55 protein-coding genes and 1 tRNA gene (2 of these 56 only partly in view) are annotated in these 55,909 nt (G+C 60.4%); 34 read left to right on the top strand and 22 right to left on the bottom strand.

Features of this window, described 5'->3' with window-relative positions; translation table 11 throughout:
* A tRNA-Arg gene (locus NAV32_RS02945) sits at positions 1-10 on the top strand; it begins 67 nt to the left of the window's first position.
* 119 nt (positions 11-129) lie between these two features.
* Here the strand turns inward: NAV32_RS02945 and NAV32_RS02940 are convergent.
* The 4 genes from NAV32_RS02940 to flgA all read right to left on the bottom strand — a co-directional run bounded on the left by NAV32_RS02940 (position 130) and on the right by flgA (position 2,651).
* The gene (locus NAV32_RS02940) at positions 130-879 is read right to left on the bottom strand and encodes a flagellar brake protein (protein ID WP_256051303.1); all 750 of its coding nucleotides are present in this window, start codon (positions 877-879) and stop codon (positions 130-132) included.
* Between the two features lie 73 nt (positions 880-952).
* On the bottom strand, positions 953-1,423 hold the full coding sequence (locus NAV32_RS02935; RefSeq protein WP_256051302.1) for a flagella synthesis protein FlgN: 471 nt from the start codon (positions 1,421-1,423) through the stop codon (positions 953-955).
* A 47-nt stretch (positions 1,424-1,470) separates the two neighbouring features.
* The gene (gene flgM / locus NAV32_RS02930; protein ID WP_256051301.1) at positions 1,471-1,806 is read right to left on the bottom strand and encodes a flagellar biosynthesis anti-sigma factor FlgM; all 336 of its coding nucleotides are present in this window, start codon (positions 1,804-1,806) and stop codon (positions 1,471-1,473) included.
* 92 nt (positions 1,807-1,898) lie between these two features.
* Positions 1,899-2,651, bottom strand: coding sequence for a flagellar basal body P-ring formation chaperone FlgA (gene flgA, locus NAV32_RS02925; protein ID WP_256051300.1), 753 nt, complete (start codon positions 2,649-2,651; stop codon positions 1,899-1,901).
* Positions 2,652-2,732: 81 nt separating this feature from the next.
* Between flgA and NAV32_RS02920 the strand changes: the two genes are divergently transcribed.
* The 18 genes from NAV32_RS02920 to NAV32_RS02835 all read left to right on the top strand — a co-directional run bounded on the left by NAV32_RS02920 (position 2,733) and on the right by NAV32_RS02835 (position 18,803).
* The gene (locus NAV32_RS02920) at positions 2,733-3,659 is read left to right on the top strand and encodes a chemotaxis protein CheV (protein ID WP_256051299.1); all 927 of its coding nucleotides are present in this window, start codon (positions 2,733-2,735) and stop codon (positions 3,657-3,659) included.
* 40 nt (positions 3,660-3,699) lie between these two features.
* Positions 3,700-4,524, top strand: coding sequence for a protein-glutamate O-methyltransferase CheR (gene cheR / locus NAV32_RS02915; protein WP_423836413.1), 825 nt, complete (start codon positions 3,700-3,702; stop codon positions 4,522-4,524).
* Positions 4,525-4,730: 206 nt separating this feature from the next.
* Complete coding sequence (gene flgB, locus NAV32_RS02910; protein ID WP_256051489.1) at positions 4,731-5,135, top strand: flagellar basal body rod protein FlgB; 405 nt, start codon at positions 4,731-4,733, stop codon at positions 5,133-5,135.
* 14 nt (positions 5,136-5,149) lie between these two features.
* A complete protein-coding gene (gene flgC, locus NAV32_RS02905; protein WP_256051298.1) occupies positions 5,150-5,593 on the top strand; it encodes a flagellar basal body rod protein FlgC in 444 nt (147 codons plus the stop codon).
* Positions 5,594-5,611: 18 nt separating this feature from the next.
* Positions 5,612-6,289 carry a flagellar hook assembly protein FlgD gene (flgD, locus tag NAV32_RS02900; protein WP_256051297.1) on the top strand — a complete coding sequence of 226 codons (678 nt, stop codon included), beginning with the start codon at positions 5,612-5,614 and terminating at the stop codon, positions 6,287-6,289.
* Between the two features lie 42 nt (positions 6,290-6,331).
* The gene (locus NAV32_RS02895; protein ID WP_256051296.1) at positions 6,332-7,927 is read left to right on the top strand and encodes a flagellar hook protein FlgE; all 1,596 of its coding nucleotides are present in this window, start codon (positions 6,332-6,334) and stop codon (positions 7,925-7,927) included.
* A 184-nt stretch (positions 7,928-8,111) separates the two neighbouring features.
* Positions 8,112-8,852: a flagellar basal-body rod protein FlgF gene (gene flgF, locus NAV32_RS02890; RefSeq protein ID WP_003279654.1), complete on the top strand. Its 741-nt coding sequence runs from the start codon at positions 8,112-8,114 to the stop codon at positions 8,850-8,852.
* Positions 8,853-8,897: 45 nt separating this feature from the next.
* Positions 8,898-9,683, top strand: coding sequence for a flagellar basal-body rod protein FlgG (flgG, locus tag NAV32_RS02885; RefSeq protein ID WP_256051295.1), 786 nt, complete (start codon positions 8,898-8,900; stop codon positions 9,681-9,683).
* Between the two features lie 74 nt (positions 9,684-9,757).
* Positions 9,758-10,468, top strand: a complete 711-nt coding sequence (gene flgH / locus NAV32_RS02880) for a flagellar basal body L-ring protein FlgH (protein WP_256051294.1) — start codon at positions 9,758-9,760, stop codon at positions 10,466-10,468.
* Positions 10,469-10,479: 11 nt separating this feature from the next.
* Positions 10,480-11,580, top strand: coding sequence for a flagellar basal body P-ring protein FlgI (locus NAV32_RS02875; protein ID WP_256051293.1), 1,101 nt, complete (start codon positions 10,480-10,482; stop codon positions 11,578-11,580).
* Between the two features lie 10 nt (positions 11,581-11,590).
* Entirely contained in the window at positions 11,591-12,769 is a 1,179-nt protein-coding gene (gene flgJ / locus NAV32_RS02870) for a flagellar assembly peptidoglycan hydrolase FlgJ (RefSeq protein ID WP_256051292.1), read from the top strand.
* Positions 12,770-12,772: 3 nt separating this feature from the next.
* Complete coding sequence (flgK, locus tag NAV32_RS02865; protein WP_256051291.1) at positions 12,773-14,803, top strand: flagellar hook-associated protein FlgK; 2,031 nt, start codon at positions 12,773-12,775, stop codon at positions 14,801-14,803.
* Positions 14,804-14,814: 11 nt separating this feature from the next.
* Positions 14,815-16,086, top strand: a complete 1,272-nt coding sequence (gene flgL, locus NAV32_RS02860) for a flagellar hook-associated protein FlgL (protein WP_256051290.1) — start codon at positions 14,815-14,817, stop codon at positions 16,084-16,086.
* Positions 16,087-16,219: 133 nt separating this feature from the next.
* Positions 16,220-16,534, top strand: a complete 315-nt coding sequence (locus NAV32_RS02855) for a ComEA family DNA-binding protein (protein ID WP_256051289.1) — start codon at positions 16,220-16,222, stop codon at positions 16,532-16,534.
* Between the two features lie 486 nt (positions 16,535-17,020).
* Positions 17,021-17,458, top strand: a complete 438-nt coding sequence (locus NAV32_RS02850; protein ID WP_003279666.1) for a YkvA family protein — start codon at positions 17,021-17,023, stop codon at positions 17,456-17,458.
* 177 nt (positions 17,459-17,635) lie between these two features.
* Complete coding sequence (locus tag NAV32_RS02845; RefSeq protein WP_256051288.1) at positions 17,636-17,959, top strand: helix-turn-helix domain-containing protein; 324 nt, start codon at positions 17,636-17,638, stop codon at positions 17,957-17,959.
* A complete protein-coding gene (locus tag NAV32_RS02840; protein WP_256051287.1) occupies positions 17,941-18,336 on the top strand; it encodes a hypothetical protein in 396 nt (131 codons plus the stop codon). The genes NAV32_RS02845 and NAV32_RS02840 overlap by 19 nt, the downstream gene beginning before the upstream one ends.
* Positions 18,336-18,803 (top strand): hypothetical protein, encoded by a 468-nt coding sequence (locus tag NAV32_RS02835; RefSeq protein ID WP_036992211.1) that lies wholly within the window; start codon positions 18,336-18,338, stop codon positions 18,801-18,803. The genes NAV32_RS02840 and NAV32_RS02835 overlap by 1 nt, the downstream gene beginning before the upstream one ends.
* On the opposite strand, the gene NAV32_RS02830 is transcribed toward NAV32_RS02835, so the two are convergent.
* Both NAV32_RS02830 and NAV32_RS02825 read right to left on the bottom strand, forming a co-directional pair.
* A complete protein-coding gene (locus tag NAV32_RS02830) occupies positions 18,770-20,566 on the bottom strand; it encodes a bifunctional diguanylate cyclase/phosphodiesterase (protein WP_256051286.1) in 1,797 nt (598 codons plus the stop codon). The two genes, NAV32_RS02835 and NAV32_RS02830, sit on opposite strands and share 34 nt — an antisense overlap.
* A 99-nt stretch (positions 20,567-20,665) precedes the next feature.
* Positions 20,666-22,762: a carboxy terminal-processing peptidase gene (locus tag NAV32_RS02825; RefSeq protein WP_256051488.1), complete on the bottom strand. Its 2,097-nt coding sequence runs from the start codon at positions 22,760-22,762 to the stop codon at positions 20,666-20,668.
* Positions 22,763-22,932: 170 nt separating this feature from the next.
* Here NAV32_RS02825 and NAV32_RS02820 point away from each other — a divergent pair, with 170 nt between their 5' ends.
* Positions 22,933-23,895 carry an NAD(P)H-quinone oxidoreductase gene (locus NAV32_RS02820; RefSeq protein ID WP_256051285.1) on the top strand — a complete coding sequence of 321 codons (963 nt, stop codon included), beginning with the start codon at positions 22,933-22,935 and terminating at the stop codon, positions 23,893-23,895.
* Positions 23,896-23,949: 54 nt separating this feature from the next.
* Here NAV32_RS02820 and NAV32_RS02815 read toward each other — a convergent pair whose 3' ends face one another.
* The 5 genes from NAV32_RS02815 to minC all read right to left on the bottom strand — a co-directional run bounded on the left by NAV32_RS02815 (position 23,950) and on the right by minC (position 27,912).
* Positions 23,950-25,239, bottom strand: coding sequence for a M18 family aminopeptidase (locus NAV32_RS02815; RefSeq protein WP_256051284.1), 1,290 nt, complete (start codon positions 25,237-25,239; stop codon positions 23,950-23,952).
* Positions 25,240-25,322: 83 nt separating this feature from the next.
* Positions 25,323-25,958: an RluA family pseudouridine synthase gene (locus NAV32_RS02810; RefSeq protein WP_256051283.1), complete on the bottom strand. Its 636-nt coding sequence runs from the start codon at positions 25,956-25,958 to the stop codon at positions 25,323-25,325.
* Between the two features lie 60 nt (positions 25,959-26,018).
* Positions 26,019-26,276 carry a cell division topological specificity factor MinE gene (gene minE / locus NAV32_RS02805; RefSeq protein WP_256051282.1) on the bottom strand — a complete coding sequence of 86 codons (258 nt, stop codon included), beginning with the start codon at positions 26,274-26,276 and terminating at the stop codon, positions 26,019-26,021.
* A complete protein-coding gene (gene minD, locus NAV32_RS02800) occupies positions 26,273-27,088 on the bottom strand; it encodes a septum site-determining protein MinD (protein WP_256051281.1) in 816 nt (271 codons plus the stop codon). Before minD ends, minE begins: the two co-directional genes overlap by 4 nt.
* A gap of 92 nt (positions 27,089-27,180) precedes the next feature.
* Positions 27,181-27,912, bottom strand: a complete 732-nt coding sequence (gene minC / locus NAV32_RS02795) for a septum site-determining protein MinC (RefSeq protein ID WP_256051280.1) — start codon at positions 27,910-27,912, stop codon at positions 27,181-27,183.
* A gap of 181 nt (positions 27,913-28,093) precedes the next feature.
* Between minC and NAV32_RS02790 the strand changes: the two genes are divergently transcribed.
* Positions 28,094-29,014 carry a lipid A biosynthesis lauroyl acyltransferase gene (locus tag NAV32_RS02790; RefSeq protein WP_256051279.1) on the top strand — a complete coding sequence of 307 codons (921 nt, stop codon included), beginning with the start codon at positions 28,094-28,096 and terminating at the stop codon, positions 29,012-29,014.
* On the opposite strand, the gene NAV32_RS02785 is transcribed toward NAV32_RS02790, so the two are convergent.
* The 3 genes from NAV32_RS02785 to NAV32_RS02775 all read right to left on the bottom strand — a co-directional run bounded on the left by NAV32_RS02785 (position 29,015) and on the right by NAV32_RS02775 (position 31,461).
* Positions 29,015-29,791 (bottom strand): MlaA family lipoprotein, encoded by a 777-nt coding sequence (locus NAV32_RS02785; protein ID WP_256051487.1) that lies wholly within the window; start codon positions 29,789-29,791, stop codon positions 29,015-29,017. It abuts the gene before it with no gap.
* Position 29,792: 1 nt separating this feature from the next.
* Entirely contained in the window at positions 29,793-31,043 is a 1,251-nt protein-coding gene (locus NAV32_RS02780) for a serine/threonine protein kinase (RefSeq protein WP_256051486.1), read from the bottom strand.
* A 193-nt stretch (positions 31,044-31,236) separates the two neighbouring features.
* Complete coding sequence (locus NAV32_RS02775) at positions 31,237-31,461, bottom strand: DUF2061 domain-containing protein (RefSeq protein ID WP_256051278.1); 225 nt, start codon at positions 31,459-31,461, stop codon at positions 31,237-31,239.
* 264 nt (positions 31,462-31,725) lie between these two features.
* On the opposite strand from NAV32_RS02775, the gene NAV32_RS02770 reads away from it, so the two are divergent.
* From NAV32_RS02770 to NAV32_RS02750, 5 genes are all read left to right on the top strand, one after another.
* A complete protein-coding gene (locus NAV32_RS02770; RefSeq protein ID WP_181083103.1) occupies positions 31,726-32,040 on the top strand; it encodes a DUF485 domain-containing protein in 315 nt (104 codons plus the stop codon).
* Complete coding sequence (locus NAV32_RS02765; RefSeq protein ID WP_256051277.1) at positions 32,040-33,698, top strand: cation acetate symporter; 1,659 nt, start codon at positions 32,040-32,042, stop codon at positions 33,696-33,698. The genes NAV32_RS02770 and NAV32_RS02765 overlap by 1 nt, the downstream gene beginning before the upstream one ends.
* 162 nt (positions 33,699-33,860) lie before the next feature.
* The gene (locus NAV32_RS02760) at positions 33,861-34,667 is read left to right on the top strand and encodes an SDR family oxidoreductase (RefSeq protein ID WP_256051276.1); all 807 of its coding nucleotides are present in this window, start codon (positions 33,861-33,863) and stop codon (positions 34,665-34,667) included.
* Positions 34,668-34,777: 110 nt separating this feature from the next.
* Positions 34,778-35,920, top strand: coding sequence for a CynX/NimT family MFS transporter (locus NAV32_RS02755; RefSeq protein ID WP_256051485.1), 1,143 nt, complete (start codon positions 34,778-34,780; stop codon positions 35,918-35,920).
* 118 nt (positions 35,921-36,038) lie between these two features.
* Positions 36,039-36,461, top strand: coding sequence for a hypothetical protein (locus tag NAV32_RS02750; RefSeq protein WP_256051275.1), 423 nt, complete (start codon positions 36,039-36,041; stop codon positions 36,459-36,461).
* Between the two features lie 93 nt (positions 36,462-36,554).
* On the opposite strand, the gene NAV32_RS02745 is transcribed toward NAV32_RS02750, so the two are convergent.
* The 6 genes from NAV32_RS02745 to mnmC all read right to left on the bottom strand — a co-directional run bounded on the left by NAV32_RS02745 (position 36,555) and on the right by mnmC (position 44,420).
* Positions 36,555-36,785: a YheU family protein gene (locus NAV32_RS02745; protein ID WP_256051274.1), complete on the bottom strand. Its 231-nt coding sequence runs from the start codon at positions 36,783-36,785 to the stop codon at positions 36,555-36,557.
* Between the two features lie 50 nt (positions 36,786-36,835).
* Positions 36,836-38,038 carry an osmoprotectant NAGGN system M42 family peptidase gene (locus NAV32_RS02740; protein WP_256051273.1) on the bottom strand — a complete coding sequence of 401 codons (1,203 nt, stop codon included), beginning with the start codon at positions 38,036-38,038 and terminating at the stop codon, positions 36,836-36,838.
* Positions 38,035-39,813, bottom strand: coding sequence for an N-acetylglutaminylglutamine synthetase (ngg, locus tag NAV32_RS02735; RefSeq protein WP_256051272.1), 1,779 nt, complete (start codon positions 39,811-39,813; stop codon positions 38,035-38,037). Before ngg ends, NAV32_RS02740 begins: the two co-directional genes overlap by 4 nt.
* 39 nt (positions 39,814-39,852) lie before the next feature.
* Positions 39,853-41,625 carry an N-acetylglutaminylglutamine amidotransferase gene (locus NAV32_RS02730; RefSeq protein ID WP_256051271.1) on the bottom strand — a complete coding sequence of 591 codons (1,773 nt, stop codon included), beginning with the start codon at positions 41,623-41,625 and terminating at the stop codon, positions 39,853-39,855.
* Between the two features lie 193 nt (positions 41,626-41,818).
* Positions 41,819-42,373, bottom strand: coding sequence for a Tll0287-like domain-containing protein (locus NAV32_RS02725; RefSeq protein ID WP_256051270.1), 555 nt, complete (start codon positions 42,371-42,373; stop codon positions 41,819-41,821).
* Positions 42,374-42,446: 73 nt separating this feature from the next.
* Positions 42,447-44,420 (bottom strand): bifunctional tRNA (5-methylaminomethyl-2-thiouridine)(34)-methyltransferase MnmD/FAD-dependent 5-carboxymethylaminomethyl-2-thiouridine(34) oxidoreductase MnmC, encoded by a 1,974-nt coding sequence (mnmC, locus tag NAV32_RS02720; RefSeq protein WP_256051269.1) that lies wholly within the window; start codon positions 44,418-44,420, stop codon positions 42,447-42,449.
* Between the two features lie 210 nt (positions 44,421-44,630).
* On the opposite strand from mnmC, the gene pap reads away from it, so the two are divergent.
* Together pap and NAV32_RS02710 are read left to right on the top strand one after the other, a co-directional pair.
* Positions 44,631-46,121: a polyphosphate:AMP phosphotransferase gene (gene pap / locus NAV32_RS02715; protein ID WP_256051268.1), complete on the top strand. Its 1,491-nt coding sequence runs from the start codon at positions 44,631-44,633 to the stop codon at positions 46,119-46,121.
* A gap of 110 nt (positions 46,122-46,231) precedes the next feature.
* On the top strand, positions 46,232-47,416 hold the full coding sequence (locus NAV32_RS02710) for a thiolase family protein (protein ID WP_256051267.1): 1,185 nt from the start codon (positions 46,232-46,234) through the stop codon (positions 47,414-47,416).
* A gap of 4 nt (positions 47,417-47,420) precedes the next feature.
* Here the strand turns inward: NAV32_RS02710 and NAV32_RS02705 are convergent, their stop codons facing one another.
* Complete coding sequence (locus tag NAV32_RS02705) at positions 47,421-48,806, bottom strand: class II fumarate hydratase (protein ID WP_256051266.1); 1,386 nt, start codon at positions 48,804-48,806, stop codon at positions 47,421-47,423.
* A 155-nt stretch (positions 48,807-48,961) separates the two neighbouring features.
* On the opposite strand from NAV32_RS02705, the gene NAV32_RS02700 reads away from it, so the two are divergent.
* The 6 genes from NAV32_RS02700 to NAV32_RS02675 all read left to right on the top strand — a co-directional run bounded on the left by NAV32_RS02700 (position 48,962) and on the right by NAV32_RS02675 (position 55,431).
* Entirely contained in the window at positions 48,962-49,471 is a 510-nt protein-coding gene (locus NAV32_RS02700) for a DUF2059 domain-containing protein (RefSeq protein WP_256051265.1), read from the top strand.
* Between the two features lie 15 nt (positions 49,472-49,486).
* Positions 49,487-49,783: a BolA family protein gene (locus NAV32_RS02695; protein ID WP_256051264.1), complete on the top strand. Its 297-nt coding sequence runs from the start codon at positions 49,487-49,489 to the stop codon at positions 49,781-49,783.
* A gap of 174 nt (positions 49,784-49,957) precedes the next feature.
* Positions 49,958-50,893, top strand: a complete 936-nt coding sequence (locus tag NAV32_RS02690; RefSeq protein ID WP_256051263.1) for a rhodanese-related sulfurtransferase — start codon at positions 49,958-49,960, stop codon at positions 50,891-50,893.
* Between the two features lie 22 nt (positions 50,894-50,915).
* Positions 50,916-51,548: a DsbA family protein gene (locus NAV32_RS02685; RefSeq protein WP_256051262.1), complete on the top strand. Its 633-nt coding sequence runs from the start codon at positions 50,916-50,918 to the stop codon at positions 51,546-51,548.
* Entirely contained in the window at positions 51,541-53,322 is a 1,782-nt protein-coding gene (locus tag NAV32_RS02680; protein WP_256051261.1) for an ABC transporter ATP-binding protein, read from the top strand. The genes NAV32_RS02685 and NAV32_RS02680 overlap by 8 nt, the downstream gene beginning before the upstream one ends.
* Before the next feature lie 159 nt (positions 53,323-53,481).
* Complete coding sequence (locus tag NAV32_RS02675) at positions 53,482-55,431, top strand: HAMP domain-containing methyl-accepting chemotaxis protein (protein ID WP_256051260.1); 1,950 nt, start codon at positions 53,482-53,484, stop codon at positions 55,429-55,431.
* A gap of 258 nt (positions 55,432-55,689) precedes the next feature.
* Here NAV32_RS02675 and NAV32_RS02670 read toward each other — a convergent pair whose 3' ends face one another.
* Positions 55,690-55,909: the final stretch of a metal-dependent hydrolase gene (locus tag NAV32_RS02670; protein ID WP_256051259.1), read on the bottom strand. 821 nt of this gene lie beyond the right edge of the window; only the last 220 of its 1,041 coding nucleotides appear in the window; its start codon lies beyond the right edge, outside the window; its stop codon occupies positions 55,690-55,692.

The raw sequence follows: 55,909 nt of genomic DNA, 5'->3' as shown, positions 1-55,909 counted from the left end.
TGGGACGCCATATTTCAGTTCTTTCTTGTCGACCTGTATGGACGCCTTCTGCTTGTCGCCCGGCGCGCTGGAGCGGCAAGATGGATGTGCCTCGGCAGCTTTGTGGCAACGAGGCGAGCAGTGCGCGTGTTAGTCGAAGCGATCTACCACTTGATCGCGTCGCGCTTCGCGCTGTAGTTGATAGACAAATCGCTCTATCTGGCGCTGTGTCAGGCCGCTGATGCGATGAAAGCGCATACCGCAAAAGGTCGTGTCGATCCTTTCATCAAAGGCGAGGTGGCGTAGCTCTACCTCTGTCGTGATGGTGCCAAAAGGCAGTTTGGCGGAAAACTGTTCGTAAACCTGGCCAGTCTGCAAGCGGCTCTGGATATCACCCTTGAAGCTCAGTCTGCAACCGGTTGCAGACATGTCCAAAAGTTTGCCTTCCAAGGGGGTCTTGATTGTTCGCCCATTGAGCACAACGCTGATGAGTTGCCCCATCAACTGCGCGCGATAAGCGTTACGACGTTGGTGATAAAGAATCTCCAGCGGGAGAGGGATCCAGTAGCAGGGTGCGTCGTTCAGCTCGCCGGCGTGTGCGGGGTGATCATTGTTCCAGACGATGCGTACACCGTCGTGGAAGCCTTCTATCTGAAAAGTTTCACCGGCCTTGAGTAGCCGCTCACCGTCAGTGGGAACCAGTTCGTCAAGAGCGATCCAGCCTTTTTCCCGGTTTATGTCAACCAGATAGGTCTGGTAGCGCTGGCTGCGCTCGGTAAAGCGGAGCAGCAGGGGGGAGCGACTATCGAGAAGTGGACGCAGGCTGGAATAGACTTCAACGGGCGTCTTGAGAAGCTGAGGCGGTTGTGGGCCTTCTTCCTTCGCAAAAGGGTTGGACACTGTGTATTGCTCTCCGGCACTTAACGGTTTCAGCCGTATAGTAGCATTGTGCCTTTATTGGGTTGCGGGGCTTTCAGGCTTGGCTGAGTGGACGATTGTATGAACTTTTGGCAGCACTGCCGCGTCGATCATAGAGATCGGGGGCATGATTGCTGCCTTGCAGCACGTTCAGCATGTTGCCGACAGCGCTCTGGTTGGCTCGAATCTGCTGGCCGTTGCGCTCGTTAGCGATTCGGCAGGCTTCAAGCGCCTTATCGAGCTGCTCTGCTTCGGCCAGAATGCTCGGACCTACTGTCGATGCGGCTGCAAAGGCTGCGAGGCCGTTTTGGTCGATGCTCAGCTGCGCCTTTGCAAGTGTCTGGCTGCGCAATGCGCCGTGTTGCCCCAAGAGAGCAAGCAGGGCTTGCTTTTGCGTCAGCAGTGTTTCCAGGCCAGACAGATCGCGTTCGGCGAGCGCCAGATACTCGGCGTCCATGAGCTCAAGAAGTTTTTGTGCGGTGCCGATATCTTCAGTGAGTAATTGAAGCACTTCAGTATCTTGCATGTTGATCTCCATGCTTCGGCGCCCTGGCTACCCTTGGCGTCTGGAATTCAGCGCTGGCTTTCGAAGGACAGCAGTTTCGATGCGACACGCTGGCTGTCGATCTGGTAGCTGCCGTCGGCGATGGCCTGGCGAATGCGGGAAACGCGCTCCTGGTCAACAGAGGGTTGTTCATTGAGCTTTTCTGCAGCTTGCTGAAGGCGCTGTGCTTCGGGGCTGAGCTGAACGTTTTCGCCCGACGCCACGGTGCTGGTGCCCGAGCCTTTGGCGGTGTCCGTTGCAGGGCTCTGCTGAGTGGCAGGCCTGTCGGCATTCTGGACGCCATTGCTGCGCCCGCCGTTTTGCAGGTTACCTGCACCATTTGGCCGATTGAAATCGATAACCATGATCGAAACCTCTAAGAAATCAGTACGCTTGCCAGTTTTTCGGCACGGCCCTTCGAAACTTTAGCTTTATTTCAGTTCGTCGCAGGCTGCTCTTACATCAAGACTTCTACCTGTCCTGGGCCTGTAACCCGAGCCCGGATCACTCGCCCTGAACGTTGGTTCTTGACCCGAATCTGGCTGCCCAGTGCTCCATCTGACAGCGCTTCTCCCGGCATTCTCACATTTATCGTTGAATTTTTCGCGCTGATTACTACCTGATCGCCTTTTCGCACCACCTCGGCTGGTGATACGTGGCTGGGTGGTAATACCTGGTCCGGCTGTGCACTGCGGGTGAGCTTGTTGCCAAGGGCCTGGTCGAGCGAGGTTAGGTAGCCTTGGTTCAGCAGCCCGACGTCCCGTTCAGCCAGTACTATATCGGCAGCTTCCAGGGTGCTGTTGCGCTGCAATGGTCGTTTGGCCACCACGACTTCGCGAAACAGATGAATTTGTGCAGGCACGAATACGGACCACGGGGAGGAACCTTCACAGCTCACCCGGACAGTGGCCCGGCCGACCGGCTGGGTGGGGCTTTCGAGTTTTGTCGCCAAAGGCTGATCACACAATGCCAGGCGCAGGCGAGGGTCCAGTCGGTTGATCTCGACCTGGTGACGCGCCTGAATTTGGCTACGCTGCAAGTACTCGGCTACCTCACGCTCAAGATATTCACGGGTGGCGCCGATAAGCTGTTCGGGTCGCGTTACCGTTGCCGATTCGGCAAACTGACCCGCCCCGCACAGAAGCGGCAACAGGATTGCCCTGAAAAGAACCTTGCAAGGACGCCGGGAAAAAGTCATCTGTTCGCTCATGGCTCACTCAAAGCAAGGTACGTGCCGTCGAGCTCAGTCGAAGCGTCTATATGCCCATCGCGCAAGCAAGAGGAAACTGGCATGGCCGGTGTAATGGATTCGGTTAATCAGCGTACTCAGCTGGTAGGGCAAAACCGTCTGGAATTGCTGTTGTTCAGGCTGGAAGGCAAACAGCTTTACGGAATCAATGTATTCAAGGTCAGGGAAGTGCTGCAGTGCCCCCGGCTGACCCACATGCCCAAGTCGAGCCCGGTCGTGCGGGGTGTTGCGAATATACGCGGCAGTACGTTATCTATCCTTGACCTCTCGCTGGCGACCGGCAAACCGGCACTTGACGACCTGACCAACAGCTTCGCCATCATTGTTGAGTACAACACCAGGGTTCTTGGCTTTCTGGTTCACTCGGTCGAGCGGATCGTCAACATGAACTGGGAGAATATTCTTCCGCCACCCCAAGGCGTAGGGTCTGATCATTACTTGACGGCTGTAACGCATGTAGATGGGCAGATGGTCGAAATCATCGATGTTGAAAAGGTATTGGCCGAAGTGGCGCCGGTCTCCGAGCAGGTTTCGGTCGGCATCACGGATGACGAGACGCATAGTCGCGCATCATCCAGTCGTGTGTTGATCGTTGATGACTCTTCTGTGGCGCGAAAACAGATCATTCGATGCCTGCAGGGGCTGGGTATCGAAGTGATCGCGAAGAACGACGGTCGCCAGGCGCTGAACTATCTTAAGGGGCTTATCGCGGAGGGAAAAAAACCGTCCGATGAGTTCATGATGATGATTTCAGACATCGAGATGCCCGAAATGGACGGATACACCCTGACTACTGAGGTCCGTCAGGATCCTGCTATGGGTGATATGCATATTCTGCTGCATACTTCGCTCTCCGGCGTGTTCAACCAGAGCATGGTCAAGCGCGTTGGAGCAGATGATTTTCTCGCCAAGTTCCAGCCAGACGACCTGGCTAGTCGAGTGATTGAGCGAATTCGGGCTGCGGGTTGATGTCGAGAGCAGTGCTCTTTTGAATGGTGAGGCGTTATTAGTGTCAGTTGATCTGGAGTTCGATCAGTTTCGAGTGTTCCTGGAAAAGAGTTGCGGCATTCTTCTGGGCAACAACAAGCAGTATCTCGTGTCTAGCCGGCTCAATAAGCTGATGGAGCAGCACGGGCTGAAGAGCCTTGGGGAACTGGTTCGGCAAATTCAGGCGCAACCACATAGAGGGTTGCGTGAGCAGGTCGTTGATGCGATGACGACCAACGAGACGCTATGGTTCCGGGACGCCTATCCCTTCGAGGTGCTCAGAAGTCGTGTGCTGCCTGAATTGCTCAAGGCTGCTCACGGGCAGCGGCTGCGCATATGGTCGGCAGCCTGTTCGTCGGGGCAGGAACCCTATTCCCTGTCGATGACACTCGATGAATACGAGCGAAGCAACCCAAGCCAGCCTAAACCGTCGGTTCAGATCGTTGCGACCGAGTTGTCAGGCACCATGCTCGCGGCATGCAAGGCTGCGGAATACGACAGCCTTGCCATTGCCCGCGGCTTGTCGAGCGAGCGCTTGCAGCGCTATTTCGATGTCAAGGTACCGGGGCGCTGGGTTGTCAAACCTGCCATACGCAGCCGTGTAGAGTTTCGGGTGCAGAACCTTCTGGACAGCTATGCCGTACTGGGTAAGTTCGACGTGGTGTTCTGCCGGAATGTACTGATCTACTTTTCTGCAGAGGTGAAGAAGGACATTCTCAAGCGTATCCACGCCACCTTGAAGCCGGGTGGCTATCTGTTCCTTGGGGCCTCCGAGGCCCTGAACGGTCTGCCCGAGTTGTATCAGATGGTTCAATGCAGCCCTGGCATCATCTACAAGGCCAAGTGAGTCTCTGGTCTTGTCCTAGCAATAGCGGCAAAAAACTGTCGCCTTCCGTGCTGAAGGCGGCAAAAACACTGGAAAAGCTTTGCCGCTTTTGACGCGCTATATTTCCTCCCTCCTGAAAAGCCTTTGTATATCAATGATTTGATTTAATGGCACGGCCTTTGCTGGTGTTTGCTCAGGCAGACTTGTATCCGGCAGAGGGCCAGATCATGAGCATCAGTTTCGACAAGGCACTTGGTATCCACGAGAAGGCGCTAGGCTTTCGCGCGCAGCGGGCCGAGGTGCTGGCCAACAATATCGCCAACGCAGACACGCCCAACTACAAGGCGCGGGACCTGGACTTCAGCGCCGTTCTGGCCGAGCAGAGCAGCAAGGCTCAGGGTGGCTTTGGCGTCGCGGTGACCAGCAGCAGGCACATCGCCGCCGAGGGGATGGAAATTGCCGATCCCTCGTTGCGTTTCCGCACACCCCATCACGCATCACTGGATCAGAATACCGTCGATATGCAAGTCGAGCAGGCGACCTATGCCGAAAACGCCATCGATTTCCAGGCGAGCTTTACTCTGCTCAACAGTAAATTCAAAGGCCTGATGAGCGCCCTGCGCGGCGAATAACAAGGAGCAGCGCCATGTCACTTAGTAGTGTTTTCAATATCGCCGGTAGCGGTATGAGTGCCCAGAGCACGCGGCTGAATACCATTTCCAGCAACATCGCCAACGCCGAGACCGTGTCTTCCAGCGTTGATCAGACCTACCGTGCGCGCCATCCGGTATTCGCCACCGTCCTGCAGCAGGCCAATGGCACGCCGAACGAATCGCTGTTCGCTGACCAGGATCAGGCTGGCGCCGGTGTTCAGGTGCTGGGCGTGGTGGAGGATCAAAGCGAATTGCAGGCGCGTTACGAGCCAAACCATCCGGCTGCGAACGAAGAGGGGTATGTGTATTACCCGAACGTCAATGTGGTGGAAGAGATGGCCGACATGATTTCAGCCAGCCGCTCGTTTCAGACCAATGCCGAGTTGATGAACACGGCCAAGACCATGCTGCAGAAAGTCCTGACCCTGGGCCAGTAACCCTTACGAGAGATAGCCATGAGCACTACAGGCGGCGTCGGCGGTACCGGTTCGGTACTCGATCAATACCAGTTCAGCCAGGATCGCGACGTCAAGGGTAACGACCTTGGCAAGAACGAATTTCTCGAGTTGCTGGTGGCTCAGTTGAACAACCAGAACCCGCTGGAGCCGCAGGAGAATGGTGAGTTCATTGGTCAGTTGGCGCAGTTTAGTACGGTTGAGGGCGTTGAGAAGCTGAACTCCAGCATGGAAACCATTCTTTCCGGCTATCAGTCCTCACAAGCGCTGCAGGCCTCTTCGTTGGTCGGTCGCAAGGTGATCGTGCCGACCGACAAGGCGGTGGTGGATACCAGCGAGACCTTCAAGGCCAGCCTGGTGCTGCCTGTCAGCAGCAGCAACGTTTACGTCGACGTTTATGACGACACCGGGGCGGTGGTGAATCGGATCAACATGGGCCAGCAGGAGGCGGGAAACATCAGCTTCATGTGGGACGGTAAGGATGCCAGCGGCAATACCTTGCCGCCTGGAACCTACAAGTTCGAGGCGCAAGCCACCTACGACGGCGAGACCAGGGCGCTCTACACCATGCTGCCGGCCAACGTTGACAGCGTGACCTTGGGCGGCAGCGAGCTGATGCTCAATCTGGCCGGGCTCGGCAGCGTTCCGCTTTCCCATGTACAGGTCATCGGCCAGTAACCATCGTCCGTAACTGCCGGCAGTTCCGGCGAAGGAGCATTCATGTCGTTCAATATCGGTCTTAGCGGTCTGCGTGCCGCGAGTAAAGATCTCAACGTCACCGGTAACAACATCGCCAACGCCGGCACGGTCGGCTTCAAGCAGTCACGGGCGGAATTTTCTGACGTCTATGCCGCCTCTGTGATGGGTAGTGGCAAGAACCCGCAGGGCAGCGGCGTGCTGATGTCCAACATTTCCCAGCAGTTCAGCCAGGGCAACATCAACTACACGCAGAACGCGCTGGACCTTGCGATCAACGGCAACGGTTTCTTCCAGGTCAGCAACAACGGGGCGGTGAGCTATACCCGTGCCGGTTACTTCGGAACCGACCGCGAAGGTTTTTTGGTCGACAACTTCGGCTATAAGCTCCAAGGCTTCCCGGTGGACGGCAACGGTAATCTGCAGAACGGCGTGGTTGGCGACCTGCAGGTGCAGACCACCAATCAGGAACCGAAGTCGACCACTCAGATCACTACGGCGTTCAACCTGAACTCGACGCAGAAGTCGCCGGTTACCTGGCAGACGACTTATGACGGAGTCGTCGACGATGCCTACCAGGCGGCTTATACGCCGGCTTACGATGCGGAACTGGCAACGCGCATGACCGAATACTATACGAACGAAGGCATCGTTCCGGCGGCGGCAACAGCTGCTGAGATCGCAGCTGCTCAGGCCTATGCCGCGCCTTACGCGCAGACGGTCGGCACGGCGGCCGGTAATGCGGAGGCGGCTTTGCCTGCCACGGTGACGGCGGCGCGCGAGGCGGCCGACGCCACTTTTGACCCGACTGATCCGACCACCTACAACAGCTCCACTTCGTTGAAAATTTACGACTCCCAGGGCAACGCCCACGTCATGACGCAGTATTTCGTCAAGACCGGTGCCAACAGCTGGGATATGAAGGTACTGGTCGACGGTCGTAACCCGGCCAATCCCGGCGAGGAACCGCCGCAGCCCTATATCATGGGCCTGACGTTCAATTCGTCCGGTGCCCTGACCGGCATCGCGAACCCGGAATCCGGCCCCTTCACGGTCGGGCCTGATCTCAAGGTCACCCTGAGCAGTGCCAGTGCGACCAATCCGAACGGCTGGGTTCCGGCGATTTCCGATGGCGGCACGCCCGCGACATGGACATCCAATGGCGCTCTGGCCAATCCGGACGGGATCGTGCTGGATTTCTCCAAGTCGTCGCAGTTCGCCAGTGCCTTCGCGGTCAACTCCGTTTCCCAGGATGGTTACACCACTGGCGAGTTGGCCGGTCTGGAGATCGATGACTCCGGCGTGATCTTTGCCCGCTATACCAACGGTCAGTCCAAGGTGCAGGGGCAGATCATTCTGGCCAATTTCGCCAACGTTCAAGGGCTGACGCCTGTCGGCAAGACACAGTGGGTGCAGTCCTTCGAGTCCGGTGAGCCGGTGGTTGGTACGCCGGGTTCCGGTACCCTGGGTGCGCTGCAGGCTGGAGCGCTGGAAGACTCCAACGTCGAGTTGTCGGACCAGTTGGTCAACCTGATCGTGGCCCAGCGCAACTACCAGGCCAACGCCAAGACCATTGAAACCGAAAGCGCCATTACCCAGACCATCATCAATCTGCGTTAATGCTCGTATGGAGGCCGGCAGTATTCCGCCGTAGCTTCTCTGCAGAAGGCCCCGTTCGGGGCCTTCTTTGTTTTAAAAAGCCTTAAAAATCAATTGCCTGATTTCTTTTGGTGATCGTGGCATGTTGCTTGCATTTCCTTTTTCAACTGAATGAGGGTGTCAAGCCCGCGTCTCGGAGGTTTCGATGGACAAGATGCTCTACGTGGCCATGACCGGTGCTAGCCAGAACGCGCGCGCCCAGCAAGCCCACGCCAACAACCTGGCCAACCTGTCCACGACCGGATTTCGCCGTGACTTCGAGCAGGCGCGGTCGATGCAGGTATTCGGTGACAGTTTTCCGGCGCGCGTCTACGCGATGACCGAGCGTCCCGGTACCGACTTCACTTCCGGGACGCTGCAGGAAACCGGGCGCGATCTTGATGTGGCTGTCGAGGGAGACGGCTGGATTGCGGTGCAGGCGCCTGATGGCAGTGAGGCTTATGTACGTACCGGCAGCTTCAATATCGACACCCTGGGCATGCTGCGGACCGGCGATGGTTTGCCGGTGCTCGGCAATGCTGGGCCGATTGCCATCCCTCCGGAAGAAAAGATCGATATCGGCCACGATGGCTCCATCAGTATCCGCGCTCTGGGCGAAGACCCGAACGTGGTGGTGACGGTTGATCGGCTCAAGCTGGTCAACCCCGATCCGAAGCAGCTGGAAAAGGGCACTGACGGCATGATTCGCATGAAGGATGGGCAGCCCCAGGAGGCGGATGCAGCAGTGCGCGTGACGTCTGGCTTTCTTGAGGCGAGCAACGTCAATGCGGTGGCTGAGATGACCTCGATGCTGTCGCTGGCCCGACAGTTCGAGTTGCACGTGAAGATGATGCGCACCGCCGAAGAAGATGGCGCCGCTGCGGCCCGAGTATTGCAAATCAGCTAGTAAACAGCGCTTGGCGCCCGAATACCGGCGCATGAGGAGAAGAATATGCTTCCAGCACTTTGGGTGAGCAAGACAGGTCTGTCTGCACAGGACATGAACCTGACCACCATTTCCAACAACCTGGCCAACGTATCCACCACCGGGTTCAAGAAAGACCGTGCCGAGTTCCAGGATCTGCTCTATCAGATCCGCCGCCAGCCAGGCGGGCAGTCGACCCAGGACAGCGAACTGCCGTCCGGTCTGCAGCTGGGTACCGGTGTGCGCATTGTCGGTACGCAGAAGCAGTTCACTTCGGGCAGTCTGCAGACGACCGAACAGCCACTGGATATGGCCATCAACGGTCGTGGTTTCTTCCAGGTGCTGCTGCCTGACGGCACCGTTTCATACTCCCGTGACGGCAGCTTTCATCTGAATGCCGACGGCCAGGTCGTGACCTCCAGCGGTTACGCACTGGAGCCCGCCATCGTCGTGCCGCCGGAAACCCAGGCCTTCACCGTCGGTGAAGACGGTACCGTTTCGGTTACCACGCTCGGCAACCCGGCGCCCCAGATTATCGGCAACCTGCAGACCGCCGACTTCATCAATCCAGCGGGTCTGCAGGCCATGGGCAGCAACCTGTTCCTGGAAACCGCCGCCAGTGGTGCGCCACAGGTCAGTACGCCGGGGCTCAACGGACTAGGCACGGTGTTGCAGAACACGCTGGAGAACTCCAACGTGAGTGTCGTCGAGGAACTGGTGAACATGATCACCACCCAGCGTGCCTACGAGATGAATTCCAAGGTGATTTCCACCGCCGACCAGATGCTGTCTTTCGTAACCCAGCAGCTCTAACGGGCGCTGACCGTTGTAGGCAGGTGACTGTGTCTGCCGCCGTTTCAAGGGTCCTGACTGGGCTGAGGTGTTCCATGAACCGCGTATTGATTGTTTTCTCGCTGGTTTCGGCTGTTGCGCTGAGCGGTTGCGTCGCACCCGCGCCCAAACCGGACGACCCCTATTACGCGCCGGTGCTGCCGCGCACGCCGCTGCCGGCGGCGCAGAACAATGGCGCCATCTACCAGGCCGGTTTCGAGACCAATCTGTACGACGACCGCAAGGCATTCAGGGTCGGGGACATCATTACCATCTCGCTCAACGAGCGGACTCAGGCGAGCAAGAATGCTACCTCGCAGATTTCCAAGGACAGCGACGTGGATATCGGCTTGACGTCACTGTTCGGCAATGCGGTGAGCCTGAACAATCCGGCGGCTGGTCTTCTGCGCAACGGCGGCCCGCTTTCGCTTGATACCCAGTTCGGCAGCTCCAGTTCGACCAGTGGCGCTGGCCAGGCGGGGCAGAGCAACAGCCTGTCCGGCTCGATCACCGTTACTGTTTCGGAGGTCTTGCCCAACGGTATCCTGGCGATTCGTGGCGAGAAATGGCTGACGCTCAATACAGGTGACGAGCTCGTGCGTATTGCAGGTCTGGTGCGCGCAGACGATATCAGCACCGACAATACCGTTTCGTCCATGCGTGTGGCCGATGCGCGTATTACCTATTCAGGCACTGGTGCGTTCGCCGATGCGAGTCAGCCGGGTTGGCTGAGCCGCTTCTTCGTCAGCCCGCTGTGGCCGTTCTGAGGAGCCACACCATGTTCAGACATCTCATCCTGCTGGTTGGCCTGTTGGCCGTTGGCGTATCGGCCCACGCCGAACGCCTCAAGGATATCGCCACCATTCAGGGCGTGCGCAGCAACCAGTTGATCGGCTACGGCCTGGTGGTCGGCCTCAATGGCAGTGGCGACCAGACCACGCAAACGCCGTTCACCGTGCAGACCTTCAACAACATGCTGGCGCAGTTCGGCATCAAGGTGCCGGCGGGCGGCAATGTCCAGTTGAAAAACGTCGCGGCAGTTTCCATACATGCCGATCTTCCGCCGTTCGCCAAGCCGGGGCAGACCATCGATATTACGGTGTCGTCCATCGGTAACGCCAAAAGCCTGCGCGGCGGTAGCCTGTTGATGGCGCCACTGAAGGGGATCGACGGTAACGTCTATGCCATCGCCCAGGGCAATCTGGTCGTCGGCGGCTTCGATGCCGGTGGCGCCGACGGCTCGCGGATCACCGTCAATGTGCCCTCCGCCGGGCGTATCCCTGGTGGCGCTACGGTCGAGCGACCCGTGCCGAGCGCCTTCAATCAGGGCAATACGCTGACGCTGAATCTCAATCGCCCGGATTTCACTACGGCGAAGAACATCGTCGATCAAATCAATGATCTGCTTGGGCCGGGTGTGGCACAGGCACTTGATGGCGGTTCGGTAAGCATCAGCGCACCGTTGGACCCCAGCCAGCGGGTCGATTACCTGTCGATTCTGGAGAATCTGGAGGTCGATGTCGGTCAGGCGATGGCCAAGGTCATCATCAACTCGCGTACTGGCACCATCGTCATTGGCCAGAATGTTCGAGTGCAGCCGGCAGCTGTGACCCATGGCAGCCTGACCGTGACCATTTCCGAAGATCCGCAGGTTAGCCAGCCCAATGCGTTCTCGGATGGCCAGACTGTCGTGGTGCCCAATAGCAGGGTCCAGGCGGATCAGGAAGCCAAGCCGATGTTCAAATTCGGTCCTGGCACGACACTGGATGAAATCGTTCGGGCGGTGAATCAGGTAGGCGCTGCTCCCAGCGATCTGATGGCTATTCTTGAAGCGCTCAAGCAGGCGGGTGCATTGCAGGCCGACCTGATCGTGATCTGAGGACGAGGATATGGAAAATCGACTGGGGCTCGGCCGGCGCACGCTCGACAGTGGCAGCTATTCCGACCTGAATCGCCTGAATCAGCTCAAGGTAGGCAAGGATCGGGACGGCGAGGAGAACGTGCGCAAGGTGGCGCAGGAGTTCGAGTCGCTGTTTCTCAACGAGATGCTCAAGTCGATGCGTTCGGCAACCGAGGTATTGTCCCAGGACAATCCACTCAACAGTCAGGCCAGCAAGCAGTACCAGGACATGCATGATCAGCAGCTCTCGGTCACCCTGGCCAGGGAGGGCGGCGGCATCGGTCTGGCTGACGTACTGATGCGGCAGCTGAACAAGCGGCAGGAGCCTGCCGACAAGCCCAATCCGTTCAGTCAGGTCGCGCAGACGACGGGCGCCAAGTGGGCAAGCAACCCGAACGCTGTCGTGACGGAACCTGCCAGGGATGATTCCCGGCTGCTCAATCAGCGACGTCTGGCGCTGCCGGGCAAGCTTGCCGTGTCGGCTTCCCTCGAGGTTGCCAACAGCAGTGCTGAAAAGCAGCAGCCGGGCAAACCGCAGCCTCTGGTGAATACGGATTGGCAACCGGCGACGGCTTTTGCTGCGCCGCAGAACGCCCCGCTGACCATCAATGGAGTTGAAGCCGGTACTCCGGCCACACCGAGCAAAACCCGTTTTGACTCGCCGGCTGAATTCATCGCCACCATGCTGCCCATGGCTGAAAAAGCCGCCGCACGGTTGGGTGTCGAGCCGCGTTTCCTGGTCGCTCAGGCTGCACTGGAAACCGGTTGGGGCAAATCCATGATTCGCCAGAAGGACGGCAGCAACAGTCACAACCTGTTTGGCATCAAGGCCACAGGCTGGAAAGGTGACTCGGCGACCGTGATGACCACCGAATACGTTAACGGCAAGGCCACTCGCGAGAAGGCGGGTTTCCGTGCCTATGATTCCTTCGAGCAGAGCTTCAACGACTACGTGAGGCTGCTGGAGAACAACGGTCGCTATCAGAAGGCGATCCAGGTGGCGAGCACCTCTGGCGACTCGGAGCGTTTCGTCAACGAATTGCAGCGCGCCGGTTATGCGACCGACCCGCAATATGCGCGCAAGATCAACCAGATCGCTCGCAAGATGCAGACTTATCAAACCATTGCCGACGCCGGTACGGCGCCTGCCATGCGGACCAGAGGCTAAATCATGGCTGACCTATTGAGTATTGGCCTGTCCGGCCTCTCCGCCAGCAAAACCCAGCTGTCCATCACGGGCCACAACATCACCAACGTCAACACCCCGGGCTACAGCCGCCAGGATGCTTCCCAGGCAACCCGTTCGCCGCAGTTCAGCGGTGCGGGCTATATCGGCTCCGGGACGACTCTGGTGGAAATTCGCCGGACCTACAGTGAGTTTCTCACCACCCAGCTGCGCAGCAGTACCTCGTTGAACAGTGATGTCGAGGCTTACAAGAGCCAGATCAGCCAGATCGATTCGTTACTGGCCGGCACGACCACGGGCATCACGCCATCGTTGCAGAAGTTTTTCTCTGCACTGCAGACGGCTGCCGAAGATCCGGCCAATATCCCCGCCAGACAGCTGGTACTGGCGGAAGCCGAAGGTCTGGCGCGCCGCTTCAATACCGTTTATGACAGGCTTTCGGAGCAGAACAGCTTCACCAACAAGCAGATGTCCGCCGTAACCGACCAGGTCAACCGCCTGGCCGGCAGTATCGGCAGTCTGAACGAAGCGATTGCTGTCGCTGCCGCCAATGGCAAGCAGCCCAATGATCTGCTGGACGCTCGTGACGAGGCGGTACGCGAGCTGTCGACTTACATCGGCGTCACCGTGGTCCCCCAAGACGACAGCAGCTTCAATATCTTTATCGGTAGCGGCCAGCCACTGGTGGTGGGCAGCAGCGCAGCGCGGTTGGAAGTCGTACCCGGACAGGGCGATCCCAACCGCCATGAAGTGCAGTTCATCAGTGGCGGCTCGCGGCAGGGCATCACCTCACAGATCACCGGCGGCGAGCTGGGTGGACTGATCCGTTATCGTGAGGAAGTGCTGGATTCGACCATGAACTCGCTGGGCCGACTGGCACTGGCGGTCAGCGATCAGGTCAACAGCCAGCTTGGACAAGGGTTGGATCTGAAGGGGCAGGTGGGGTCGGCACTGTTTGGCGATTACAACGATGAAGCGCTGACAAAACTGCGCGTCAATGCCTTCGTTGGCAATACCAGCAATGCACAACCAGCGCTGAACATCACCGACACCAGTGTGCTGACCACCAGCGACTACCTGATGGAATATGACGGGAGCCTTCCGAGCGGCTACAAAGTCCGGCGGCTGAGCGACAACCAGCCGATGACGGTTCAGGAGAACGGTGGCGTCCTGTCCTTCACCGACCCGAATGGTCGCGATCAGGGATTCGAGATTGTTGTGGGCAATCCACCGCCTGCGCTCAATGACAAGTTCACCCTGCAGCCGACGCGACGCGGCGCCACGGATATCACAACCGTGCTTGATCAGGCAGACCAACTGGCCTTTGCTGCTCCACTGCATTCCCAGGCTGAGTTGCAGAACGGGGGTAACGGCGTCATTGGCCAGCCCTCCATCGACAATCTACAGAGCCCACTGGTCCCGGCGGATCTAAGTAACCTGTCGCCTTTGACCCTGACCTATGCCGCCCCAGTCGCACCGGCTACCACGGGGACTTTCACGCTGAGCGCGCCTGCTGGCGTGACTGTCTCACCGGCCACCCTGAGCATTACCCCAGGGCAGAGCAATACGCTCAACTACACGGTGACCTCGGGTGGCAGCACTGTTGAAATCTCACAGACTTTCAGTGGTCGTCCCGCCGCGGGGGACGAGTTCACCTTGGAATACAACCAGAGTGGCGTATCGGACAACCGCAACGCCCTGAAGCTGGTAGACCTCCAGACAACGCCGGCTGTCGGTGTCGATAACAATGTGCCGGGTTCTGGCTTCAGTCTCACCGATGGCTACGGCGAGCTGGTCGAGCGCGTCGGCACCCTGACCGCCCAGGCACGGATGGACAGCGATGCTACCGGCGCGATTCTCAAGCAGGCCAAGGACAATCGTGACTCTCTATCGGCAGTCAACCTCGACGAAGAGGCGGCCAACCTGATCAAGTTCGAGCAGTACTACAACGCCTCGGCACAGATCATTCAAGTTGCGCGGTCATTGTTCGATACATTGATCAGCACCTTCCGCTAATAGGCCCGACCATGCGCATTTCAACCTTGCAAGCATTCAACAACGGCGTAACCGGGCTGCAGCGCAACTACGCCAACGCGACCCGTACTCAGGAGCAGATCAGTACCGGCAACCGTATTCTGACGCCAGCCGATGATCCGGTGGCTTCGGTACGTCTGTTGCAACTCGAACAGCAGCAGAACGTGCTGAGCCAGTACAAATCCAATCTGACGGCGGCGGACAACAGCCTGACCCAGGAGGAAGTGACGCTCAACTCGGTGAATACCGTGCTGCACCGTGTGCGCGAACTGGCCTTGCGGGCCGGCAACGGTTCTCTCGAAGCGCAAGATCGAAAATCCATTGCCGCCGAGCTGCGTGAGCGCGAGGACGAGCTGCTGTCTTTGATGAACACCCGCAACGCTCGGGGTGAATATCTGTTCTCCGGCTTTCAGGGCAAGACACAGCCGTTCGTGCGCGACGGAGATGGCAGCTACAGCTATCAGGGGGATGAAGGGCAGCGCAAGTTGCAGATCGCCAGCTCGTTGAGTATTGCCATCAGCGACAACGGCAAGGCGGTATTCGAGAACATCACCAATGCGGGGCGCTATCAAAGCGCCCTCGACAGTTCGGCGGCAGCGCCCGGTTCTACATTGAGCGTTTCCGCTCCTCTGGTTCAGGATGAGGTGGCTGTTGCGGGAAATGAGCCATTTCCGCCGGCGGGCATTGGTATCCACTTCACGTCCGATACCGCTTACATCGTCTACGATCTGGCCAATCCACCAGCCGATTTCTCCGATCCCTATGCCGATCCAAATCAGGTGATCGGTTCGGGAGTGGTCGATGGGGATGAGAAAACTGCCGACGAACTGGTATTCCGCGGCGTGATGATCAAGTTCGATGGTGTGCCGACCGGCGGGGAGTCGATAGCAATCACTCTCGACTCATCGGCGCAGAAGCAGGGCATTCTCGACACCATCGCCAGCCTGCGCATGACCCTGGAAGACCCGTCCTCCAGCAATGCCGACATACGCGATGCCGTTGCCGTGAGCCTGACCAACCTCGACCACGGAATGATCAGCGTCGATGCGGCACGCGGCAATATCGGCGCACGCTTGAATGTGATCGAGTCCACCCTCACCGACAACGAAGATGTGGCGCTGGTCAACAAGTCGGTGCAGGCCGACCTGCGAGAGCTGGATTACGCCGAAGCGCTGTCACGGCTGTCATTCCAGACCATCATTCTCGAAGCGGCCCAGCAGAGCTACGTGAAGATAAGCGGACTCAATCTGTTCAACAAAATGTGATAGCAGCATCGAGCGATCTGGCTCACAAAACAGCAGGCCTCTGTTTGACTTGTCACGGTTGCCCCTTAGAGTGGTTGTCGCGGCGCATGGAGTACCGCGCCGGTTTATTCCGACACTCAAAAGGACCTGAACAATGACCAAGTCGTTTATCTGCGCAACATTGCTGGCTCTGCTTACCGGTCTTTCCGCGGGCAGCCACGCAGCCGATACCAAGCCTGTTGAACCCACCCGTATTGCGCTGGCCGCGATTGCGCCAGTGAATCTCAATACAGCCGACGCCGAAACCCTGATCCGTGAACTCAAGGGGGTTGGTGCGGCCAAGGCCAAGGCTATTATCGAATACCGTGAAGCGCATGGCCCTTTCAGCTCTGTTGATGAGCTGTTGGAGGTCAAAGGCATCGGTACATCAATCCTCGATAAAAACCGTGCCAAGCTCAGCCTGAACTGATCAGGTAGATCACAGTACTGAAGCCGGTCTTGACCGGCTTTTTTCATTGCTTCTGATATCCCTGAATCTATCAACACGGCTCGCTGTAAAGCTTTCTGAAGACCGCTCAGCTGGTACTTGTAGCGGAGGTGAACAGCAGGTGAGTAGTGGCTGTCTCTGCTGGACAGGACCTTTGTTTGTCCAGAGCTAAATCGCTGAAATAGGATTAAAAAGGCATTGACATGTAACGGTTATGCACATTCCGAAAGCCTGGTCGGCACGCGCGTCGTGGCGGTCCTGTAAATTTAGTTGAAATATCTTAACCTATTGATTTATAAGGCCTTTTAAAGGCTGCACAAAAACTCGCCGATCTGTTCGGAGCCCGCATCAGACGGGCGTTTGAGACAGTCATCCATAATCTGTTCACAGTGTTATCCACAGCTTTTGTGGATAAGCGGCTACAAGCCAAACAGGCCGGGCTTGGGGGCTGACTTTGGAGGTGAGGCAATGAAAGCACCCTGGCGATTCATGAAATATATCCCGATAGCGCAACGGGTTTTGGCCCGAGGAAGGCTCCCGGCGGTTCTTCTCGCCGTCGCGCGCAAGTCCTCTTCGCGAGGCGGCCTGCTCAAAGGCTTGCGGGAAGATCTCGTCTTGCTCCAGGCCTTGTGCGTCGCCTGGTGGCGAGGTGAATACCGCGCGGTCAGTAGGCCGGCCTTGATCGCAGTGGTGGCCGGTCTGCTGTACTTTGTGGCGCCACTGGATGCCATTCCGGACTGGATTCCGGGGTTTGGCTTTATTGATGATCTTGCCGTGCTGGGTTGGGTAATGCGCAAGTGGTCTGGTGAGCTGGAAGCCTTCCGTGCATGGCGAGATAGCCAGACAGCTGAAGTACGCGAAGAGCTGATGCGTTTGCCAGCTGCAGATGAGCCAAAAGTGGAGTAGTTAAGCGCTGAATAGGGGAGAAACGGCAGGGATTAATCCTTTTCTTCGCTCAACTTCATTGAAAAACGCCTACTTATACTTATGTTTCATTCCGTGTTGCGGTCCCCTTGGCTAAATAATCGCCTCCAGGCTGTTAATATTCTGCATCTTCGGAATTCAACAGCGGGTATGTAGCGGATGAATGTTCAAACCATCATGCGGGATGGCGAGCCGGAATATGCAGTATTGCCCTGGGCCGACTATCAGGCTCTGCTGAATGCGCTTGGCCGACCTCCTGTCGAGGCGGGCGGCAAGCCGGCCCAGGATGCTTCGCCCAGGTTCAGTGAGCTTTCGTCCCTGCGTGAGGCCAGAGGCATGAGCCAGGAAGTGCTGGCGCGCTCTGTCGGTATCAGCCCCGCCTACCTGGCCCTTATCGAACAAGGTGAGCGAGAACCTGGCGAACCCATACGTCGTGCGCTGGCGCGTGCTTTGGAGGTTGCACAATGGGATCCGGAAGTGTGAGGGACGAGGCGGCACCGATTCGTATCAGCCGACCGCACTGGATCGCGCTGCTCAATGAGTTGAATGATGCCCGGCTGCAGCGCCATCTGGTGACCTATCGAGCTCTGCTTGAACGACTTCAATTACCGTCTCCCGCCATGCAGACCCTGACGGCTGCGCTGGAACATCTGGCGATGCTCGATGCGCAGGCGGATCGGCCGCTGCGCAGCGTGCTGGTGATCAGCCAGAGCGCCAGCCGCTTGCCAAGGACAGGTTTTTTCGAGTGTGCAGTTCGTCTGGGACGTTTTTTCGGCCCCGTTGATGGCACGGCTGCCGCCTCCTGGCATGCCGGGGAAGTGGCCCGAGTGTTTGAATTCGACTATCCGGAGGCACCGTGATACTGCTCAAGATGCGCGCACGCGCCGGCTACTGGATTGCACGCAAACTGATGGGCTCACGCTGGGCTGTACAGCAACCCAAGCTGTGGCGCTGGATGGAAGGACAGTTTTCCCGCATGGCCGCTGTTGGTGATACCAAGGCACAGAGTTTTTACGGTCATATCCTTCTTTTTCGCGGCCAGGGCTATGGTGCGAAAAAGGAAGGCATACGTTTGCTGCGTCTGGCTGCCGAGGCTGGCGATGCCAAGGCAGCCTATCAGATGGGTGTCGTCAGTCTCAGTGAAGATGCGACACATGGCCCCGATGGCGCCCAGGCGGCGTACTGGTGGAAGCGTGCGGTCGAGGCGGGCCATCCATTAGCCGCGACTCGTTTGTCGCAGCTATACGCAGCGGGTGGTCACGGGCTTGCCTCCGACAGGCAGCAGGCTGAACACTACAAGACCATGGCCGCCGGGATGGGACTCTGAATCCCGGAAGAAGGGGGCGTCGTATCGAGGACATGTAGACTGAAGCCTGGTGTGTGCTTTGCCTGGCGCTTGGCCTGCGAGGCGAGTTGAGCCAGATGGGCCGCATCGAGTTCGGCGTCTGGATCGGGTTTCACATGAACGGCACCGATGGAAAGTGACAGCAGTGGGTAACGCTCCAGGCTCCCTTGCCGCCCTTCGGCAATGAAGCAGCCTGCTGCAAGGTGCTCATCATGATAGAACGGCCGGCAGCGCTGCTCGAAGGCTGCGAACAGACGGCTGACTTTTCCTGACCAGTCCTCAGGTCGCATGACCAGCATAAAGTCATCCCCACCGATATGACCGACGAAATCGCAGCCTGAATCGATCTGTTCACCCAGGCAACGGGCGAGGCAGAGCAGGATTTCGTCGCCCTTGGCGTAGCCATAGATGTCGTTGAAGGGTTTGAAATGGTCGATATCCACGTAGCAGATGACGGCTTCGCGTCCTTCGCGCAGAAGGCGTGTCAGGCATTGCTGGATGGGCACATTGCCTGGCAGCAGGGTCAGTGGATTGGCATGGCGAGCCTGCTGAACTTTCATTTCGGTAATCAGCTTCAGTACATCAATCACCCGTCCCACTCCGTGGTACTGGCCATTGAGGGTAATCACGAAGTCTTCCTCGATACGCTGGCGTGCGCGGCTGGTGAGCAGTCGGCTGACCTGCTGCAGCGACTGGCCGACTTCTACAGTGAGAAAGTCATCGCTCATCAGTCTGCTGATGGCCTTTCGCGCCAGCAGCTCGGTGGCAAAGGGTTTGAGCAGGGCATCGGAGAGCAGGCTGCGATGGACGATGCCAACAGGCGTGTTCAGCGCGTTAAGGACCGCAACTGAATTCAGGTTGGCCTGCTGGCGAAACAGTTCCAGTACTTCGGCAATGGGCTGCGTCACGGAGACCGCCGACTGTTGCAGCACCAGGGCGGACAAATCCTTGCTTTGTTCGTTGAAGGAGCCGTCACGCAGGCTCGTGTTTGGCAGCACGCCAGCGATATCGACGCAGGGTTTCTCCTCTGGGCGCCCCAACAGGTACCCCTGCACCAGGTCTACGCCCATGTCTGCGAGGACATTGAGTTCTTCAGGTAGCTCGATACCTTCTGCGATCACTTGTGCTTGAGAGGCTCTGGCTATTTTCAGAATAGACTCGACGAACCCGCGCTTGACGGCGTCCCGATGAATGCCATCGATGAAATAGCGATCGATTTTGACGTAATCCGGGCGCAGCTCCGACCACATGCGCAGGCTTGAGTAACCGGCACCCAGGTCATCCAGAGCGATGGAAAATCCCATGTTGCGGTAGTGGTGCAGGGCTGTATCGAGCAGCTCGAAGTCATCGGTCGGCATTTGTTCGGTCAGTTCGATGACGACCTTTTCCGCAGGAATACCGTATTGCTGCAGCAGCTTGAGTGTGCGGCCAGGCTTGTGGCTTGCATCAAGCAGGGTTTCTGGCGAAGCGTTGAGAAACAACCGTCCCTGCAGGTGTAGCTGGCTATAGCGGCGGCAGGCGTTTTCGCGGCAGAGCATTTCCAGCTCGTTGAGGCGACCGCCGTGGCGAGCAGCGGCGAGCAGGTTGATGGGCGAATGCAACGAGCTATCCGACGGACCTCGCGTCAGTGCTTCGTGGCCGACTATACGGCGTTCGGAGAGTGAAACGATGGGTTGGAAAAGACTGCTGATGTCGCCGTGAGCAAGAATGTGATCGAGAGTGCTCAACTGCTCGGTGACGGTCATGATGGTTCCGTGGTGGCTATTGAAATGAGAAGAGCCGCTCAGGCGGCTCTTCTCATTTCACGACACCGTGATGTCATTTTGATGACATCTGCAGGGCTGCTATTCCCTCGGCAGGTTGTTTTTCGCCACGGCTTCATTCAGCCCCAGCCAGTCAAGGAGGATTTTCCCGCTCTCCGCCAGATAGGCATCATCTTCGGGTTTGCCTTTCTTGTCGTCAGCATGGGGTGGCGTTTCGTCTTCCTGTGCCAGCTTGGCCAGGGGTTCCTCACCCTTCGCCTGGCGCAGGGCATTTTCCAGCGCCAGCTGACGCTTCTCGATACTCTCCTGCTGCGCCCGGCGTTTTTCCTCATTGAGGCTGACCGTAGTCTCGTGGCTCAGCTCCTGGGCGAGCGCAAGGCGATTGCGGGTGAAAACGAAGTCCGGATTTTCGCCGGTCCGCGTTTCGTGGCGGGCCTTGAGTTCGGTCAGGAAGGGTTTGAACGGATTCATGTCGTCACTGCGCACGGCGCGAATACTGTCCCAAGGCAAGGCTTCAGGCAGGGCGCTTTCGCCAATCTCTTTGGTATCGACTTCGGCTGGGTAAGAAATGTCCGGAATCACGCCTTGATGCTGTGTGCTTTGGCCGGACACCCGATAGAACTTGGCGAGTGTCAGTTTCAGCTCGCCGTGATTGAGCGGTTGTACGGTCTGTACCGTGCCTTTGCCGAATGTCTGGCCACCGAGAATCAGCGCTCGATGGTAGTCCTGCATCGCGCCAGCGAAGATCTCCGAGGCCGAGGCAGACAGGCGGTTGACCAGTACCGCCAGTGGTCCGGTATAGAAAGCGCCAGGCTGTTCGTCAGCCAGGATATCCACACGGCCGTCACTGTTGCGCACCAGAACGGTCGGCCCCTGCTCGATGAACAGTCCCGTCAGTTCGGTTGCTTCCTGTAGCGAGCCGCCACCGTTGTTGCGCAGATCAATCACTACCCCATCAACCTTTTCCTGCTGCAGTTCGGTCAGCAGTTTCTTCACGTCACGGGTTGTGCTCTTGTAGTTCTTGTCGCCGGAACGCAGGGCTTTGAAGTCGAGATAGAAGGCCGGGATTTCGATGACGCCGAGTTTGTAATCGCGGCCATCATGCTGGAGGTTGAGAATCGACTTCTTGGCAGCCTGCTCTTCGAGTTTGACCGCTTCGCGCGTGATGGCGACGACCTTGCTGCTCTGATCATTTGGCGCATTGCTGGCCGGGATCACTTCGAGGCGTACGACCGAGCCCTTGGGGCCTCGAATCAGCTTGACCACTTCATCGAGCCGCCAGCCGATCACGTCGACCATCTCCTCGTCGCTTTGTCCGACACCGATGATCTTGTCTGCCGGTGCGATCTGCTTGCTCTTCTCGGCAGGGCCGGCTGGAACCAGGCGCACGACCTTGACGTGTTCGTTGTCGCTCTGCAAGACGGCGCCGATGCCTTCCAGCGAGAGGCTCATGTTGATGTCGAAGTTCTCTGCGTTGTCTGGCGACAGGTATTGAGTGTGCGGATCGTAGGACTGCGCGAAGGCATTGATATAGGTCTGGAACACGTCTTCGCCACGGGTCTGATCCAGGCGTGACAGCTGGTTCCTGTAGCGTTTGGTGAGCAGTTCCTCGATGGCTTTGGAGTCCTTGCCGGCAATCTTCAGTCGCAGCACCTCGTCCTTGACGCGTTTGCGCCAGAGGTCGTCAAGTTCTGCCATATCCTTCGACCAGGCGGCATTCTCGCGGTCAACGAGCAATTCTTCGTCAAGGGTGAAATCGAAGTGATCCACGCCTTTTTCCAGCAGGCTCAGGGCGTAGTGAAGGCGGCCCTGCAGCCGCTCCAGATGCAGCCTGTAGATGGCGAAGCCGGGTTCGAGATTGCCGTTCTTCAGATGGTTGTCGAAGTCGTTGCGCCATACTTTGAATTTTTCGAGGTCGCCGGCAGTGAAATAGCTGCGCGAAGGATCGAGTATCTCGATATAGCTGTCGAAGATTTTTGCCGAGCGGGCGTCATTGAGGGGTGGTTTGTTGTAGTGATGCCGCTTGAGCAGTTCAACCACATTCAGGCTGGCAATCACTTGGTCGCGGTCAGGCTGCAGGTAATCCCAGGTGGTGGTGCTTCCCGGTTTGGCCAGGGCAGAAGAGGTCTGGAGGCCGATAAACAGGGCGAAGACGCCGAGAGTCAGGGTCCGTTTGATGCTGAGGGGGCGACGTGAGGCTGGGTAATAACGCATATTAGGCCATCAAGTTGGGCGCCGGCCGCAGTCATGGTCGACGGTGAAAAATAATAGCCCGATGGTAACAGGTGGCTGCGAACGTCAGCGAGTGACGGTTGGGCGAACGCAAGTTTCAACAATATGGAGGCAGCATGAAGGCTTTGCAAGGTATCGAGGGACAACTGGAATGGGCACAACGTGATGCGCCGCAATGTGCTCCTGGGCAGGTGCGTATCCGGGTGGCTGCAGCGGGCCTGAACCGGGCCGACCTGCTGCAGCGCGCCGGGCATTACCCGCCGCCATCCGGCGTGACCGATATTCTTGGCCTGGAGTGCTCGGGCGTGATCAGCGAGGTTGGTGCGGGCAGCGACTGGCAGGTAGGGGATCGCGTCTGTGCCTTGCTGGCGGGTGGTGGCATGGCCGAGGAAGTGGTGGTCGATGGGCGGCATGCGTTGCCGGTTCCCGAAGGGCTGTCGTTACACGAGGCGGCGGTGATTCCCGAGGTGTACGCCACCGCCTGGCTGAATCTGTATCGGCTCGGCGCCTTGCAATCGGGCGAGAAGGTGCTGCTGCACGCGGGCGCGAGTGGCGTCGGTTCGGCGGCAATCCAGCTGTGCAAGGCCTTCGGCAACCCCTGCTGGGTCAGTGTCGGCTCGGCAGAACGCCTGGAGTATTGTGAGTCGCTTGGGGCTCAGGGTGGTGTGCTGCGCGGCGAAACGCTGGAAGCGCTGCGTGATTTCGCCCCCTTTGATCTGATTCTCGATCCGGTGGGCGCCAAATACGCCGCACTCAACCTGCAGTTGCTTGGAACGGATGCGCGCTGGGTGATGATCGGGCTGATGGGTGGGCGCAAGGGCGAACTGGATTTCGGCGCATTGCTGGCCAAGCGCGTCCAGTTGATCGGATCGACCCTGCGCAGCCGCGATGCTGACGACAAGGCCGGATTGATGGCGGAGCTGAACGAGAATGTCTGGCCGCTCCTTGCCAGCGGAGAGCTGTCCCCGCGCCTGGAGCGAACTTTTCCAATTGGCGATGTAGAGGCTGCGTTTGAGATGCTGGCCAGCAACACCGTGTCTGGCAAGCTGGCGCTGGTGATAGACCACAGCCTGCAGTAACCGCCTGGTCATGCAGGGCCGGACGAGAATGCGCCTCTCCGGCCCGCCTGCTGTTCAGGGCAACGCCGGGCTCGAATAGAAGGCGCTGAGTACCTTGACCAGCTGCGCAAGATCCTGACTGCCGGCCAGCTCGCGTATCGAATGCATGCCGAAGGTTGGCAGGCCGATATCCACGGTACGCACGCCCAGCTGGCTGGCTGTGATGGGGCCGATGGTCGAGCCGCAGCCCATGTCGCTGCGGGTGACGAAGCTCTGTACCGATACTTCGTTTTCCAGGCAGAGATGACGGAAGAAACCCGCTGTTTCGCTGCTGGTGGCATAACGCTGGTTGTTGTTGATCTTGATCACCGGGCCCGCGTTGAGTTTGGGTCCGTGATTGTCATCGTGCTTGTCTGTGTAGTTGGGATGTACCGCATGTGCGTTGTCTGCGGAGATCAGCAGCGAGCGGTTGATGCAGCGCTGGAATCCTTCCTCCTCGGGTAGCAAGCGCCGCAGCACCTGCTCCAGGAAGGGGCCGTCCGCGCCGCACATGGAGCTTGAGCCGACTTCTTCATGATCGGTGCAGACCAGAACGCAGGTTTCATCCGGTGCGGCCCGCAGCAAGGCTTGCAGTCCGGCGAAACAGGACAGCAGATTGTCCAGCCGCGCGCCGGCGATGAAATCGCCGTGCAGGCCGATGATGGCAGCACTCTGGGTGTCGTAGAAACTCAACTCGAAATCCAGCACCACGTCGGCGAGCAGGCCGTGTTCACGGCTGAGCTGGTCGGCGAGCAGGGCGCGGAAATCCGGGCTTTCCTCGCTGGCGATCTGGGCCAGGATCGGCGGCAGTTCGTTTTGCGGGTTGATGGCCCAGCCCTGGTTGGCTTCCCGGTTGAGGTGAATGGCGAGGCTGGGGATTACGGCAATCGGCAGCTTGAAGTCAATCAGTTGGCTTTCGATACGACCGTTTCGGCTGTAGGTGACGCGCCCCGCCAGGGACAAATCACGGTCAAACCAGGGCGCCAGCAGCGCGCCGCCATATACCTCCACACCCAGTTGCCAGAAGCCCTGGCGTTGCAGTTCCGGTTGCGGCTTGACCCGCAGGCAGGGGCTGTCGGTGTGGGCGCCGATCAGGCGGATGCCGGACTCGATGACCGATTTGCTGCCGAGCTGAAAGGCGATGATCGCGGAGTCGTTGCGGGTGACGTAGTAACGCCCGCCAGGCTCGGTATGCCAGGTCTCGCTTTCGCTCAGCGGTCTGTAACCTGAGGCCTGCAAGGCCTGGGCAAGGCTGGCTGTGGCATGGAACGGAGTGGGGGAGGCCTGGAGAAAATCGATCAGGCCCTGGTTGAGTTCTTCGCGCATGGGGGACTCCGGACGGCAGGACGGCAAGTCTATCCCATCGCTCAGTGAGACTGCAGTCTGATGCGCTCTGCTTCAGTTCAGGCTCAGAAAGGCGCTGGGCAGTCGAAGCGCATCCTTTCGCCGCTCTGTGGGTGAGTCAGGGCGAGCATGCTGGCATGCAGGCACAGCCGTTCGTGGGCATTGAGTGCCTGTTCATGGGCATAGAGACGATCGCCCAGCAGCGGATGACCGATGGACAGCATATGGACGCGCAGCTGGTGGGAGCGGCCGGTGATGGGGGTCAGTTCAACGCGGCTGTGGTTTGCGCAGCGCTCCAGAACACGCCAATAGGTCAGTGCGTGTTTGCCCAGCTCATGATCGACCACATGCCGGGGTTTGGTCGGTGGGTCGTAGCGCAGGGGCAGGTCGATGCTGCCGCTGTCCTGTTCTGGCTGGCCCCAGCACAGGGCGGTGTAGGCCTTCTCGGTTTCACGGTCGTGAAACTGGCGCGAGAGCTCGCGGTGACTGTCGGCATCGCGGGCCAGTACGATCAGGCCGGACGTTTCCCAGTCCAGCCGATGCACGATGCGCGCCTCGGGAAAGCCGTTTTCTTGCAGGCGAGTCACCAGACAATCCCGGTTGTCTTCGGCGCGACCGGGCACCGAGAGCAGCAGGGTGGGCTTGTTGATGACCAGCAGGGCGGCGTCCTGATGGATGATCTGAATGTTGCTTAGCGGCATTTGCTTTTCCACAAACGAAGACGGCGACCCGTGGGCCGCCGTTTTCTGCACCGGAGACGCTTAGCGGTCCGGCAGGGTAATGTTCAGTTCGAGAATCGAGCAGCTGCCCTGATCTTCGAGCGCAACCTGGACCTGGTCCTGATCGATGTTGACGTACTTGCGAATGACCTCGACCAGCTCTTTCTGCAAGGCTGGCAGGTAGTCTGGTTGGGTACGCTGGCCACGCTCATGAGCGACGATGATCTGCAGTCGTTCCTTGGCGATGTTGGCCGGGGTTTCCTTTTTCTTGCGTTCGCGAAAGAAGTCCAGCAGGTTCATTCTCGACCTCCAAACAGACGCGCAAGGAAGCCCTGCTTCTTGGCATCGAGGAAACGGTGGTTGACTTCCTTGCCCAGCAAACGATCAACGGCGTCGCTGTAGGCCTGGCCGGCGTCGCTCTGGTCATCGAGGATGACCGGAACGCCTTGGTTGGACGCCTTGAGTACCGCCTGGGATTCGGGAATGACACCCAGCAGGCGGATCGAAAGGATTTCCTCGACGTCTTCGACACCGAGCATTTCGCCCTTGACCACGCGCTCGGGGTTATAGCGGGTCAGCAGCAGGTGTTCCTTGATCGGCTCCTCGCCGTTCTCTGCGCGGCGCGATTTACTCGCCAGCAGACCAAGCATGCGGTCAGAGTCTCGTACCGAGGAAACCTCCGGGTTGGTGACGACGATGGCTTCATCGGCGTAATACATCGCCAGATGCGCGCCTTTTTCGATACCGGCAGGCGAGTCGCAGATCACGTATTCGAAATTCTGGGCCAGCTCGTCGATGACCTTGCCGACGCCTTCGAGGGTCAGGGCATCCTTGTCGCGGGTCTGGCTGGCAGCCAGTACATAAAGGTTTTCCAGTCGCTTGTCCTTGATCAGCGCCTGGGACAGGGTCGCGTCGCCATTGATGACGTTGACGAAGTCATATACCACACGTCGCTCGCAGCCCATGATCAGGTCAAGGTTACGCAGGCCGACGTCGAAGTCGACGATGGCGGTCTTGTGGCCGCGCAGGGCGAGGCCGGTACCGATGGCGGCGCTGGAAGTGGTCTTGCCAACGCCGCCCTTGCCGGAAGTGACTACGAAGATCTTGGCCAAGGTGATTCACCCTAAGAATATGGAGGTCGGGTCCTTCAGCCGAGCCGGCGTCGAGGTGCCCGTTGGTCTTGAAAAATTCGCGGAAGTATCCGTTAAAGGCGGGTGATGTTCAACACGTCGCCGGATAGCTTCATCTGTACCGCTTCGGCCCATAAAGGGTCGCGTCGCAGGTCTTCGGCCACCTTGTATTGCCCGGCGATGGAAACCATTTCGGCGCCGAGCTGCTGACAGAAGATGCGTGCATTGGTGTCGCCCTTGATGCCGGCCAGGGCACGGCCGCGCAACGGACCGTAGACATGGATGTTGCCATCGGCGAGAAGTTCCGCACCGGGGCTGACAGTCGCCAGCACGATGAGGTCGCCACCCTGAGCGTAGATTTGCTGGCCACCACGCACCGGCGTGGTGACGATGCGGGTCGGGCGATAGACCGGTTCGGCAGGCTTGGCGGGTTCGGCGGCCACCTTGGCGGAAAGGTCGAGCTTGCGTTCACGCGCGCCGGAAGGCGGCAAGACGGCCAGGTCGAGCGCATTCGCAGCTTCGACCACCTGTGGATCAGCCGCTCGCAGGGCAAGGGTGCGTAACCCGTGCTTGCGGCACAGCGCGATCAGAGCTGGAAGGTCGAGGTCGCAGCTGGCCGGCAGCTTGTCCAGCGCCAGTACCAGAGGTGTGTTGTTGAAGAAGTCGGGCGCCTGCTCGACCTTCGCGGCCAGTTGCCGGTCGAGACGTTCCAGGTCGTTCTGGGCCAGCTCCAGCACGGTGATGGCCAGCATGCTGCCCTTGAGTTGGAACACGGGGACTTGGTCGAGAAGGTCGGCTTGGCTCATGGTCTGCCTGCTGCGGTAAATGGCGAGGACTTATAGCGGGGCAGACGGGGAGCTGCAAGTCGCAAGCGGCCCGCAACGGAAAAACAACGGCAAAAGAAACCATGGCAGCTCGGCTTGCCGTACCGGCATTTTTTGTCCCGAGGGCTTAGAATGCTCCGTTTTTACCGGTTCGAGCTTGCCGATGGATCGTCCCCGCTTTCGCGCATCCTTTGTTCACCCTCGCTTCTGGCCGCTTTGGCTGGGCCTGGGCTTGCTGTGGCTGGTAGTCCAGCTCCCTTACAAGGTTCTGTTGCTGATGGGGCGCGGCCTGGGTGCGCTGATGTACCGGTTCGCCCGCTCGCGTCGCCATATCGTGCAGCGCAATCTTGAGCTTTGCTTTCCACAGCTGAGCGTCAGCGAGCGTGAACGGCTGGTGCGTGAGAACTTCTCCTCCACCGGCATCGCTTTCTTCGAAATGGCCATGAGCTGGTGGTGGCCCAAGGCGCGCTTACAGCGGCTGGCGCATGTCGAGGGGCTGGAGCATCTGCAACAGGCGCATGCCGAAGGTCAGGGCGTGATTCTGATGGCGCTGCATTTCACTACCTTGGAAATCGGCGCAGCGTTACTCGGTCAGCATCACACCATCGATGGCATGTACCGCGAGCACAAGAACCCGGTTTTCGATTACGTCCAGCGGCGCGGGCGCGAGCGGCATAATGCCGACGCCACGGCTATCGAGCGCGAAGACGTGCGCGCCATGCTCAAGGTGCTGCGTGCGGGGCGCGCGATCTGGTATGCGCCAGACCAGGATTACGGGCGCAAGCAGAGCCTCTTCGTGCCCTTGTTCGGGGTCCAGGCGGCGACCGTCACCGCAACCACCAAGTTCGCCCGGCTGGGGCGTGCGCGGGTGTTGCCCTATACGCAGGCTCGCCTGGCCGATGGCAGCGGTTACCGGCTGATGATTCATCCGCCGTTGGCGGACTTTCCGGGTGACAGTGAGGAAGCCGATTGCCGGCGAATCAACGCCTGGATCGAAGCGGCGGTCGGCCAGTGCCCCGAGCAGTATCTGTGGGCGCATCGCCGCTTCAAGACGCGGCCTGAAGGTGAGCCGAAGCTGTACTGATTATTCCTCGATCTGCAGCTCCCGCGCCCGGGTGTAGATATAGCGGACCTTTTCATACTCGAACGGCGAGTTGAGCTGGCCATACCTCAGGCTGGTGCTGTGACGAAGGTCGATCAGGCGTAGTGCCGTCAGGCTGAATTCGCCGCCGCTGGCCTCGGAGTAGCTGAAGTAGTCGACCTGCCTCTCGACGGCAAAATCCATCACCTGGCCAGTGGTGTCGCGCAGGTTGGACGGTCCAAGCGCCGGCAGAATCAGGTAAGGCCCGTGAGGGACGCCATAAAAGCCCAGCGTCTGCCCGAAATCCTCGCGGTGGCGCGGCAGGCCCATGCGGGTGGCCGGGTCCCAGATGCCGCCAATGCCGATCACCGTGTTGAACAGCAACCTGGCCGTGGTGTTCATCGCCCGCTCGCCCTTGAGTTGGGCAAGGCTATTGAACAGCGTGGGAATATCGCCCAGGTTATTGAAGAAGTTGCTCACGCCGGTGCGCACGATTCGCGGCGTGACATAGCGGTAGCCACGCACCGCCGGCAGCATCACCCATTGGTCCAGGCGGTAATTGAAGTAATACATGCGCCGGTTCAGCGACTCCCAGGGGTCGTGGATGTCCAGTGCATCGAAGGTGGCGCGTTCGAATTCACGCTGGTCCAGCCCCGGATTGAATTCCAGCGTACGCAGCGGATGGGTGAAGCCATCCTCGTCGGGGGTGGTGGTCTGGGCATGGGCGCTGCCGGTCAGCAGCGCGAGCAGGGCGACAGTGCCCCGTATTTTCATCAGCATCCTAGCCACGGAAGAACTCCAGCATGTCTCGGGCGTTAACCCGGTAGTCGAGGTTGCCGCAATGCCCGCCGCGCGGGTACAGGGTCATGCGTTCGCCGAAGGTTCTGCGCAGAAAGCCCAGATCGCCAGGGCCCAGGATGAGGTCGTCGGCATTGTGCATCACCGCGATCTTGGGGTTGCCGCGCAGGTAGTCCTCAAGCGCATAAAGGCTGACCTGCTGGTTCATCTGCGGCAGGCCTCCGCCGTCCTGCCGAGCGCGCCACATGGGAATCAGCTGTTCGGTGAGGTAGCAGTCGAAATCGCACAGCAACGCACGCCGGAAGAAGGGTTCGAGGCTGGTGCCTTCGTCAATGGAGTAGCCGGGTGGCACGATCAGGCCGCGGCGGTTGATCAGGTCGGAGGTAAAGGCGATGTCGGCTGAGGAAAAGCGAAAGACTGAGCCAATCAGCATCGCCATCTGTTCATCGCTCAGTCGCAGCGGCGATTGCTGGAAATCGAAGAGCATGGCCGCGTCGAGGTCGATCACACCCTGCTGGCGATAGTAGCGGGTGAGTTTTTCCAGGATGAGTTCGTAGAACGTGGTGCTGCTGTCGATACCTTCCACGCGGGTCTGTACCAACTTGTTCAGGTTGCTGATCGAGGTGTAGAGGTTTACCGGCGGATTGAGCAGCAGGACGCGCTTGAAGTTGAAGCTTTGCCGCGTCTCGTCCAGCTGGCTGACGAAGGCTGCATTGAGTGCGCCGAGGCTGTAGCCGGTGAGGTGAAATTCGGTGACCGGCAGATCGTGCTGCTGCGCCCGAACCGCCTGCATCACCCGGTACAGGTCCTGGGCGTCCTCGGGACTGTAGCCCGGTGTGGCAAAACGCGAGGCGGCGGCGATGAAGTCGAAGCTGGTAGGCGATGACAGCTGCACGACATGGTAACCGGCGCCGTAGAAGAGGCGTTTCAGCGACTCGGTCTTGCCTGCGGCATAACTTGCCCCTGTCCCGGAAATGATGAATATCAGCGGCGCGGCACCGGGCTGGCGGGCCAGACGATAGGTCAGCCTTTTCACCGCCCAGAAGTTGTCCGGCAGCGTGAATTCGCGTTCGGGGTGCATCCGCAGGCTGTAATCGGCCTGATCGATATCCTCGTCGGCAGGGACTTCGGCGCGCAACTCCGGTGGGGTCGAGGCGATGGTCGCCTCGAAGGGGTTGCTCAGGGGATAACCGTATTCCTCGATACTGATATCGGCTGCATGAACAGGTGTCATGACCAGCGCGAGCAGGGCGGACAACAACGGCAATCGCATCGAAACCTCTCCATTTACGGGGTGATTGTCTGAGTCGGCAGTCACGCTCCGCTTCGGACTTCCTGTATTCATCCATTGACCGCAGCGAAGCCGTCTGGTTGCGCTGCGATGGCCATTAGCCTACTGGAAAGCCATGCAGGGGTAATGAAAGGGTTCAGGCCTGGTGGTGCAACCAGGCATGGGCCGGGATTGCGGTTTTTGCAGGCTGGCGCTTGTCCAGTCGCTGCCAGATCTTCTCATGAAAATAGAAACCCACCGAATTGCACAACGGCTCGATTGCTGCAACCAGACCACCGGCAGCGAGGCTTCCGGTCAAGGCGTAAGTCACCGAGAAGGCGATACAGAAATGCATCAGGGTAAAGGTAATGGTCTTGGTCATGGCTGCCTCCTGGCGACGCAGTCGAGAACGTTTCTCGGTTGAGTGGAGCATGCGTCAGCGCGGCATGAGCGGGAAATCGTGAAACCTGATGAGCGGAATAGTTGCCTTCTATGTGCGCGGCAATATGTCACGGATGCGTCTAGAACGCGTGTTTCGAGGAAATAAAAACAAGACTATCGTCGAGTGGCGTTCGGCTGGCGCGGCCCTAAAGTACCGCCCCCTGCCCTCACTGGAGGGAGAAGGAACGTGCGGAGAACACACGCTATGAGCAATGAAAATCTTTACCAGCAGATCTACGACAATCCGCGGTTCCAGGAGTTGGTCGCAAAGCGGGGACGTTTTGCCTGGCTGCTTTCGAGCCTGATGCTTGGCGCCTATCTGGCTTTCATTCTGACCATCGCATTCGAGCCTGCAGTTCTGGGCATTCCGCTTGCTGCGGGCAGCGTCACCACCTGGGGTATTCCGGTGGGCATCGGCGTGATCTTCATGGCCTTTATCCTGACCGGTATCTACGTACAGCGTGCCAATGGCGAGTTCGACCGCCTCAACCAGGAAATCCTCGACGAGGTCCAGAAGTAATGAAATTTCGTTTCCTGATCGCTGCCGCACTGCTGGCGGCATCCCCGCTGCTGCTGGCTGGCGAAGCCCTGACAGGCGAAGTCCAGAAGCAGGCGACCAACTGGACCGCCATCATCATGTTCGTGGTTTTCATCGCATTCACGATGGGGATCACCAAGTGGGCGGCCAAGCGCAACACCTCCACCGCTGACTATTACACCGCCGGCGGCAGCATCACCGGCTTTCAGAACGGTCTGGCGATTGCCGGCGACTACATGTCCGCGGCGTCCTTTCTGGGTATTTCCGCGCTGGTATTCACCAGCGGTTACGACGGCCTGATCTATTCCATCGGCTTCCTGGTCGGCTGGCCGCTGATCCTGTTCCTGATGGCCGAACGCCTGCGCAATCTGGGCAAGTTCACTTTCTCCGATGTGGCCTCCTATCGCCTCGGCCAATCCCAGATCCGCATTCTCTCGGCCCTGGGTTCGCTGACCGTGGTGGCGTTCTACCTGATCGCCCAGATGGTAGGCGCCGGCAAACTGATCCAGTTGCTGTTCGGCCTGGATTACATGGTCGCGGTAATTCTGGTCGGTATTCTGATGGTCATGTACGTGCTGTTTGGCGGCATGCTGGCCACTACCTGGGTGCAGATCATCAAAGCCGTACTGCTGCTGTCCGGTGCCAGCTTCATGGCCGTCATGGTGATGAAGGGGGTCAACTTCGACTTCGGCGCGTTGTTCACCGAAGCGGTCAAGCTGCATGAAAAGGGCGAGGCCATCATGAGCCCCGGTGGCTTGGTAACCGATCCGATCTCGGCAATCTCTCTGGGTCTGGCACTGATGTTCGGCACTGCCGGCCTGCCGCACATCCTGATGCGTTTCTTCACCGTGTCGGACGCCAAGGAAGCGCGTAAAAGCGTGTTCTACGCCACCGGGTTCATTGGCTACTTCTACATCCTGACCTTCATTATCGGCTTCGGCGCGATCCTGCTGGTCAGCACCAATCCCGAGTACAAGGACGCCACTGGCGCCATCATCGGCGGCACCAATATGGTGGCCGTGCACCTGGCCGAAGCGGTTGGCGGCAACCTGTTCCTGGGCTTCATCTCTGCGGTCGCCTTCGCCACCATCCTGGCGGTGGTTGCCGGCCTGACCCTGGCCGGCGCCTCTGCCGTGTCCCATGACCTGTACGCCTGCGTGATCAAGAAGGGCAAGGCCAAGGAAGCCGACGAGATGCGCGTGACCAAGATCACTACGCTCTCGCTGGGTGTGATCGCGATCCTGTTGGGCATCGCCTTCGAGAAGCAGAACATCGCCTTCATGGTGGGCCTGGCCTTCTCCATCGCCGCCAGCTGCAACTTCCCGGTGCTGTTCCTTTCCATGTACTGGAAGGACCTGACCACCCGCGGCGCATTGATCGGTGGCTCGATGGGCTTGTTCACCGCGCTGATCCTGACCGTTCTCAGTCCGACTGTCTGGGTGCAGGTGCTGGGTAACGCCGAGGCGATCTTCCCGTACTCCTATCCGGCGCTGTTCTCGGTCACCGTCGCCTTCCTCGGTATCTGGTTCTTCTCGATCACCGACAAGAGCCACAGTGCCGGCGAGGAACGCGCGCGGTTTTTCCCGCAGTTCGTTCGCTCGCAGACCGGCCTGGGTGCCACTGGCGCCGTCGCTCACTGATGATCGGCTAAGCGGTATGCACAAAAGGGCAGCCTCGGGCTGCCCTTTTGCATTTTCAGCTGTCAGGAAAAGCGCTCGTCATTCAGTACTTGAATGAAGGTCAGGACCCACAATGGCTTTCGCTAGACTCGTTGCGACTCAACGAGCGAAAGGCGACGAATGATGCAAAATCGCATGATGGTTACGGGTGCCGGTTCCGGTCTGGGGCGCGAGATCGCCTTGCGTTGGGCGCGCGAGGGCTGGCGGTTGGCGCTTTCCGATATCAATGAAGCCGGGCTGGCCGAGACCTTGGCCATGGTTCGCGAGGCTGGAGGTGACGGCTTTACCCAGCGCTGTGATGTGCGTGATTACAGCCAACTGACGGCACTGGCACAGGCGTGCGAGGCCAAGCTGGGCGGCATCGATGTGCTGGTGAACAATGCCGGGGTCGCTTCGGGCGGCTTTTTCGACGAGCTCTCGCTGGAGGACTGGGACTGGCAGATCGCGATCAACCTGATGGGCGTGGTCAAGGGCTGCAAGGCCTTCCTGCCACTGCTGCGGGAAAGTCGCGGCACGATCATCAACATCGCCTCCATGGCGGCGCTGATGCAGGCGCCGGGCATGAGCAACTACAACGTGGCCAAGGCGGGTGTGGTGGCGCTGTCGGAAAGCTTGCTGGTGGAACTCAAGCCGCAAGGCGTGGCCGTTCATGTGGTCTGCCCATCATTCTTCCAGACCAATCTGATGGATTCCTTCCGTGGTCCGACGCCCAGCATGAAGGTCCAGGTCAGCAAGCTGCTGGAAGCCTCGCCGATCACCGCTGCCGATATTGCCGGGCATATTCATCAGCAGGTCGCCAAGGGTGTATTCATGATTCTGCCTCACGAAGAAGGCCGCATGGCCTGGAAGGCCAAGCAGCACAATCCCCAGGCAATCTACGACGAGATGACCGCGATGTCGGAGAAAATGCTCAGCAAGCTGAAAACCTGACTGACAGGTCCAAAAGGCTTGCCCGGACAAAGAGGCGGGAGTAGGGTGGCCGGTCCGCTCCCGGTCCGGTTTCAGGATTCACTGTGAACAATCCATCCCGCTGGCTGCTCATGCTGGCTCTAGTGCTCGCCGCCATCAATCTGCGTCCTGGCATTACCTCCTTTGCGCCCTTGATCGAGCGTATCGCCGAAGCGCTTGATCTGAGTCGCGGTCTGATCAGCCTGACCACTGCCTTGCCTGTTCTGCTGATGGGCTTGCTGGCGCCACTGGCGCCTCGCCTGGCGGTACGTTTCGGCCTGGAGCGGACCATTGCGCTGTGCCTGGGGCTGATCGGTGTGGCATTGGCGCTGCGCCTGTTTGGCGACAATGCGGTACTGCTGATCGCCACTGCAGCTATGGTCGGTGCCGGAATCGCTGTGGCCGGGCCGCTGCTGTCGGGCTTCATCAAGCGTTATTTCCTCGACAGCATGGGCAAGACGGCGGCGTTCTATTCGTTGAGCATGGCGGTTGGCGGCACCCTCGGCGTGGTGCTGACGGCGCCAGCAGTGCAACTGCTGGGACAGCGCTGGACCTGGGCGTTGGCACTCTGGGCGATTCCGGCGGTACTGGCGCTGGCGGTCTGGTGGCGTTTGCCGAACCAGCCGGAGCCGGTCGTCGAGAGTCGCGCCGGCCTGCCCTGGGGCGATCCTAGAGCCTGGTTGGTGAGCTGTTATTTCGCGCTGCAGGCCGGGCTGTTTTACGCGCTGGCGACCTGGCTGGTGGCGCGTTATCACGAGGTCGGCTTCAATCTGGCGCAAAGCAATGCCTTCTTCAGCGGTTTCATGTTGATCGGTTTGCCAAGTGCTTTCGCTTTGCCCTGGCTGGCTCAGCGTTTCGGCAAGCGGCACTTGCTGATGGCGGGGTGCGGTGTGCTGGCCACAGCCTGTCTGGTGCTGATCGCCTGGATTCCGCAGGTTCAGCCGCTGATGATCTGCATGCTGCTGGGAGTTGCCCTGAATGGAACCTTCTCCATGTCGCTGGTGCTGCCCATGTATGAAGCGAGCACGCCGCTGGCGGTGAGTCGCCTGACTGCGATGATGCTTTGTACGGGTTATTGTCTGGCGTGCCTGTCGCCGGTATTGACTGGTCTGGGGCGTGATCTTGCTGGTGATTATCGCTGGCCTTTCCTGGTGCTTGCGTGCATGGCGGCGACAATGTCCGTATTGGCGCTGGGCCTGGCGCCGCGCCGCGACCAGGCCGCGACACCGGGTTGAGGCGCAAGTGTGGTGTGCATCACCCCTGTGCGATGCGACGCCCGAGTTGAAGGCTCCAAGCTCTGGAATGCCGGCGGGAATTGGTTGAACATGTCGGGCTTTTCTCTGGAGTGAGCCTGTGGAGCCTGAATCCATCGTCTACGGCAGTATCCGCGGCTGGCCCTCCGCCGATGCCGAGCAGTGTCGCTTGCGCCGCGCCGTCAACCTTCGCGCGCTGGACAGCCTGCCGCAGGGAGAGGGTTGGCCTTTTATCGGGCGAGAAATGTTTTCCTGCTGCCAGGATGAGGGGCTGTACCAGACCCAGGTGATCCACTTCGGCGCCAGCTATCGGGCGGTGGAATACGAATGGGCCTTGTGGGTGCGCAACTTCGAGGCGCTGCTCGACGAACTCTATTGGACCAGCGCGGTGGTTCATCTCGAAACCGAACTCAACGGCACGCATACCTTCCGCTGGGAAACCGAAAGCGGCTCACACAGCCCGCATCAGCGCGACTTGCGTATGCGCTGCGCCTGGGAGCGCGACGGCGGCGTGCTGGGCTGAACCGGTCTTCAAGCCTGTAGGGTCGAATTTATTCGACCAGCGTCGTACAAAGGCCGAATAAATTCGGCCCTATATTACGTCCTGAACGTTTCCTCAATCGTCCAGCCACTCGCGCGGCACTTCGTGCCTGAGCGCCAGCTGGCATTGCTGATGATCCACATCGAAGACGATCACCGCCGTCCCCTTGGTCAGCGCCCGACGCACCCGTTCGACCCGGGTCTCAAGCGGGGTTTCGTCGCCGTTGTCGGTGCCGTCGCGGGTCACGAAATCTTCGATAAGGCGGGTCAGGGTGTCGGGTTCGAGCTGGTCGTAAGGAATGAGCATGGGAGCGGGTATGCCGGGCTGCGGGTTGGCAAGCATACCGTCAGCCGGGCTCAGGTGTCCTTCCTGCCCTCCGTTGGCCTGTCGAGAATCGCGTCGACTGGCGGCACCCGCGTATCGTTTTCCATTTGCGTCACGTGTTCGAGCTGGTGACTGAAGTTTTCCAGCGAGTGCTTCCCTGCGTGAGCGTCGCTGGCGAACACCGGCGGGCTGAGCAGGTAGGCGCAAATCAACCGGCTCATGGCTGTCAGGCTGTCGATATGGGTACGTTCATAACCGTGGGTGGCGTCGCAGCCGAACGCGAGCAATGCCGTGCGGATATCGTGGCCGGCGGCAATCGCCGACTGGGCATCGCTGTGGTAGTAGCGGAACAGATCACGGCGTACAGGAATATCCTGAGCGCTCGCCAGCTTGAGCAGGTGTCGCGACAGGTGATAGTCGTAGGGGCCGCCCGAGTCTTGCATGGCGACTGTAACGGCATGCTCGCTGGATTCCTGGCCCTTGGCCGTGGGAGCAATGTCGATGCCGACGAATTCGCTGACGTCCCAGGGCAGCGCACCTGCCGCGCCGGAGCCGGTCTCCTCGGTGATGGTGAACAGCGGATGGCAATCGATGGGCAGTTCCTGGCCGCTTTCGACCACGGCTTTCAGCGCGGTCAGCAGGGCGGCCACGCCGGCCTTGTCATCCAGATGGCGCGCACTGATATAGCCGCTGTCGGTGAATTCCGGCATTGGATCGAAGGCGACGAAATCGCCCACGTTGACGCCTATTGCCTGGGTGTCGGCACGGCTTGCAGTGCGGGCATCCAGGCGCAGTTCGACATGATCCCAACTGATGGGCATGGTATCGACAGCGGTATTGAAGGCATGCCCCGAGGCGAGCAGTGGCAGGACGCTGCCGCGAATCACGCCCTCGTCGGTAAACACGCTGACACGGCTACCTTCGGCAAAGCGGCTCGACCAGCAGCCCACCGGGGACAGGCCCAGGCGACCGCTGTCATGGATTTCACGAACGCTTGCGCCGATGGTGTCCAGATGCGCAGCGATGGCGCGGTCGGGGCTGTCCAGGCGTCCCTTGAGCGTGGCGCGGATGGTGCCGCGCCGGGTCAGCTCGAAGGGAATGTCCAGTTCCTTCAGGCGTTCGGCCACGTAACGCACAATGGTGTCGGTAAAGCCGGTGGGGCTGGGGATTGCGAGGGTTTCCAGCAGTACGCGCTGCAGGTAGTTGAGATCGGGCTCGGGAATTCGGGTGGTCACTTGCGCTCCTGTTCAGGTTGCTGAGAATGGGCCAGGCCGGCGCTGTGGCTCAGGGGAAACAGCAGGTCGATAAAACGCTCGGCGGTTGGCTGGGGGTGATGGTTGGCCAGGCCGACACGCTCGTTGGCTTCGATGAAAACGTATTCGGGCTGGTCTGGCGCCGTGATCAGCAGATCCAGCCCAACCACCGGAATATCCAGTGCGCGTGCTGCGTGTACGGCGGCTTCTACCAGTTCGGGATGCAGTTGCTCGGTGACATCCTCAAGGGTGCCGCCGGTGTGCAGGTTGGCGGTACGCCGAACCACCAGATGCTGGCCGCAGGGCAGGATGCTGTCGTAGTCGTAGCCTGCATCCTGCAGGCAGCGCCGGGTTTCATCATCCAGCGGGATGCTGCTTTCACCGCCTGTAGCGGCCTGGCGGCGACGGCTCTGGGTCTCGATCAGCTGGCCGATACTGCGGCTGCCGTCACCTACGACTTCCGCGGGTCGGCGAATTGCGGCGGCGACCACTTCATAGCCGATCACCACAATGCGCAGGTCCAGCCCCGGGTGGTAGCTTTCCAGCAGTACGCGCTGATCGAACTGGCGTGCCCGGACGATGGCTTCCTCGACATCGTCGCTGCTGCGCAGGTCCACCGATACCCCTTGGCCCTGTTCGCCATCGACGGGCTTGACCACCACGCTGCCGTGTTCGTGCAAAAAGGTGGTGTTGTCTTCGACTGAGCCCGCCAACTGCTGGGCTGGCAGGCGCAAGCCGGCACGCGCCAGGGTGCGATGGGTCAGGCACTTGTCCTGGCAAAGGGTCATGCTCACGGCTGAGGTGAGGTCCGACAGCGATTCGCGACAACGCACCCGGCGACCGCCCTGGGTCAGGGTGAACAGGCCGGCCTCGGCGTCATCGATGCTGGTCTCGATGCCGCGCCGGCGCGCTTCGTCGACAATGATTCGGGCGTAGGGGTTGAGCGTCGCTTCCGGGCCGGGACCCAGGAATAGCGGCTGGTTGAAGCTGTTCTTGCGTTTGACGGTAAAGGTCTGCAAATCGCGAAAGCCGAGCTTGGCATAGAGCGCTTTGGCCTGATGGTTGTCGTGCAGTACCGAGAGATCCAGATAGGCCAGGCCGCGCCCCATGCACTGCTCGATCAGGTGCCGTACCAGCGCTTCACCGACGCCTGGGCGGGTGCAGCTGGGCGCAACCGCCAGGCACCAGAGGCTGGAGCCGTTTTCCGGGTCATTGAAGGCCTTCTGGTGATTGATGCCCATCACGCTGCCGATGACCTGAGCGGAATCTTCGTCCTCGGCCAGCCAGTAGACGGGGCCGCCTTTCTCACGCGGCGTACACAGCTCGGGATTGACCGGCAGCATGCCGCGTGACTGGTAGAGGCCATTGATTGCCTTCCAGTCCGCTTCGCTTTGCGCACGCCGAATGCTGAAACCGCGAAAACTGCGGCGTGCCGGGCGGTAATCGGTGAACCAGATGCGCAGGGTGTCGGAGGGGTCGAGGAACAGCTGCTGTGGCGCATGGGCGAGCACCTGATGCGGCGCGGCGACATAGAGGGCGATGTCGCGTTCACCGGCTTGCTCGCCCAGCAGGTCCGCGGCCAGCTCCGCCGGTTCGGCGTAGGTATGACCCACCAGAATCCGCCCCCAGCCGCAATGCAGCGTGACCGGGCCTGACTGCTCAGCCTGGCCGTCGCCGGCCAGGCGCGCCTGGAGCCGTTCGTAGGTCGGAGCCTGTCCGCGCAACAATCGCTGCCCGTATGCTTGAGACTTCTGCATGTGCATTCCTTGAGTTGTGTGCCTCGCTTGCCGTGCCGGTCAGAGCCCCTGTTCGCTCAGCCACAGGTTGAGCGCTGCCAGTTGCCAGAGTTTGGAGCCGCGCAGCGGCGTCAGTTGGCCTTCGGGATCGTTGAGCAGCCTGTCCAGCATGGCCGGGTTGTAGAGGCCGCGATCCTGGCTTGGGTCGGTCAGCAGCTCGCGCACCCAGTTCAGGGTGACGCCTTGCAGATGTTTTAGACCGGGTACCGGGAAATAGCCTTTGGGCCGGTCGATGACCTCGGCGGGGATGACCTTGCGTGAGGCTTCCTTGAGTACGTATTTACCGCCACCGGGTAGCTTGTACTTGGCCGGAATGCGCGCCGAAAGCTCGGCAACATTGTGATCGAGGAACGGCACGCGCGCTTCCAGGCCCCAGGCCATGGTCATGTTGTCCACGCGCTTGACCGGATCGTCGACCAGCATCACGGTGCTGTCGATGCGCAGCGCCTTGTCCACTGCCGCATCGGCGCCGGGTTGGACGAAGTGCCGACGCACGAAATCCCCGGAGAAGTCGCCCTTGACCCATTGCGCTTGCATGGTTTCGGCGTACTCCTCATAGCTGCGGTCACGGAAGGCTGCGAGATAAGCCGCCGCCGGGTCTTCGGCGCCATCGACCTGTGGATACCAGTGATAGCCGGCGAACAGTTCATCCGCGCCTTGGCCGCTCTGCACCACCTTGCAGTGTCTTGAGACCTCGCGCGACAGCAGGTAGAAGGCAATGCAGTCGTGGCTGACCATCGGCTCGCTCATGGCCTGGAAGGCGGCGGGCAGCTGTTCGAGGATTTCTTTTTCCTGAATGCGCAGTTGGTGATGGCGGGTCTGGTAGTGCCTGGCGATCAGGTCGGAATACTTGAATTCATCGCCGCGCTCGCCACCGGCATCCTCGAATCCGATGGAGAAAGTCAGCAGGTTGTCTGCCGCACCGGCTTCACGTAGCAGGCCGACCAGCAGGCTCGAATCGACGCCGCCGGACAACAGCACACCCACGTCTACCGCCGCCCGCTGGCGCAGCGCCACGGAATCACGCAATGCTGCCAGGGTACGTTCCTGCCAGTCCTCGAAGCTGTAGTTCTGCTCGTCTTCACGGGCTCCGAACTGCAGTTGCCACCAGCGGTGCTGGCTCGCTTTGCCGTGGGCATCGACCCGCATGAAAGTGCCCGGTGGCAGTTTCTCGATGCCGGCGATCAACGTATCCGGGGCCGGCACCACGGCGTGAAAGCTCATGTAGTGATTGAGCGCCACCGGGTTCAGCACGCCTGCTATATCGCCGCCCTTGAGCAGCGCCGGCAGGCTCGACGCGAAGCGCAGACGGTCGCCGGTTTGCGACAGGTATAAAGGCTTGATGCCGAGCCGGTCGCGGGCGATGAACAGTTCCTGCGCATCGCGCTGCCAGATGGCGAAGGCGAACATGCCGTTCAGGCGCGGCAGCAGGGCCTCGCCCCAGGCATGAAAGCCCTTGAGCAGTACCTCGGTGTCGCCTTCGGAAAAGAAGCGGTAGCCCAGCCCTTCAAGCTCGGTGCGCAGTTCAGGGTAGTTGTAGATCGCACCGTTGAAGACCATCGACAGGCCCAGCGCCGAATCGATCATCGGCTGGCCTGAGGCCTCGCACAAGTCCATGATTTTCAGGCGCCGATGACCGAACGCAAGCGGCCCCTGACTATTGAAGCCACAGGCGTCCGGGCCGCGCGAGGTCAGGTGGTGGGTGATGCGTTCAACGGCGGCCAGATCCGCCGGTTGATTATCAAAGCGAAGTTCGCCAGCTATGCCACACATAGGTTCCTTACCGGTTAAGCCGTTGGGGAGTGTGACTGGCAGGCGGTCATTGAAGTTCAGCTTTTCCGACTGCTGTGCGGGCGACAAAGCCGGCCCGGCGAGAAGGAATCGCTTCGGGCCGGGCTGAACGCTGTGCGGCGGCGGATTAGTGCAAGATCAGCAGCGAAACTCCGGCGACACCAGGTCCGCAGGCTTATTGCGGCAGGGTGCGACGCAGGCTGAAGGCGCCACGCAGATCGCCTTCGCGGAAACCGCGGGCCTGATCCTCGGGATAGCGCGTATCGAGCAGGCCAAGCAGAGCCGGTTCGATCTTCTCGCCGTGGCAGCTAAGGCAATCAGCCTGCGTGCCGATGGCTTGCATATAGCGGTATTCGCCATCGACCACTTCGCCGTGGCGCAACTGGGTCAAGGGTGTGCCGGCAGCGGCCTGCTTGGCAAAGTGTTCCAGCACCTGCTGTTCCCAGGCGTCGGCGGTATTATCCGGATTGCGTACTTTCAGTGCAGTGCGCCCGATCTGCCAAGGCGCCTGGCTGTGCTGGCGGGCAATATCCGGCGCCAGCAACTGGCAGGCTTCGATGGCCTGGGAAGGGCCGCCTTCGGCCTTGGCCTTTTTCACCGTGCCCAGCAGCTGTTCGGCAAATGGCTTGATCAGCGCGCTCGCTTCCTGCTGCAGCGCTTCAGGGGTGAGGGGTTCGGCACTGGCAGCAAGCGAGAAGAGTCCGAGACTGAGCAGGGTGATGGCTTTCATGGGGTCTTCCAGAGTTCGCTATACGGGGTGGGGTATGTTAGCGCGCCTGAGAGCCAGTGCAAGAACTGTTGTTTCAGTCGTTTCGGCGGATCAACTTGCGCAGCAGAAAACGGTTGGGATGGCAGGCTTCGGCAATGGCGCGCGGCACCGGTAGAGGGTTGCCGTCGATCCAGGCGGCGAGCAACTCGCCGGACAGTGGCGCGCTGATCATGCCGCGCGAGCCATGGGCGGTGTTGACGTAAAGCCCGTCCAGCCAGGGGCAGGGCGTTTGCGGCACCTGCCTGGCGTCACGGCTGAGTACCGCATAGGCGTCGGCAAAGAGCGTGGCCTCGGCCAGCGGGCCGATGATCGGCAGGTAGTCGGGGCTGGTGCAGCGCATGGCAACACGGCCCTGCAACTGGTCGATCTGGTAGTCGTCTGCCTGCAGACGCTGATACAGGCTGGCAGAGATTTCTTCCAGCATCTGCAGATTGGCGCGATGTTCGACCGCGCTGGGTGCCGGGTCAGTGTCTGCGAAATTGAAGCTCGCGCCCAGGGTATGCAGGCCCTCTCGTGCGGGCGCGACATAGCCCTTGGCGCAAAGCACGGTACGCAGGGCGCTGCTCTTTCCGGTCATCGGCAGGCCGGTGATTTGCCCGCGAATGCGCTTGAGCGGAAGCCAGGCGCTCTGCTCGAAACGAGCCACATCCGCCGCGCCGGCAAGGACGACTACGGGAGCTTCAGCCAGCACCGCGCCGTCCGCAATTGCCTGCCACAGCTCGCCGTTGCGCCGCAACTCGACGGGATTGCAATGCTTGAGCAGTTTGATGGCCGGGTCCTTGATCAGCCAGCGACAGAGCGCAGGAGGGTGCGCCCAGCCGGCATCCGGGTAGAACAGGCCGCCATTGCGCAGCTCGACGCCGGCCAGTTGTTCGGCCTGGGCGCAATCGAGCCGGTGCAGCAGCGTTGCTGGAAACACGCTGGCCAGCTCGGCCTGACGCTCGGCTTCCTTGTCATCGAAGGCGATCTGCAAGACCCCGCAGGCGTCCCAGTCCCGCCCCTGCTGCAGATTGCGCAGCAACCGGCGGGTGTAGCCGAAGCCGCTGAGCACCAGCTGTGAAAGTGCCGTACCGTGCGCCGAGAGTTTGAGATAAAGCACGCCCTGGGGATTGCCCGAACCTTCCTCGGCAATCTCTGCGTGGCGCTCCAGTAGCGACACTTGCCAACCCCTTGCGGCCAGGCTGGCGGCACTGGCGCAGCCGGCCAGTCCTGCGCCAATTACCAGTGCCTTGCGTTGCGCCGGGTTGAAGCCGGGGCGGGCAAACCAGGGTTTTTCGGGCCGCGACACCTGGGTATCAAAGCGCCCCTGCAGGCTTTCGCGTTTTTGCCCGAAACCGGGGATGCGCTCCACCTCGAACCCCGCCATCAGCAAGCCGCGGCGAACGACGCCGGCGCTGGTGAAGGTGGCCAGGGTTGCGTCCGGTGCCGACAGGCGCGCCAGTTGGGTGAACAGCTCCGGTTGCCACATGTCCGGGTTCTTGGCCGGGGCGAAGCCGTCGAGGAACCAGGCATCGATTCTGGCGTCCAGGCTGCTCAGGCACTCCAGCGCGTCGCCCACCATCAGGGTCAGAGTGATAGGGCCGAAGCGAAATTGCTGGAAGCCCGGATTCACCGCCACGTACTGCTCCAGTAACTGCTGCGCATGGCCGTCCAACTCCGGCCACAAGGCCAGCGCCCGTTGCAGGTCTTCGGGCTTGAGCGGGTGCTTTTCCACGCTGACAAAATGCAGGTAAGTGCCGGCCTGCGCCTGCTGCTCGAAGAGCCGCCAGGCACAGAGGAAATTCAGCCCGGTGCCAAAGCCTGTCTCGCCGATGACCAGCCGCTGCCCCTTCTCCAGAGCGGCGAAGCGCTCGGCCAGTCGGTTCGGTTGCAGGAACACATGTGCCGTTTCGGCAAGCCCTGAGGCGCGCGAAAAATAGACGTCACTGTAGCGGCGCGATTGAGGCTGGCCATTGGCGTCCCAGTCGAGTTCGGCGTGCTGCAGAGGCGTCGGCGTGTCGGCGGGCATGGCGGTGTCCTGGAAATCGAGGTGCGCGATTCTAGCAGCCACCGAAACGCACTGCGGGCGCGCTTTGTCGCAACCTGTTTTGCGTCAAGTGCCCGGAAACCTTGCGGCTATCTGCCATCAGTCAATTAAGGCCCACGCTTTTGCGAGATACTTGGCCACTGTCGGGCATAGGCCTACCCTCAAATCAATGCAACAACGCTGGAGAATGCGATGTTCGAGTCTGCAGAAATCGGTCACAGCATCGACAAGGCCACCTACGACGCTGAAGTGCCGATCCTGCGCGAAGCCTTGCTCAATGCCCAGAATCGTCTTCGGGAACAGGCGCGCTTTCCGGTGCTTATCCTGATCAACGGGATTGAAGGCGCGGGCAAGGGCGAGACGATCAAGCTGCTCAATGAATGGATGGACCCACGCCTGATTCGTGTTGACAGCTTCGACGTGCCGACTGACGAGGAACTTGCGCGTCCGTCCGCCTGGCGCTACTGGCGACGTCTGCCGGCGAAGGGGCAGACCGGCATTTTCTTCGGCAACTGGTACAGCAAGATGCTTGAAGACCGCGTGCATGGCCGCACGCGCAAGGTTGATCTGGAACTGGCCATCGGTCGTGCGCAGCGTCTGGAACGCATGCTCTGCGACGAAGGTGTGTTGATCTTCAAGTTCTGGTTTCACCTGTCCAAGGACCGCATGCTCAAGCGCCTTGATTCGCTCAAGGACGATCCGCTGCATAGCTGGCGCATCAGCCCACTGGATTGGCAGCAGTCCAAGACTTACGACAAGTTCGTGCAGCATGGCGAACTGATCCTGCGTCGCAGTAGCCGGAATTTCGCACCCTGGTATGTGATCGAGGGGGCGGATGAGCGCTACCGCAGCCTGATTGCCGGGCGTCTGTTGCTCGGTGGTCTGAATGCGGCGCTGGATGCAGTCGATGGTCATGCCGTGGCGCCGCATTCCGCGCCGGTCGAGGCGGACATGAGCATGAATCAGATCAGCCTGCTCGGTAGCCTGGATCTCTCGCAGAAGCTCGACAAGGATGCTTATAAGCAACAACTGGCCGACGAGCAGGCGCGTCTTTCCCGCTTGCTGCGTGATCGCCGTCTGCGCAAGCGTGGCGTGCTGGCGCTTTTCGAGGGGCATGACGCAGCCGGCAAGGGCAGTGCCATCCGTCGCATCACTGGTGCGCTGGACCCGCGTCTGTACCGCACCGTGCAGGTGGCCGCTCCCAGCGAGGACGAGCGGGCCAAGCCCTGGCTCTGGCGCTTCTGGCGTGGGGTTCCGGCGCGAGGACAGTTCACCATCTTCGACCGTTCATGGTATGGCCGCGTGCTGGTCGAGCGGGTCGAGGGTTTCTGCTCGGCGGATGAATGGCTGCGGGCTTACAACGAGATCAACGATTTCGAGGAACAATTGATCGACGCCGGTGTGGTGGTGGTCAAGTTCTGGCTGTCCATCGACAAGCAGACTCAGCTGGAGCGGTTCAGGGAACGCGAAACCATCCCGCACAAACGCTTCAAGATCACCGAGGAAGATTGGCGCAATCGCGAGAAGTGGGATGAATACGGCAATGCGGTGACAGACATGGTCGACCGCACCAGCACCGAAATTGCGCCCTGGACGCTGGTGGAAGCCAACGACAAGCGCTTTGCCCGGATCAAGGTGCTGCGCACGCTCAACGAGGCGCTGGAAGCCGCTATCGCCAACTAGTCCTGTCGGACCATGGCCGTGCATATGCGGCCTGAATGGTCGTCGCGCTGGTCGCGTTGTCGCCACTATTCTCGGGGATATCTTCAACAACAAGATCCCTGAGGTATGCCATGGGTGAAGTAGTGATTGTCGACAGCGTGCGGACCGGTCTGGCCAAGTCGTTTCGCGGCAAGTTCAATATGACCCGTCCGGATGACATGGCAGCCCATTGTGTGAACGCGCTGCTGTCGCGCAACGACCTGGACCCCGCGCGGGTGGATGACTGCATCGTCGGCGCCGGCTCCAACGAAGGCGCGCAGGGTTACAACATCGGGCGTAACGTGGCCGTGTTGTCCCGCCTGGGCATCGCCTGCCCAGGCATGACCCTGAACCGCTACTGCTCTTCGGGCCTGCAGGCCATTGCCATCGCAGCCAATCAGATCGCTTCCGGCTGTAGCGACGTGATCGTTGCCGGTGGGGTCGAATCCATTACCCTGACGGCCAAAAGCCAGAACACCGACCATCTGTACAACCCGATCATCCAGGCACAGGTGCCGGGCATCTATCACAGCATGGGCCAGACGGCCGAGCTAGTTGCGCGTCGTTACAGCGTCACGCGCGAGCAGCAGGACATCTATGCGCTGCAAAGCCAGCAGCGCACCGCGCGGGCCCAGGCGCAAGGGCTGTTCGGCGACGAGATCGTGCCGATGAGCGTTCGCTACTTCACCGAAGACAAGCAGACCGGCGAGCGTACCGAGCACGAAGGCGTGGTCGACCGTGACGATTGCAACCGCCCGGATACCACGCTTGAGAACCTCTCGGGCCTGAAGCCGGTGTTCGCCGAGGACGGCTCCGTCACTGCCGGTAACGCCTCACAGCTGTCCGATGGTGCCTCCATGACGCTGGTGATGAGCCTGGACAAGGCCATCGAACTCGGTCTCAAGCCTCGGGCGTTCTTCCGTGGCTTCACCGTCGCCGGCTGCGAGCCGGAGGAAATGGGCATAGGCCCGGTCTTCTCGGTGCCCAAGCTGCTCAAGGCCGCGGGCCTTCAAGTGGCGGACATCGACCTGTGGGAGCTCAATGAAGCTTTTGCCTCTCAGTGCCTGTACTGCCGCGATCGGCTGGAAATAGACAACGAGAAATTTAACGTCAACGGCGGCTCCATCGCCATTGGCCACCCCTTCGGCATGACGGGTTCGCGCACGGCGGGCCACCTGCTTCGCGAGCTGCAGCGGCGCAATCTGCGCTACGGCGTGGTGACCATGTGCGTGGGCGGCGGTATGGGAGCGTCGGGTCTGTTCGAAGCGGTACGCTGATCGCTCAGCCCGGTTCCAGCATGGTTTCCGGGCGCACCCATTGATCGAACTCTTCATCGCTGAGATAGCCCAGCTCCAGCGCCGCTTCACGCAGGGTGCTGCCTTCGGCATAGGCTTTCTTGGCGATTTCCGCGGCCTTGTCGTAGCCGATGTGGGGGTTGAGCGCCGTCACCAGCATCAGGCCGCGCTCCAGGTGCTCGGCCATGCGCTCGGCGTCTGGTTCCATGCCGCTGATGCAGTGGCTGTTGAAGTTGCGGCAGCCATCGGCCAGCAGGCGGATCGATTCCAGCAGGTTGTGGATGATCACCGGCTTGAACACGTTCAGCTGCAGATGCCCCTGGCTGGCGGCAAAACCGATGGTCACGTCGTTGCCCATGACCTGACAGGCGAGCATCGACAGCGCTTCGCACTGGGTCGGGTTGACCTTGCCGGGCATGATCGAGCTACCCGGCTCGTTGGCGGGCAGACGCACTTCGGCAAACCCCCCGCGTGGGCCGGAGCCGAGCAGGCGCAGGTCGTTGGCGATCTTCATCAGCGCCACGGCAAGGGTCTTGAGTGCGCCGGAGAGCGCCACCAGCGGTTCATGGCCGGACAGCGCAGCGAACTTGTTCGGCGCCGAGATGAAAGGCAGTCCCGAGAGCGCGGCCAGTTCCGCTGCGATGGCGTCGGCAAAGCCGTGTGGAGCGTTGAGTCCGGTGCCGACTGCGGTACCGCCCTGGGCCAGTTCGAGCACCGCCGGCAGTGTCTGGCGAATGGCGCGCTCGGCGATGTCAAGTTGCGCAACGAACGCCGACAACTCCTGGCCGAAGGTGACAGGTGTGGCATCCATCATGTGGGTGCGTCCGGTCTTGACCAGCTTGCCATGGCGCGCCGCCTGCTCGGCCAGTCCGCCGGACAGCTCGGCGATGGCCGGCAGCAGTTGGTCATGGATCGCCCGGGCGGTCGCGATGTGCATGGCGGTGGGGAAGCAGTCGTTGGAACTCTGCGCGCGATTGACGTGATCGTTGGGGTGCACCGGGCTCTTGCCGCCGCGGGTGCCGCCGGCCAGTTCGTTGGCGCGACCGGCTATCACTTCGTTGACGTTCATGTTGCTCTGGGTGCCGCTGCCAGTCTGCCAGACCACCAGGGGAAACTGGTCGTCATGCTGGCCGTGGAGAACCTCGTCGGCGGCCTGTTCGATCAGACGGGCGATATCGGGTGGCAAATCTCCGATACGGTCGTTGACCCGCGCGGCTGCTTTCTTGATCAACGCCAGGGCGTGGCAGACGGCCAGGGGCATGCGCTGGTCACCGATGGCAAAGTTGCTCAACGAACGCTGGGTCTGAGCGCCCCAGTAGGCCTGTTCCGGTACTTCCACGGGGCCAAGGCTGTCGGTTTCGGTGCGGGTCATGCCGTACTCCATTGAGAATGATGGTATCTAGCTCATTAGGTCGCCCGGAACCGGCACGGGTTCAATCGGCTGGCCTGCTGTTCCTTGAGTGATTGGAACTCCGCGCGCAGAATGTGTCCACTAAGGCTCATCTATCGCCCACCAAGGATTACTCAATGCACTTTCTTCGTATAGCCGGCCTTTGCAGTGCCTTGTCGCTGGCACTCTTCAGCGTGCAGGTCAGCGCCGACGATGCCGGCCACGCCGCTCGGGCCGAGCGATTCCTTGAACTGGTCAGCGCCAATCGCCTGACCGTGCCGATCTATGCACAGGTCCAGCAGGGATTTGCCGAGCGCTTTGCCCAGACGCAGGCACCGGAAAGCAAGCGCGCCCTGCTGGAAAGCTACCAGTCCAAGGCCGATGCCGTGCTTGACCGGGAGATCGGCTGGGACAAGCTCAAGCCAGAGTTGATAGCACTCTACAGCGAAGTGTTCAGCGAGCAGGAGCTGGCCGAGTTGAATGAATTCTATGCTTCCGAACTGGGCAAGAAAGTGCTGGCCAGGTTGCCGCAACTCAACGCGCGCTCGGCACAGCTGACCCAGGCCAGGCTGGAAAACGCCGTGCCTCAGGTGAACAAGCTGCTGGCCGAAATGACCGCCGAACTCGATACCCAGAAGAAGCCCTGACGGAGTTAGCCAGGCATGACCAGACTGAACATGATTGAAAACGCCCTGCAGGCGCTGCAACCCGAGCATCTGCAGGTGCTTGATGAAAGCCATATGCACAGCCGGGGGCAGGAAACCCACTACAAGGCGGTGATTGTCAGCCAGCAGTTTGCCGGCCTGAACGCCGTCAAGCGTCACCAGAAGGCTTATGCGGCAATGGGCGAACTGATGCAGCAGATCCATGCCCTGGCGCTGCACACCTACACGCCGGAAGAATGGCAGCAACAGAGCGTGGTGCCGGCTTCACCCGTCTGTGCTGGTGGGCATAAGTAAATAGTCGTTGGGCGCTGAGGCCGAGCAGGCCTGTTTTTGTGGGAGCGGCTTCAGCCGCGATATTCGCGGATAAATCCGCTCCCACAGGTAAACTTCGCCCCGTTCGACTACCCGCTGGAAATCGCTTTTACCGGTCCGCCCTTTACGAGGGTGACCACTGGAGAAATATCCCTCATGACCCAGAAAATCGTCGTCGCGGCGCTGTACAAGTTCGTCTCTTTGCCGGACTACGTCGCGTTGCGTGAGCCGCTGCTTGCCGTCCTCGAAGCCAACGGTATCAAGGGCACGCTGCTGCTCGCCGAGGAAGGCATCAACGGTACCGTTGCAGGTAGCCGCGAAGGTATCGATGCGCTGCTGGCCTGGTTCGGCACCGATCCGCGCCTGGCTGATATCGACCACAAGGAATCCCGCTGCGACGAACCGCCGTTCTATCGCACCAAGGTCAAGCTGAAAAAGGAGATCGTCACCCTCGGCGTGCCGGGTGTCGACCCCAACCGGCGCGTCGGCACCTATGTCGAACCCAAGGATTGGAACGCACTGATCGACGACCCCGAAGTGCTGCTGATCGACACCCGCAACGACTACGAAGTGGCGATCGGCACCTTCGAGGGTGCGATCGATCCGCAGACCCAATCCTTTCGCGAGTTTCCCGAGTACATCAAGGCGCATTACGACCCGGCCAAACACAAGAAGGTGGCGATGTTCTGCACCGGCGGTATTCGCTGCGAGAAGGCGTCGAGCTACATGCTGGGCGAGGGCTTCGAGGAGGTCTACCACCTCAAGGGCGGCATCCTCAAATACCTGGAGGAGGTGCCCGAGGACGAGACTCGCTGGCGCGGCGACTGTTATGTGTTCGACAACCGGGTGACCGTGCGCCACGATCTCGGCAAGGGCGATTTCGCCCAGTGTCATGCCTGCCGCACGCCTGTTTCGGCGCAGGAGCGCGAGTCCGAGCACTACGTTCCCGGTATCAGTTGCCCGCATTGCTGGAATACGCTGAGCGAGAAAACCCGCACCAGCGCACGTGAACGGCAAAAACAGATCGAGCTGGCGCTCGAACGCAACCAGCCACATCCCATCGGTCACAACTACCGCAAACAGGGTGTGTGACAGCACCGATTCAGGAGCGCTGATGAGCACCCGACTGATCTATGTAATGGACCCCATGTGCTCCTGGTGCTGGGGGTTTGCGCCGGTGGCGCAAGCTTTGGCGGAGCAGGCGCGCGCCTGTGGCGTCGGGATGCAGCTGGTGGTTGGCGGCCTGCGCCGCGAACGCCTGGTCATGGACAGCGCCGGACGCGAGCGCACGCTGTCCTATTGGCGCGCGGTTCATGAAGCCAGCGCGCAACCCTTCGATCTTGAGCAGGGCTTGCCCGACGGGCTGATCTACGACACCGAGCCCGCCTGTCGGGCGCTGGTGGCAGCGCGTGTCCTCGATGAGCAGAGCGTCTGGCCGTTGGCGCTGCGTATCCAGCAGGCCTTCTACGTGGAGCGCTGTGACGTCACCCTGCCGCAGCAGCTGGTGGGACTGGCCGAATCCGTAGGGTTGCCGCGTGGCGAGTTTTCCGACCGTTTCGACTCCCAGGCCATTCGCGATGCGACCGTCGCCGATTTCGACTGGGCGTGCAATCTTGGCATCGCAGGCTTTCCCACCTTGCTCGCCGAACACGATGGCCAATTGGCGTTGCTGAATAATGGCTACCAGCCCCTGGCAGCGCTGAGTCCGTTGCTGGCGCGCTGGCTGGAGCGCAACGCGCATGCCTGACCAGCTCAGCTGGGCGGAAATCCGCCGTCTCGCGCTGCACCACCGCAAGGCGTTGATCCTGGCCAATCTGGTTGCCGTGTTGGCGACCCTCAGCAGCGTGCCGATTCCCTTGTTGCTGCCGCTGCTGGTTGATGAAGTGCTGCTTGGCGACGGCAATACGGCGCTGCAGATCATGGATCGCTTCCTGCCAGCCGAGTGGCAGACGGCGCTTGGCTATATCGGCCTGATGCTCTGCCTGACGCTGTTGCTGCGAGGCTCTGCGCTGGTGTTCAACGTGTTGCAGGCGCGGCTGTTCGCACGGCTGTCGAAGGACATCGTCTACCGGATACGCATCCGCCTGATCGAACGTCTCAAGCGTATCGCCCTGGCCGAATACGAAAGCCTCGGCGGCGGTACGGTGGCGGCGCATCTGGTCACCGATCTGGAAACCATCGACAAATTCATCGGTGAAACCCTTAGCCGCCTGCTGGTGGCGATTCTGTCGATTGCCGGCACGGCGGCGATCCTGCTGTGGATGCACTGGCAGCTGGCGCTGCTGATCCTGCTGTTCAATCCGCTGGTGATCTATGCCACGGTGCAGCTGGGCAAGCGCGTCAAGCATCTGAAAAAACTGGAAAACGACAGCACCTCGCGCTTCACCCAGGCGCTCACCGAAACCCTGGATGCGATTCAGGAAGTGCGCGCCGGCAACCGCCAGGGATTCTTCCTCGGGCGGCTGGGGCACAAGGCCCGTGAGGTGCGCGATCATGCCGTGGCCTCGCAGTGGAAAACCGATGCCTCCAATCGCGCCAGCGGTCTGTTGTTCCAATTCGGCATCGACGTGTTCCGTGCTGCCGCGATGATCACCGTGCTGCTCTCGGACCTGTCCATCGGGCAGATGCTGGCGGTGTTCAGCTATCTGTGGTTCATGATCGGACCGGTTGAGCAACTGCTCAGCCTGCAATACGCCTTCTATGCCGCCGGTGGCGCGCTGACGCGAATCAACCAGTTGCTGGCACGGGCTGACGAACCGCAATACGAAGGTGGTCGCAACCCCTTCGCGGCGGGTCGCACGGTGGGTATCGAAGTGCGCGGCCTGAGTTTTTCCTATCAGGACGAGCCGGTGCTGGAAGGTCTGGACTTGAGTATCGCACCCGGCGAGAAGGTCGCCATCGTCGGCGCCAGCGGTGGCGGCAAAAGCACCCTGGTGCAATTGCTGCTGGGGCTGTATCGCGCTCAGACAGGCGAGATTCGCTATGGCGATGCCACGCTCGAGCAGATCGGGCTGGATACCGTGCGCGAACATGTGGCGGTGGTCTTGCAACATCCGGCGTTGTTCAACGATACGGTGCGAGCCAACCTGTTGATGGGCCGCGAACGTGACGATCAGGCTTGCTGGGAAGCGCTGGACATCGCCCAGCTGGCAGACACCATTCGCCAATTGCCCGCTGGGCTGGACAGCGTGGTCGGGCGCTCTGGCGTGCGCCTGTCGGGCGGCCAGCGACAGCGGCTGGCCGTGGCACGGATGATCCTCGCCGAGCCAAGCGTGGTGATCCTCGACGAGGCGACTTCGGCGCTGGACAGTGCCACCGAATATGCCCTGCATCAGGGACTGAACCGCTTCCTCAAGGGTCGCACGACCCTGATCATTGCCCACCGGCTGTCGGCGGTGAAGCAGGCCGACCGGGTGTTGGTGTTCGACGACGGGCGGATCGCCGAGCAGGGCGAGCATCTGCAGTTGATCGCCGAGGGTGGGCTTTATGCGCGGCTCTATGGGCATTTGCAGCAGCACTGAGCCACTGAACGCAGTGTGAGCATGCACTTTGTCTGATTTATGGCGATGGATTGTTGACGTTTTGCTGCCAATGACCGACTAAAAGGCTATGATTTCGCCCTCGCTCCAGTCGCAACCCCCCCGGCGACTTCGTAATACCCCATTTGTAGGGCTTTTCTGATGCAATCCGTGGATATCTTCGCCAACTTTTCCGTGGGCAAAAAGCTGCTGTTCGGTTTTGCCATGGTCCTTTTGCTGACTCTGGGTGTTGCTGGCACCGGTTTTTACGCGGTGGATTCCATCCTCACCCGCGCTGCGCAGATGAACCAGCTTTCACGCATCAATGCCGCGATTCTTGATGCCCGTGGCCAGGAGCGTGATTACGCTCTGACCCGACAGGCAGCGTCCGCTGAAGCCTTGCGCGGCACGCTGGACCGACTCAAACAGGAACTGATCGAGCTGGAAGCGCTGTCCACAAGCGCTGAACAGGCGCAGTTGCGGCAGATTCGCAGCGATGCCGAACTCTATGCCACGCAGTTCAACGAATACGGCTTTCTGATCGACCGGGGCGCGCAGCTGCGCGAGCACATGGACGAGGCGGCACAGTCGAGCCGAGAGGAATTCGAGTTCATCGAGCTCAGTATGTATGACGCTGTTCGGCTGCTGCGCATCGAAGGCGAGCGTTTGCAGGGCAGCGATCCGCTGACTGTCGCCGAGGCGACTTCGGGCCTGACCAAGCGCATTCTCGACCTGCGTACCTTCGAGAGCATGTTCATCGGCAACAGCTCCCAGGCGGCGGTCGATAGCTGGAACGAGGCCTACGCCGAGGTGAAAAGTATCGGAGATGGTCTCCAGCGCTGGCTCAACGAAGAACAGCAGGCCACGATGAACGGCGCGCTGACGGCCATCGGTAACTATGAAAAGGCGTTTACCGAGTTTCGCGGCAACCGTGGTACGCGGATCGCGCTGGAACAGGCGATGCAGAATCAGGCTCAGCGAATCCTCGACGCCGCCGACCAGGCGTTGGCGCAGGCGACAGGGGCCATGCAGACCCAGCGCAGCAATGCCTTTCTGATGTTGACGGTCATTACCGCTCTGGCGGTGCTGATCGGGATGGCCGCTGCCATGTTGATCACGCGCATGATCGTGGTGCCGCTGCGCTACACCGTGCAGCTGGCTCAGCAGGTCGCGGGCGGGGATCTGACTCAGACGCAGAGGGTTACCCGCCAGGATGAACTGGGTCAGCTCCAGCAGGCCATGAGCGACATGACGCAAAGCCTGCGCACGCTGATCGGGCGCATCGGCGGCGGAATCGGACAGATCGCCACGGCTGCTGAGCAGCTTTCGTCAGTTACTGCCCAGACCAGTGCCGGTGTGCAGAACCAGCGTCTCGAAACCGAACAGGTAGTGACCGCCATGCACGAAATGTCGGCCACCGTGCAGGAGGTGGCGCAGAACGCCGAGCAGGCTTCACTGGCGGCAGGCGAAGCCGACCGGCAGGCGCGTCAGGGCGATCTGGTGGTGCAGGACGCCGTGGTGCAGGTCGGTAATCTTGCCGTTGAGGTTGAACAGTCAACCAATGCCATCGAGGCGTTGCACGCCGAAAGTGGGCGCATCGGCAGCGTTCTGGAAGTCATTCGCGCGGTCGCCGAGCAGACCAATCTGCTGGCGCTCAACGCCGCCATCGAGGCGGCGCGTGCCGGCGAGCAGGGCCGCGGCTTTGCCGTGGTGGCCGATGAAGTGCGTGCTCTGGCACGCCGTACTCACGATTCGACCGAGGAAATCGAAGGCCTGATTGGCAATCTGCAACGCGTTGCCAAGCAGGCGGTGGAGCAGATGCAGAGCAGCAGAGACCTGACCCAACGCACCGTTGAGCTCGCCCAGGAGGCTGGCGCGGCGCTGGGGCGCATCACCGAGTCGGTTTCCACCATCGAGCAGATGAACCAGCAGATCGCCGCTGCCGCCGAAGAGCAGAGCGCCGTGGCGGAAAATATTTCTGAAAGCGTGACGCGGGTGCACGATATCGGCGAGCAGAGCGCCAGCGCCAGCGAACAGACCGCCGCCGCCAGCGCTGAGCTGGCGCGCCTGGGCGTCGAGCTGCAAGGCTTGGTGAGGCATTTCCGCACCTGACTGTTGGGCCGAATTTAAGGCCACGCCTGGTGCAGGTCCTGTTCGTAGGCGCGGCCCACTCCTACAGGCCAGCACCATCGCGGGTCGCAGGCTCCGAAAGTTGATGACTAGGATCCCGTTGGCTATGTCCCGGTTACGTGTTGGTGGAGCAAGCCTGTTTTTGTGGGAGCGGATTTATCCGCGAATTCGCGGCTGAAGCCGCTCCCACTGAAGGTTCTGCACACCTCAAGTACCTGCAACAGCTAACGGGAACAGACCCTAGCGTTTATCCAGGTCTGCCGCCCACTCGGCCAGCGGCAGACCGGGGTGCTGCTGCCAGATGCGCTGCCAGATCTGTTTGAGACGGTCGAGGTCACCGCGCTCGGCGGGTAGTCGTTCCACATGGGGTATAAGCCGCCAGCTTTCGCCGTTGCGTTCGGCCAAAGCGAAGCGGAACGGATGAAACCCGGTCATGCCCAGTCGCAGGTCCGTTACCAGA

Source organism: Stutzerimonas stutzeri (genome assembly GCF_024448695.1).
Taxonomy (GTDB): domain Bacteria; phylum Pseudomonadota; class Gammaproteobacteria; order Pseudomonadales; family Pseudomonadaceae; genus Stutzerimonas; species Stutzerimonas stutzeri_T.
The sequence above is the reverse complement of the archived record's forward strand: the minus strand, read 5'-3'. Positions and strand labels throughout refer to the sequence as shown.

Excerpts from the sequence above, each read along its gene's own strand:
- NAV32_RS02935 (WP_256051302.1), bottom strand. The coding sequence starts at position 1,423 with ATGCAAGATACTGAAGTGCTTCAATTACTCACTGAAGATATCGGCACC.
- flgM (WP_256051301.1), bottom strand. The coding sequence starts at position 1,806 with ATGGTTATCGATTTCAATCGGCCAAATGGTGCAGGTAACCTGCAAAAC.
- flgA (WP_256051300.1), bottom strand. The coding sequence starts at position 2,651 with ATGAGCGAACAGATGACTTTTTCCCGGCGTCCTTGCAAGGTTCTTTTC.
- NAV32_RS02920 (WP_256051299.1), top strand. The coding sequence starts at position 2,733 with ATGGCCGGTGTAATGGATTCGGTTAATCAGCGTACTCAGCTGGTAGGG.
- flgB (WP_256051489.1), top strand. The coding sequence starts at position 4,731 with ATGAGCATCAGTTTCGACAAGGCACTTGGTATCCACGAGAAGGCGCTA.
- flgC (WP_256051298.1), top strand. The coding sequence starts at position 5,150 with ATGTCACTTAGTAGTGTTTTCAATATCGCCGGTAGCGGTATGAGTGCC.
- flgD (WP_256051297.1), top strand. The coding sequence starts at position 5,612 with ATGAGCACTACAGGCGGCGTCGGCGGTACCGGTTCGGTACTCGATCAA.
- NAV32_RS02895 (WP_256051296.1), top strand. The coding sequence starts at position 6,332 with ATGTCGTTCAATATCGGTCTTAGCGGTCTGCGTGCCGCGAGTAAAGAT.
- flgF (WP_003279654.1), top strand. The coding sequence starts at position 8,112 with ATGGACAAGATGCTCTACGTGGCCATGACCGGTGCTAGCCAGAACGCG.
- flgG (WP_256051295.1), top strand. The coding sequence starts at position 8,898 with ATGCTTCCAGCACTTTGGGTGAGCAAGACAGGTCTGTCTGCACAGGAC.
- flgH (WP_256051294.1), top strand. The coding sequence starts at position 9,758 with ATGAACCGCGTATTGATTGTTTTCTCGCTGGTTTCGGCTGTTGCGCTG.
- NAV32_RS02875 (WP_256051293.1), top strand. The coding sequence starts at position 10,480 with ATGTTCAGACATCTCATCCTGCTGGTTGGCCTGTTGGCCGTTGGCGTA.
- flgJ (WP_256051292.1), top strand. The coding sequence starts at position 11,591 with ATGGAAAATCGACTGGGGCTCGGCCGGCGCACGCTCGACAGTGGCAGC.
- flgK (WP_256051291.1), top strand. The coding sequence starts at position 12,773 with ATGGCTGACCTATTGAGTATTGGCCTGTCCGGCCTCTCCGCCAGCAAA.
- flgL (WP_256051290.1), top strand. The coding sequence starts at position 14,815 with ATGCGCATTTCAACCTTGCAAGCATTCAACAACGGCGTAACCGGGCTG.
- NAV32_RS02855 (WP_256051289.1), top strand. The coding sequence starts at position 16,220 with ATGACCAAGTCGTTTATCTGCGCAACATTGCTGGCTCTGCTTACCGGT.
- NAV32_RS02850 (WP_003279666.1), top strand. The coding sequence starts at position 17,021 with ATGAAAGCACCCTGGCGATTCATGAAATATATCCCGATAGCGCAACGG.
- NAV32_RS02845 (WP_256051288.1), top strand. The coding sequence starts at position 17,636 with ATGAATGTTCAAACCATCATGCGGGATGGCGAGCCGGAATATGCAGTA.
- NAV32_RS02840 (WP_256051287.1), top strand. The coding sequence starts at position 17,941 with ATGGGATCCGGAAGTGTGAGGGACGAGGCGGCACCGATTCGTATCAGC.
- NAV32_RS02830 (WP_256051286.1), bottom strand. The coding sequence starts at position 20,566 with ATGACCGTCACCGAGCAGTTGAGCACTCTCGATCACATTCTTGCTCAC.
- NAV32_RS02820 (WP_256051285.1), top strand. The coding sequence starts at position 22,933 with ATGAAGGCTTTGCAAGGTATCGAGGGACAACTGGAATGGGCACAACGT.
- NAV32_RS02815 (WP_256051284.1), bottom strand. The coding sequence starts at position 25,239 with ATGCGCGAAGAACTCAACCAGGGCCTGATCGATTTTCTCCAGGCCTCC.
- NAV32_RS02810 (WP_256051283.1), bottom strand. The coding sequence starts at position 25,958 with ATGCCGCTAAGCAACATTCAGATCATCCATCAGGACGCCGCCCTGCTG.
- minE (WP_256051282.1), bottom strand. The coding sequence starts at position 26,276 with ATGAACCTGCTGGACTTCTTTCGCGAACGCAAGAAAAAGGAAACCCCG.
- minC (WP_256051280.1), bottom strand. The coding sequence starts at position 27,912 with ATGAGCCAAGCCGACCTTCTCGACCAAGTCCCCGTGTTCCAACTCAAG.
- NAV32_RS02790 (WP_256051279.1), top strand. The coding sequence starts at position 28,094 with ATGGATCGTCCCCGCTTTCGCGCATCCTTTGTTCACCCTCGCTTCTGG.
- NAV32_RS02785 (WP_256051487.1), bottom strand. The coding sequence starts at position 29,791 with ATGCTGATGAAAATACGGGGCACTGTCGCCCTGCTCGCGCTGCTGACC.
- NAV32_RS02780 (WP_256051486.1), bottom strand. The coding sequence starts at position 31,043 with ATGACACCTGTTCATGCAGCCGATATCAGTATCGAGGAATACGGTTAT.
- NAV32_RS02775 (WP_256051278.1), bottom strand. The coding sequence starts at position 31,461 with ATGACCAAGACCATTACCTTTACCCTGATGCATTTCTGTATCGCCTTC.
- NAV32_RS02770 (WP_181083103.1), top strand. The coding sequence starts at position 31,726 with ATGAGCAATGAAAATCTTTACCAGCAGATCTACGACAATCCGCGGTTC.
- NAV32_RS02765 (WP_256051277.1), top strand. The coding sequence starts at position 32,040 with ATGAAATTTCGTTTCCTGATCGCTGCCGCACTGCTGGCGGCATCCCCG.
- NAV32_RS02760 (WP_256051276.1), top strand. The coding sequence starts at position 33,861 with ATGCAAAATCGCATGATGGTTACGGGTGCCGGTTCCGGTCTGGGGCGC.
- NAV32_RS02755 (WP_256051485.1), top strand. The coding sequence starts at position 34,778 with ATGCTGGCTCTAGTGCTCGCCGCCATCAATCTGCGTCCTGGCATTACC.
- NAV32_RS02745 (WP_256051274.1), bottom strand. The coding sequence starts at position 36,785 with ATGCTCATTCCTTACGACCAGCTCGAACCCGACACCCTGACCCGCCTT.
- ngg (WP_256051272.1), bottom strand. The coding sequence starts at position 39,813 with ATGCAGAAGTCTCAAGCATACGGGCAGCGATTGTTGCGCGGACAGGCT.
- NAV32_RS02730 (WP_256051271.1), bottom strand. The coding sequence starts at position 41,625 with ATGTGTGGCATAGCTGGCGAACTTCGCTTTGATAATCAACCGGCGGAT.
- NAV32_RS02725 (WP_256051270.1), bottom strand. The coding sequence starts at position 42,373 with ATGAAAGCCATCACCCTGCTCAGTCTCGGACTCTTCTCGCTTGCTGCC.
- mnmC (WP_256051269.1), bottom strand. The coding sequence starts at position 44,420 with ATGCCCGCCGACACGCCGACGCCTCTGCAGCACGCCGAACTCGACTGG.
- pap (WP_256051268.1), top strand. The coding sequence starts at position 44,631 with ATGTTCGAGTCTGCAGAAATCGGTCACAGCATCGACAAGGCCACCTAC.
- NAV32_RS02710 (WP_256051267.1), top strand. The coding sequence starts at position 46,232 with ATGGGTGAAGTAGTGATTGTCGACAGCGTGCGGACCGGTCTGGCCAAG.
- NAV32_RS02705 (WP_256051266.1), bottom strand. The coding sequence starts at position 48,806 with ATGACCCGCACCGAAACCGACAGCCTTGGCCCCGTGGAAGTACCGGAA.
- NAV32_RS02700 (WP_256051265.1), top strand. The coding sequence starts at position 48,962 with ATGCACTTTCTTCGTATAGCCGGCCTTTGCAGTGCCTTGTCGCTGGCA.
- NAV32_RS02695 (WP_256051264.1), top strand. The coding sequence starts at position 49,487 with ATGACCAGACTGAACATGATTGAAAACGCCCTGCAGGCGCTGCAACCC.
- NAV32_RS02690 (WP_256051263.1), top strand. The coding sequence starts at position 49,958 with ATGACCCAGAAAATCGTCGTCGCGGCGCTGTACAAGTTCGTCTCTTTG.
- NAV32_RS02685 (WP_256051262.1), top strand. The coding sequence starts at position 50,916 with ATGAGCACCCGACTGATCTATGTAATGGACCCCATGTGCTCCTGGTGC.
- NAV32_RS02680 (WP_256051261.1), top strand. The coding sequence starts at position 51,541 with ATGCCTGACCAGCTCAGCTGGGCGGAAATCCGCCGTCTCGCGCTGCAC.
- NAV32_RS02675 (WP_256051260.1), top strand. The coding sequence starts at position 53,482 with ATGCAATCCGTGGATATCTTCGCCAACTTTTCCGTGGGCAAAAAGCTG.